Annotated in this window: 46 protein-coding genes and 2 pseudogenes (2 of these 48 only partly in view); 26 read left to right on the top strand and 22 right to left on the bottom strand. The window is 71.6% G+C overall.

The genetic code is table 11. The features are described from left to right. The 4 genes from ACZ4IF_RS36310 to ACZ4IF_RS36295 all read right to left on the bottom strand — a co-directional run. Positions 1-3,198, bottom strand: the 5' portion of a protein-coding gene (locus ACZ4IF_RS36310; RefSeq protein ID WP_467570872.1) for an AAA domain-containing protein. Its footprint begins 543 nt before the window's first position; only the first 3,198 of its 3,741 coding nucleotides appear in the window; its start codon is at positions 3,196-3,198; its stop codon lies beyond the left edge, outside the window. Continuing rightward, the gene (locus ACZ4IF_RS36305) at positions 3,191-7,204 is read right to left on the bottom strand and encodes an AAA family ATPase (protein WP_467570869.1); all 4,014 of its coding nucleotides are present in this window, start codon (positions 7,202-7,204) and stop codon (positions 3,191-3,193) included. The genes ACZ4IF_RS36310 and ACZ4IF_RS36305 overlap by 8 nt, the downstream gene beginning before the upstream one ends. 4 nt (positions 7,205-7,208) lie before the next feature. Further along, entirely contained in the window at positions 7,209-8,654 is a 1,446-nt protein-coding gene (locus ACZ4IF_RS36300; RefSeq protein ID WP_467570866.1) for a lipase family alpha/beta hydrolase, read from the bottom strand. A gap of 393 nt (positions 8,655-9,047) precedes the next feature. After that, positions 9,048-9,701, bottom strand: a complete 654-nt coding sequence (locus tag ACZ4IF_RS36295) for a hypothetical protein (RefSeq protein ID WP_179332520.1) — start codon at positions 9,699-9,701, stop codon at positions 9,048-9,050. 445 nt (positions 9,702-10,146) lie between these two features. On the opposite strand from ACZ4IF_RS36295, the gene hemL reads away from it, so the two are divergent. The 8 genes from hemL to ACZ4IF_RS36255 all read left to right on the top strand — a co-directional run bounded on the left by hemL (position 10,147) and on the right by ACZ4IF_RS36255 (position 18,560). Further along, positions 10,147-11,463 carry a glutamate-1-semialdehyde 2,1-aminomutase gene (hemL, locus tag ACZ4IF_RS36290; protein ID WP_359503624.1) on the top strand — a complete coding sequence of 439 codons (1,317 nt, stop codon included), beginning with the start codon at positions 10,147-10,149 and terminating at the stop codon, positions 11,461-11,463. After that, positions 11,460-12,152, top strand: a complete 693-nt coding sequence (locus tag ACZ4IF_RS36285) for a histidine phosphatase family protein (RefSeq protein WP_359503622.1) — start codon at positions 11,460-11,462, stop codon at positions 12,150-12,152. The genes hemL and ACZ4IF_RS36285 overlap by 4 nt, the downstream gene beginning before the upstream one ends. A gap of 157 nt (positions 12,153-12,309) precedes the next feature. Next, positions 12,310-13,602, top strand: a complete 1,293-nt coding sequence (locus tag ACZ4IF_RS36280; RefSeq protein WP_467570862.1) for a polysaccharide deacetylase family protein — start codon at positions 12,310-12,312, stop codon at positions 13,600-13,602. Positions 13,603-13,750: 148 nt separating this feature from the next. Beyond that, the gene (locus ACZ4IF_RS36275; protein ID WP_467570860.1) at positions 13,751-14,374 is read left to right on the top strand and encodes a TlpA family protein disulfide reductase; all 624 of its coding nucleotides are present in this window, start codon (positions 13,751-13,753) and stop codon (positions 14,372-14,374) included. Positions 14,375-14,395: 21 nt separating this feature from the next. Continuing rightward, complete coding sequence (locus tag ACZ4IF_RS36270; protein ID WP_359503657.1) at positions 14,396-15,157, top strand: cytochrome c biogenesis CcdA family protein; 762 nt, start codon at positions 14,396-14,398, stop codon at positions 15,155-15,157. A 3-nt stretch (positions 15,158-15,160) separates the two neighbouring features. Next, positions 15,161-16,948: a cytochrome c biogenesis protein ResB gene (resB, locus tag ACZ4IF_RS36265; protein WP_467570857.1), complete on the top strand. Its 1,788-nt coding sequence runs from the start codon at positions 15,161-15,163 to the stop codon at positions 16,946-16,948. Then, positions 16,945-18,036, top strand: a complete 1,092-nt coding sequence (gene ccsB / locus ACZ4IF_RS36260) for a c-type cytochrome biogenesis protein CcsB (RefSeq protein WP_028805052.1) — start codon at positions 16,945-16,947, stop codon at positions 18,034-18,036. Before resB ends, ccsB begins: the two co-directional genes overlap by 4 nt. A gap of 116 nt (positions 18,037-18,152) precedes the next feature. After that, positions 18,153-18,560, top strand: coding sequence for an SRPBCC domain-containing protein (locus ACZ4IF_RS36255; protein ID WP_467570854.1), 408 nt, complete (start codon positions 18,153-18,155; stop codon positions 18,558-18,560). A 31-nt stretch (positions 18,561-18,591) separates the two neighbouring features. On the opposite strand, the gene ACZ4IF_RS36250 is transcribed toward ACZ4IF_RS36255, so the two are convergent. The 8 genes from ACZ4IF_RS36250 to ACZ4IF_RS36215 form a co-directional block, all read right to left on the bottom strand. Further along, complete coding sequence (locus ACZ4IF_RS36250; RefSeq protein WP_467570851.1) at positions 18,592-20,136, bottom strand: hypothetical protein; 1,545 nt, start codon at positions 20,134-20,136, stop codon at positions 18,592-18,594. Next, positions 20,136-22,262, bottom strand: a complete 2,127-nt coding sequence (locus ACZ4IF_RS36245; RefSeq protein WP_467570848.1) for a hypothetical protein — start codon at positions 22,260-22,262, stop codon at positions 20,136-20,138. The genes ACZ4IF_RS36250 and ACZ4IF_RS36245 overlap by 1 nt, the downstream gene beginning before the upstream one ends. Positions 22,263-22,390: 128 nt before the next feature. Next, entirely contained in the window at positions 22,391-23,374 is a 984-nt protein-coding gene (locus ACZ4IF_RS36240) for an isopenicillin N synthase family dioxygenase (RefSeq protein WP_467570845.1), read from the bottom strand. Beyond that, positions 23,367-23,825, bottom strand: a complete 459-nt coding sequence (locus ACZ4IF_RS36235) for a nucleoside deaminase (protein ID WP_467570842.1) — start codon at positions 23,823-23,825, stop codon at positions 23,367-23,369. The genes ACZ4IF_RS36240 and ACZ4IF_RS36235 overlap by 8 nt, the downstream gene beginning before the upstream one ends. 153 nt (positions 23,826-23,978) lie before the next feature. Then, positions 23,979-24,590: a phosphatidylserine decarboxylase gene (locus ACZ4IF_RS36230; protein WP_467570952.1), complete on the bottom strand. Its 612-nt coding sequence runs from the start codon at positions 24,588-24,590 to the stop codon at positions 23,979-23,981. Positions 24,591-24,853: 263 nt separating this feature from the next. Continuing rightward, complete coding sequence (locus tag ACZ4IF_RS36225) at positions 24,854-26,005, bottom strand: abortive phage infection protein (protein ID WP_467570839.1); 1,152 nt, start codon at positions 26,003-26,005, stop codon at positions 24,854-24,856. Positions 26,006-26,256: 251 nt separating this feature from the next. Beyond that, positions 26,257-27,480, bottom strand: coding sequence for an LPXTG cell wall anchor domain-containing protein (locus ACZ4IF_RS36220; RefSeq protein ID WP_467570836.1), 1,224 nt, complete (start codon positions 27,478-27,480; stop codon positions 26,257-26,259). Positions 27,481-27,728: 248 nt separating this feature from the next. After that, positions 27,729-28,703, bottom strand: a complete 975-nt coding sequence (locus tag ACZ4IF_RS36215; RefSeq protein WP_467570833.1) for a quinone oxidoreductase family protein — start codon at positions 28,701-28,703, stop codon at positions 27,729-27,731. A gap of 96 nt (positions 28,704-28,799) precedes the next feature. On the opposite strand from ACZ4IF_RS36215, the gene ACZ4IF_RS36210 reads away from it, so the two are divergent. Beyond that, positions 28,800-29,141, top strand: a complete 342-nt coding sequence (locus tag ACZ4IF_RS36210; RefSeq protein WP_467570830.1) for an ArsR/SmtB family transcription factor — start codon at positions 28,800-28,802, stop codon at positions 29,139-29,141. A gap of 83 nt (positions 29,142-29,224) precedes the next feature. On the opposite strand, the pseudogene ACZ4IF_RS36205 reads toward ACZ4IF_RS36210, so the two are convergent. Continuing rightward, positions 29,225-29,674, bottom strand: a pseudogene (locus ACZ4IF_RS36205) (DUF7848 domain-containing protein); the annotation flags it as partial. Between the two features lie 111 nt (positions 29,675-29,785). Here ACZ4IF_RS36205 and ACZ4IF_RS36200 point away from each other — a divergent pair. Beyond that, positions 29,786-30,733, top strand: coding sequence for a helix-turn-helix domain-containing protein (locus ACZ4IF_RS36200; protein ID WP_467570827.1), 948 nt, complete (start codon positions 29,786-29,788; stop codon positions 30,731-30,733). Beyond that, positions 30,696-30,809: a DUF397 domain-containing protein gene (locus ACZ4IF_RS36195; RefSeq protein WP_324608134.1), complete on the top strand. Its 114-nt coding sequence runs from the start codon at positions 30,696-30,698 to the stop codon at positions 30,807-30,809. The genes ACZ4IF_RS36200 and ACZ4IF_RS36195 overlap by 38 nt, the downstream gene beginning before the upstream one ends. Here ACZ4IF_RS36195 and ACZ4IF_RS36190 read toward each other — a convergent pair. Further along, a pseudogene (locus ACZ4IF_RS36190) lies at positions 30,790-30,963 on the bottom strand (TetR/AcrR family transcriptional regulator); the annotation flags it as partial. The gene ACZ4IF_RS36195 and the pseudogene ACZ4IF_RS36190 overlap by 20 nt on opposite strands. A gap of 288 nt (positions 30,964-31,251) precedes the next feature. Here ACZ4IF_RS36190 and ACZ4IF_RS36185 point away from each other — a divergent pair. Continuing rightward, positions 31,252-32,211: a DMT family transporter gene (locus ACZ4IF_RS36185; RefSeq protein WP_426680180.1), complete on the top strand. Its 960-nt coding sequence runs from the start codon at positions 31,252-31,254 to the stop codon at positions 32,209-32,211. On the opposite strand, the gene ACZ4IF_RS36180 is transcribed toward ACZ4IF_RS36185, so the two are convergent. Together ACZ4IF_RS36180 and ACZ4IF_RS36175 are read right to left on the bottom strand one after the other, a co-directional pair. Beyond that, a complete protein-coding gene (locus ACZ4IF_RS36180) occupies positions 32,108-33,004 on the bottom strand; it encodes a LysR family transcriptional regulator (RefSeq protein WP_467570823.1) in 897 nt (298 codons plus the stop codon). The two genes, ACZ4IF_RS36185 and ACZ4IF_RS36180, sit on opposite strands and share 104 nt — an antisense overlap. Continuing rightward, complete coding sequence (locus ACZ4IF_RS36175; protein ID WP_467570820.1) at positions 33,004-33,399, bottom strand: PLD nuclease N-terminal domain-containing protein; 396 nt, start codon at positions 33,397-33,399, stop codon at positions 33,004-33,006. The genes ACZ4IF_RS36180 and ACZ4IF_RS36175 overlap by 1 nt, the downstream gene beginning before the upstream one ends. 89 nt (positions 33,400-33,488) lie before the next feature. On the opposite strand from ACZ4IF_RS36175, the gene ACZ4IF_RS36170 reads away from it, so the two are divergent. The 8 genes from ACZ4IF_RS36170 (at position 33,489) to ACZ4IF_RS36135 (ending at position 40,175) form a co-directional block, all read left to right on the top strand. Continuing rightward, positions 33,489-34,940, top strand: coding sequence for a menaquinone biosynthesis decarboxylase (locus ACZ4IF_RS36170; RefSeq protein WP_359503050.1), 1,452 nt, complete (start codon positions 33,489-33,491; stop codon positions 34,938-34,940). Then, positions 34,937-35,839: a menaquinone biosynthesis prenyltransferase MqnP gene (mqnP, locus tag ACZ4IF_RS36165; RefSeq protein WP_028805062.1), complete on the top strand. Its 903-nt coding sequence runs from the start codon at positions 34,937-34,939 to the stop codon at positions 35,837-35,839. Before ACZ4IF_RS36170 ends, mqnP begins: the two co-directional genes overlap by 4 nt. Positions 35,840-35,870: 31 nt before the next feature. After that, positions 35,871-36,551 carry a UbiX family flavin prenyltransferase gene (locus ACZ4IF_RS36160; protein ID WP_467570815.1) on the top strand — a complete coding sequence of 227 codons (681 nt, stop codon included), beginning with the start codon at positions 35,871-35,873 and terminating at the stop codon, positions 36,549-36,551. A 213-nt stretch (positions 36,552-36,764) separates the two neighbouring features. Next, positions 36,765-37,220 carry an Lrp/AsnC family transcriptional regulator gene (locus ACZ4IF_RS36155; RefSeq protein WP_095935880.1) on the top strand — a complete coding sequence of 152 codons (456 nt, stop codon included), beginning with the start codon at positions 36,765-36,767 and terminating at the stop codon, positions 37,218-37,220. Positions 37,221-37,306: 86 nt separating this feature from the next. Beyond that, entirely contained in the window at positions 37,307-38,470 is a 1,164-nt protein-coding gene (gene mqnE, locus ACZ4IF_RS36150; RefSeq protein WP_467570812.1) for an aminofutalosine synthase MqnE, read from the top strand. Positions 38,471-38,477: 7 nt separating this feature from the next. After that, on the top strand, positions 38,478-39,014 hold the full coding sequence (locus ACZ4IF_RS36145) for a GNAT family N-acetyltransferase (RefSeq protein ID WP_467570809.1): 537 nt from the start codon (positions 38,478-38,480) through the stop codon (positions 39,012-39,014). 127 nt (positions 39,015-39,141) lie between these two features. After that, positions 39,142-39,444 carry a DUF4229 domain-containing protein gene (locus ACZ4IF_RS36140; protein ID WP_095935989.1) on the top strand — a complete coding sequence of 101 codons (303 nt, stop codon included), beginning with the start codon at positions 39,142-39,144 and terminating at the stop codon, positions 39,442-39,444. An 83-nt stretch (positions 39,445-39,527) separates the two neighbouring features. Beyond that, a complete protein-coding gene (locus ACZ4IF_RS36135; RefSeq protein ID WP_467570807.1) occupies positions 39,528-40,175 on the top strand; it encodes a TetR/AcrR family transcriptional regulator in 648 nt (215 codons plus the stop codon). Here the strand turns inward: ACZ4IF_RS36135 and ACZ4IF_RS36130 are convergent, their stop codons facing one another. After that, a complete protein-coding gene (locus ACZ4IF_RS36130; protein WP_467570804.1) occupies positions 40,176-41,129 on the bottom strand; it encodes a MaoC family dehydratase in 954 nt (317 codons plus the stop codon). Positions 41,130-41,313: 184 nt separating this feature from the next. Next, positions 41,314-42,699 (bottom strand): 3-oxoacyl-ACP reductase, encoded by a 1,386-nt coding sequence (locus tag ACZ4IF_RS36125; protein ID WP_467570801.1) that lies wholly within the window; start codon positions 42,697-42,699, stop codon positions 41,314-41,316. 86 nt (positions 42,700-42,785) lie between these two features. Between ACZ4IF_RS36125 and ACZ4IF_RS36120 the strand changes: the two genes are divergently transcribed. Continuing rightward, entirely contained in the window at positions 42,786-44,135 is a 1,350-nt protein-coding gene (locus ACZ4IF_RS36120) for an acetyl-CoA C-acetyltransferase (protein ID WP_467570799.1), read from the top strand. A 444-nt stretch (positions 44,136-44,579) separates the two neighbouring features. Beyond that, complete coding sequence (locus tag ACZ4IF_RS36115) at positions 44,580-46,442, top strand: AMP-dependent synthetase/ligase (RefSeq protein ID WP_467570949.1); 1,863 nt, start codon at positions 44,580-44,582, stop codon at positions 46,440-46,442. Between the two features lie 12 nt (positions 46,443-46,454). On the opposite strand, the gene ACZ4IF_RS36110 is transcribed toward ACZ4IF_RS36115, so the two are convergent. Both ACZ4IF_RS36110 and ACZ4IF_RS36105 read right to left on the bottom strand, forming a co-directional pair. Further along, positions 46,455-46,769: an AzlD domain-containing protein gene (locus tag ACZ4IF_RS36110; protein ID WP_467570796.1), complete on the bottom strand. Its 315-nt coding sequence runs from the start codon at positions 46,767-46,769 to the stop codon at positions 46,455-46,457. Then, positions 46,766-47,458 carry an AzlC family ABC transporter permease gene (locus ACZ4IF_RS36105; protein ID WP_467570793.1) on the bottom strand — a complete coding sequence of 231 codons (693 nt, stop codon included), beginning with the start codon at positions 47,456-47,458 and terminating at the stop codon, positions 46,766-46,768. The genes ACZ4IF_RS36110 and ACZ4IF_RS36105 overlap by 4 nt, the downstream gene beginning before the upstream one ends. A gap of 68 nt (positions 47,459-47,526) precedes the next feature. Here ACZ4IF_RS36105 and ACZ4IF_RS36100 point away from each other — a divergent pair, with 68 nt between their 5' ends. Further along, positions 47,527-48,111, top strand: coding sequence for a helix-turn-helix domain-containing protein (locus ACZ4IF_RS36100; protein WP_467570790.1), 585 nt, complete (start codon positions 47,527-47,529; stop codon positions 48,109-48,111). 143 nt (positions 48,112-48,254) lie between these two features. Here ACZ4IF_RS36100 and ACZ4IF_RS36095 read toward each other — a convergent pair whose 3' ends face one another. Further along, positions 48,255-48,458 carry a cold-shock protein gene (locus tag ACZ4IF_RS36095; RefSeq protein WP_028805073.1) on the bottom strand — a complete coding sequence of 68 codons (204 nt, stop codon included), beginning with the start codon at positions 48,456-48,458 and terminating at the stop codon, positions 48,255-48,257. Positions 48,459-48,791: 333 nt separating this feature from the next. Between ACZ4IF_RS36095 and ACZ4IF_RS36090 the strand changes: the two genes are divergently transcribed. The 3 genes from ACZ4IF_RS36090 to ACZ4IF_RS36080 all read left to right on the top strand — a co-directional run bounded on the left by ACZ4IF_RS36090 (position 48,792) and on the right by ACZ4IF_RS36080 (position 54,195). Further along, on the top strand, positions 48,792-49,640 hold the full coding sequence (locus ACZ4IF_RS36090; protein WP_095935888.1) for a menaquinone biosynthetic enzyme MqnA/MqnD family protein: 849 nt from the start codon (positions 48,792-48,794) through the stop codon (positions 49,638-49,640). A 101-nt stretch (positions 49,641-49,741) separates the two neighbouring features. Next, positions 49,742-51,652: a serine/threonine-protein kinase gene (locus ACZ4IF_RS36085; protein WP_467570787.1), complete on the top strand. Its 1,911-nt coding sequence runs from the start codon at positions 49,742-49,744 to the stop codon at positions 51,650-51,652. Between the two features lie 182 nt (positions 51,653-51,834). After that, positions 51,835-54,195, top strand: a complete 2,361-nt coding sequence (locus tag ACZ4IF_RS36080; protein WP_467570785.1) for a protein kinase domain-containing protein — start codon at positions 51,835-51,837, stop codon at positions 54,193-54,195. A 342-nt stretch (positions 54,196-54,537) separates the two neighbouring features. On the opposite strand, the gene ACZ4IF_RS36075 is transcribed toward ACZ4IF_RS36080, so the two are convergent. Next, positions 54,538-57,095 carry the 3' portion of an FtsK/SpoIIIE domain-containing protein gene (locus tag ACZ4IF_RS36075; protein WP_467570782.1) on the bottom strand. 2,017 nt of this gene lie beyond the right edge of the window, so the window shows 2,558 of its 4,575 coding nt (coding positions 2,018-4,575); its start codon lies beyond the right edge, outside the window; its stop codon occupies positions 54,538-54,540.

Genomic DNA, 57,095 nt, shown 5'->3' with positions numbered 1-57,095 from the left:
CACCAAGGGGGCGTGCTTCAGGTACGCCGGCTTCGTCACGCCGTGGACCTGGTCGATCTCCGGGTCGGGCTGAAGGAAGGTTGCGGCATGCGGGTCCATCGCCGGCTCCACCCGGCCTTCGGAGTTCTCGGTCGGCGCGGCTGGATAGAACGCCGTCGCGAACGGCAGCGCGATGGTGGGGTGCATGCGGAACTGGGTGTCGAGAACGTTGACGGGGAGTGCGGCGGTGGCGGGCTGGCCGGGGACGTGTCCCTCGAAGAAGCGGCGGAACATCTGCACGAAGTTCAGGTAGAGGTCCCGGTTGCCGTAGTGGAGTTTGATCCGCTCGTGCTGGTGCGAGGCGAGGCTGTCCAGGAACGTCTCGATGTCCCGGGCCCGATGCGGCCCGAGTTGCAGGTAGTCGCCGACCAGGGTCCAGCGCACCCCGAGGACGAGGGGCATGACGACCTCGGTGGGCCACGCCTTGGCAGCCTCTTCGATGATCACCCAGTCGAACATGTCGGAGGGGTCGCGGACCTCGTCGGTGAGTTTGCCCGCGATCGAGCACGTGGCCAGCACGATGTCGGCACCGGACTTGATGCGTTCGGCCAGCTCCACCATGTCGGCCTGTGCGACCCGGGACCACCGCGTCATGAGGTCCCGCTCGTCCTCGTCGCGCGCTTCCACGCACCCCTGGGCGACCTGTGTCTCGACGTGTTTGACCAAGTCCTCCGCGATGGGGTCGGCGGTCAACCGTTGTAAGTCGGCCGGCAGGTCGGACCGCTCCTTGCTCCCGGACAGTTCCCTGAGCACCAGGATCGAGCGTTTCTCGATCTTCGGCCCCAGTTCCTCGACGATCTTCTGGGCGAGTTCGTCGAGGGCGTCGTTCGACTGGGCGCTGACCAGCACCCGCGCCCCCTGCTCGGCGGCCAGGAAGTCCCGAAGGGCCCGGGAGATCACTGTGCTCTTGCCAGTGCCCGGCGGCCCCTGGAGCGCGTAGAAGGGGTGCAGCCGCAGCATGTCGGCGATGATCTCGGGTGCTCTGCCGCGCAGTTCGTACGAGTCGGACTCGGCCGGGGTGGCGACGCTGCGCAGCGCGATGGACGAGGGTTTGCGCAGGATGCGGGCGAGGCCGCGTTTGCGGCCGAGGGAGTCGAGGCCACGGGCCTCACGGCGGAGTTGGACTTCGGTGCCGCGGTCTGAGTCCGGTCGCAGCCAGCCCCGTTCCGGCAGATCCCGCAGGCCGGACGGATCCTGGACGACGACGGAATCGGCGTCCAAGCGCCTGTCGATCCGGACCGTGAGCGTGTTCCGCGCGCTGAAGTACGGGTCTGCCGGACGGCTGCCGCTTTCCTTCCCGGCGTTCCGGTCCTCCACGACGGACAGCTTCGCCCACCGGTTCTCGGCCAGGAGCTGCTGAGCGAAGTCGCCGAGGTGGGCTCTGCGGCGGTACCGGGGGTCGGCGTAGGCCGTCAGCAACGGGTTGCCGTGCAGCCAAGGGCGGTCGCGCTCCTTGTCGTGGACGAGGACGATCGCGCCGCCGTCGCCCTCCTCCTTGACGTAAGGGTATTGGCGGGCCCTGAGGGCGACGCCCTGGTACTCCAGGAAGAACGCGAAGGCCAGCAGCATATCCTGGACCTCGTCGTCCCCGTTCGTCACGGACCGTTCGACAGTCACGGCCGCGGCCAGATCGGTCCACGGCGGCCGGCCTATGCGTTCCTCGGCCAGTGACTGGCCCTTGCGGAACGGCACCAGGTCGAACCGGCCGATGCGCCGCCGGGGCCACACCGCCAGCAGGTCGGAGGCGAATCGCTTGTCCACGAGGTACTTGATGACCAGGGTGTCCGTGTGGGTGCCCCGACGCCGGCCCATGAGGTCCTCGTCGTAGAGGTAGGCGCAGAACCAGACGGCCTGGGCGCCGATGAGTGCCCACTTCGCCTCGGCGAGCGACTTGGCGTCTCCTTCGACGAATCCCTTGGCGCCACGGCGGCAGTGGATCAGTTCGGCCGTGCCGAGCTCGTCCGCGAGGAAGGCCCGGAGCTCCTCCTGGCCCTCCGGGGTGTCGGGAGGGTGGTCGGTCCAGCCGCGGTTGTCGTGGATGGTCGAGACGGATTTTTCGGGCATGAAGGCCAACAGTCGGGGCGTGCTGACCTCGGCCTCGGGCTCCAAGGCGCCGGAGATGGCCGTCCAGCTGCGTTGCATGTCCGATGCCGCCTCGAAGGCGGAACAGCGGCCCATCGGGGACGGGTCGAGCATGGCGAGCAGGGTGTCGCGCAGCCGACGGGGCACTCGGGTGTCGATGTTCAGCTCGCGGCGCATCGCGGTATGCAGGTCGGCCAGTGCCTCGGGCAGTTCGCCGGGTCCGGCCTCGTCGACCGTCGCGCACTCTTCGGGCAGCCGCTCGGTCAGTGAGTCCACGAACAGTTCCCAGCCCAGCACGCCCAGTCCGAACACGTCGGTGCTGCCGTGGTCGAGGCGGCGCACCTGGACGCCGCCCAGGACCGAGGCGTAGGTCTCCGGCGCCAGATACGCCAGGTGTTGTGCCCGGCTGATTCCGGGGGGCGGGGAGTGGTACAGCGCCCGCATGGCCTCCTCGTGCTTCCGCCTGGCGTCGGGGCCGTTGACCGAGTGCAGCAGATTGTTCAGCATGGCGCTCAGTTCGAAGCGCGCCAGGGAAAGGGTCGCCTGGATCGGCTTCTTCTCCACCTTGGTGAGACGGATGGCACTCAGGGTGAGGTTGCGGTGTACGATCCGGGTGCCGTGCAGTTGGCTGAGGGCGTCCACCAGGAGACTGAACTGCTCGAACGCGACCACGGGGTAGGTGGTGGCCCACTCCCGTACGGTCGGCCAGCCCTCCTCCGCGAGCGGAGTGCCGATTTTGGCGGTCATGATGAACGCCACCCGATGCGACTTGTCGAACCTGCCGTCCTCGATCTGCGGCAGCGCCGGATGCCCGAGCATCCGCAGGCGCAGCAGGTTACGCACCTCGTGCTCCCACAGTTCGCCCACCACGTCGTTGACGGAGAGGAAGAGCGAGACTTCGCGGTCGCCGAGCAGGTCCTGGCTCAGGACGAACCGCACCAGTCGTCCGCTGAGGGTGTGTTCGACCCTGCCAATGAGCTTGTACGGGGCGCTGTCGGGAGCGTATGGGGCGTGCTCGCGGATGAACAGCGCCTCCACCAGATCCTCGACTTCCTCCGGGCTCATCTCGTCATCCATCCGCTTCCTCCGTCCGGCCGCTGTCGGCCCCCGCCACAACAGATCCGATTCCGAGTACGACGACTCCGTCGTGGGTGGCGACCGCCAACCGTCCGCCGTCCAGCGCCACCAGCCCACGGCACCGGAGGCCGAGGCGGATCCGATGCGTCACCTGCCAGGATCCGGGTGCCCCCGGCCGCCACAGCGCGACTTCGCCGTCAAGGTCGACGCTCGCCCACAGCCCCTCGTATGCGTCCCCCAGGAGCCGGGTCCAGCCCTGAACCCGGCGTTGGTGGGCGCTCGTGACGGCCTGTGGCGCCGGAGCGTCCGTGGTGTCGTCTCCAGCCTCTCCCCCTGGAGAGGGGAGGCCGTTGAGCACCTCGGGTCTGAGTTCCTCGCCGTCCTTCGCCTCCAGAACCCGATCGCCGGTGCCGGCCGGGCCGGTGAGCACTAGGACCTCCCGGCCGTCCGGCAGGATCTGTCGCCGCACGGTGTCGGGCCCGGCCCACCGCGTCGCGCGTGCGGGGGCGCCGGCCTCCTCGGGCGCGGCGGCCCAGAAGTGCATGCGAGGGTCACGTACGGCCGCGGACACGACGGCATGGCCACCCTTCGGCCCGCCGAGGACCACGAGTGCCCTGGTGCGGGCCGGGCCTCCGGTGCACAACGTCCTCCCGGGGCTGCCGTTCGGGCCGACGACCCGCAGGGTGCCGGCGCTGTCGCCGAGCACCGCGAGCTCGCCGCCGTCGGCGTCCGGCAGGGCTGTAAGTACCGGATCACGGCCGTCCTCCGCGCCGGACTGCGCTTCGCTGACCAGCAGAATCCGGACCTCCGTACCCTCCCGTGGGGTCGGGCACCAGAACCGTAGGGCGCCCTCCTCGGCGGAGGTGACCAGCCGGACGACCCCCTCGGTGTCCGTGATGGCGGTGAGCGAGGTCAGCACCTGCCGGGTGGGCACCTGGGCCAACAGCGACGGAGAGTCGTCCGAGACGTCCCACAGCGCCAGTTCACCGGTCTGGTACGCCGCCGCCAACCACTGCCGGTCATTGGTGCCGGTGACCGGTGCCAGACCCACCACGTCACCGGATGTGAGGGCGGTCGCGATCCGTGGCCGCCGACCGTCTGATCCGAGGAGCGACAGGTGACCGGCCTCCCCGGCGAGGGCCAGCCTTCCGGTGCCGTCGGGCAGAGTCACCATGTGCCGGACGACCTGGGGGAACACTGTGGTCACCGGCTCCGGACGCTCACTGTCGGTGTCCCACAGCTGGACCGTACGGTCGTCGTGGGCGGCGGCCAGCAGGCCTGGCCCGTCGCAGCCGGCCGCCGGGCCGAGGGAGGCAAGGGCGCTCACCGGACGCTCGCAGCCACGCAGGAGCAGGGCAGGACGGTGGGAGCGCCACGGCTCCCACACCAGCACCGTCCCGTCGAGCGCGCCCGACACCAGCCATTGCGCCGACGGGTGCGCGGCCAGCGCGGATACGGCCCCGTCGGCGCCGCCGAGCTGCAGATGCGGTGGCGCCGTGCGCAGCCGCCCCCAGCACACCTCCCAGGAAGCCCCGGGGCCCGCGGGGTGCCACTGCCCCGTGGCACGCAGTCCGCCGAGTTGGCGCAGCCCGGGCCGGTCGCCGGGCGAGGACTCCTTGATCAGGTGCGCGGAAGTGACGGTGCCTAGCACCTGAACCGGTAGGTCGGCGGGTGTCACCCCGCCCTCCCGGCGGCCGGGTGCGAGAGCCAGGGTGGACAGCGCGGTCGGTGGCAGCCGGTCCAGAACGGCGGGTCGCCCGGCCAGCTCCGTCCAGCCCCGGGCGCCGCAGTCGGCCGCGTACCGGGCCAGCCGGGACTGCAGATGGGGGCTGAGCCCCTGACCGGCGGCCGCCTGGTCCTCCGCCAGCTTCAGCAGGGCGGTGAGCATGCCCAGCCGCTGTTCGAGGGTGCTGGAGGCCTGGAGCTGTTCGGCGTAGGTGCGGTGAGCCAGCCGGTACACGCTGCGCCGGTCCTCGCCGTCGAGCAAGACGTACGCTGCCGCCCGGCTGAGGAACAGGGACATCTTCTGGTCGTCCAGGGGTACGTCGGAGCCGGTGATGCCAGCCGCCGCGTGGGCCCAGATACCGTCGGCACGGGGCAGGCCACGGCCCTGGGAGAAGGCGAGGGCCCGCAGGAACAGCTCGGCCGTCGGCCATTCCTCGGTGATGCGGGCGACAGCCGAACCGAAGAGCCCTGTCCGGTCACGGGCGAGGAGGTTCTCCAGGGCAGTGCGGGACTTGGTGTCGGACATCAGCACATCGGGGCGCTGCTCGATCTCGCGGACCATCAGCGCGGTCTGCAGGAACTGCCAGGAACCGTCCCGCACATGGTCGTCGACGGCGCCCCGCACGGTGCGGACGACGGTCTCCTGCCACAGGGCGTCGCCCGTCGGATGCTCCTGCAGGATGCGCCGCACGTGCCTTTTCGCGTACCGGGCGGCGGCGTCCGGATCGGGCGCGAGCTCCCGTACCCGGGCGCGACCGGTGGTAGCGCCCAGGACTGCTGGCAGTTCGCCGTGGGCCCCCGATCCTCCGCTTCGGCCGTACGGTGAACTTCGCGTGCCGATGAGCAGACCGACACCGGGTATATCGGTCAGGTCCCGTAACAGACAGGCGACCTGGACCGGGTCCTGGGCCTCGTCGAGGGCGTCGGCGATGATCAGCGTCCGGGCCAGCGCGGCAGAGGCGGCGACGGCGGTGAGGCGACGGCGCAGAAGGTCCAGCGGGTGCTCGGTCGGGTTGGTCTCGTTGTCCGGTGATCCAGAAGCCGTCAGCTGCAATGTGCCGAGGGAATCGAAGAGTTGATACACCACATCGGTCGGCGTGCTGCCGGTGAGGCGCAGCACCGCGCCGATCCGCACCTCTTCGGGGTCGTGGCCCCCTTCGGTGCGCAACCTGCGCAGAACCTCGCCGAGCAGTGCGGACTTCCCGGTGCCGGGCGGCCCCGTGACCACGAGCACGGGCGGCGTGTCCACGGTGGAGCACCAGTCGGCGACGGCGTCCAGGTCCGCGGCTCTGCCGGTGAACTCGTGGACGACTTCGAGGAATCCGCCCGACGCCGTGGCCGGGGGTGGCGCGTACGACGGGCCCGTCTCCTCGAACTCTTGCTGGAGCCGCATCTGTTCGGCGACCGTGACGGCCCCGGAGAGCGGCACGCGGTCGTGCAGCCTCATCTTCAGTTCGAGCGAGGTCTCGTCACCGACGAGTTCCGCATAGCAACCGGGGGCCTTGAGATGGACCTGGAGGTCACGAAGGGTGAACACCTCGTCTAGGGAGGTCTGTTTGCGGACGTACTCCTGCAAGTGGGCACGGAATGCCCCCAGATACGCCTGAGCTCCCTCTTTGCCCGTGGAGACCAGCAACAGAGAACACGCTTTGGGCTGTGCGTCGGTGAGTTTCGCGTACAACTTGCTGGCGAACTCGGCCCCGTTGCAGGCCTCGATCAGGACAATTGCCCAATGACCCTCGTCGGTGGCGCGGATCCGCTGTTCCGCGAGGATGTAGTGCGCGAGCATGTCGGGTGTCACCCGCGCGTTGTCCCTCCGCCTTCTCGAGCCGGGCACGAGCAGCGAGGGCCCCGCGGCGCCGGGGGTGCCATGGCCGAACCAGAGAAGGGCCGAGGGACGGGCGGCGCGGTCGTCGTGTTCTCCGGCCCAGCGCGCCAGTTGCTCGTCGACTTCCTTCAGGGACTTCAGAGTCCCCGGGCTGTTGTCCTTCCCCTCGGAGGGATCCCGGTAAGCGAAGAGCGGCGCGGCGGCCTGCCCGCCGAGCTGCTCGAGCACGGCTGTGGTCAGGTGGGCCTCGGTCGCGGTGTCCACCGGCTCGCCATACCCGACAACGGGTCCCACCGGGACGACGTACACGTCGAACGCGTCCGCGATCTCTGATGGGTCGTAGGGTGCCGCGGTGTCCGGACCGGCGTCGTACGCCCGGCCGTCCGGGGTGCCCACGGACCGGTCGTACGTGGTGGTGACCCCGGGTGACGTCGGTATCAGCTCCGCCACCATCGCGTCAGCCGTGCTGCTCGGCCGCCAGGACGGGCACGAGCCGTCGCATCGGTTCGGCCCCGCCCAATACTTCGACCTCGTAGAGCCCGGCCCGGCAGGCAGGGCAGGTCGTGGTCCAGTTGCCCGGTGTCTCGGGCGTTTCCTTCAGGGCGAGATGGTGGACCACGTCGAGCCCACTGACTTCGCGGACTGTGCACTGAAGGTCGGCGCCGGGCTCGACGCCCTCCACCTCGATGTCGAACGGCACGTCGGGGTCGGCCCATTCGGGTGTGTTGAGTCCGAACTCTCCCGCTCCGAGCATTTCGCCCAGCTCGGCGCTGTGACGCAGTCCGCGCAGCAGGCCGCAGGCCAGGTCGATGACGCTCTCGCTGCGGGCGAGGGCGCTGTGTTCCTGGTAGACGTGGACGGGCCGAGCGTCGGAGCCCGGCAGGTGCGCGGCGAACTGGTAGACGGTGCCGTCGCCCTTGCGGTCCTCGTGCCGAGGCCTTCCCGCGGCGTCCACCACCACCCGTCCCCCGTGTCGCCGGAACATGTACCGCTGCGCGAAGGCGGCGCCGGCGTCCAGGCGGTAGCTCTGCCAGGTCCGCTGTCCCATGCCGACGACCATGACGTGGTCGGGCAAGAGAGTGTCTTGCCGACTTGACCGCCAGTCCACGGTGGCCTGCGCCAGATCGCGCCGACCGCCCAGTGCCACGATGTCGTCGACTTCCGGAACCCGCATGTCGGCGCCTTCCGCGCAGGCGCGATAGCCGGGCAGCAGGTCGTACAGTCCCGGCATGCTGGGGGTCACCTCGCGCAGCACGTCGGGCGGCAGCAGGAGCGGAGCGCCCTTGCCCGAGTTGAGCATCACGGAGGCCTTCACCGAACCCCCGAAGGGAGTGCCGACGGTCATCACCGTGCGGACGTCTCTGCGCAGATCGCCACGGTGTAGGACCTCGCGGGCGAGGAGCCCGCCCATCGAGTGGGCGACGAACACCAGCTGCGCCGGACCGGCTTCGGGATGGTCGGAGAGGTGACGGCGGTGGGCGCCGTGGTTGCGCCAGGCCTCAAGGTGACGGCGGGCCTCGTGGGCGAGCAGGGCACCGTTGTGCTCTACGGACAGCCGCCAGTCGTAAGGGAAAGCGACGACCGCCGTCCGGTGCAGGGCGGCGCGCTTCAGCCGGGAGACCAGGGTGTTGTACGGCTGGGCGACGCCGAGTCCCGGCAGCCAGTCGGCGAAGTTGAGGACGCCGGTCGCCTCGACACGTCCGGTCCGTCCGGCGCGCTCGGAGTCTGTGACAGCGAGATCACGTAAGCGCCGGGCATGGGTGCGGGCCGAGTACTGAAAGAGACGTCCGACCCCCCACAACGGTGTGTCGTTCTCCACGTCTCTCAGCGCGCTGCCCATGATGCCGGGTACGACCACCACGGCGTCGTGGAGCAGCCGCTCAGGCGTACGTTGCCTGCTCATTTCTTCATCCCCCCGAGCCTCACCGACTGCTGTTGCACTCATCCCGCTCAGCATCAATAAGGGCCAGGACGTTAGCACGGCAGGCCTCGACGCAAACTGGCTTCAACAGAAAAATACCCACAATGGGCGATGAGTTCTCCTGGCCTCCGGCCTACCGGGAATCCCGTGGAGTTCCATTGGCTTGCGCAGAACGACGACTGGACCGGTCGCGGGTATTCGGCCGGCCGACGCAAGCAAGCGGACATCCGAGGGGGCGTCGAGGCCCCGCCCAGCCCTATTCCCTCCCCGCCGAAACAGGTGTGCCCTCAGCGTGCCCTGGCCGCTGGCCAGCTACCATCGACATACTGCTAGGGGGGAGCTCGAAGCCCCGCCCAATCCGCAGGAAACCCCAGCTCAGGGCCACACAAGGCAATAAGGCTGATGCCCCGCCTCATGCAACCGATGGCTGAAGTCCTGCCACTCGTGCAGCAGCTGGTACACGTTGAACGCGTCCCGGGGGCCGCCCCGGTCCGGGACGGTCGACCAGATGAAGGCGGCCGCGCCGACCGCTTCCTCGCCGATGCCGCGCAGCGGGTCCACGACGGTCATGGGGAGTTTCACGACGGCGTAGTCGGGGTGGAGGACGACCAGTTCCAGGGGCGGCACCTTGTGCAGGGGGACGCCCTCGATGCCGGTGAGGACCATCGCGGCCATCGTCTCCGGCTTGATCTTGGTGAACATGCCGTTCATGCCGAGTTCGTCGCCGCCGAGTTCTTCGGGGCGCATCGAGATCGGGACACGTGCCGCCGTGGCGCCGTCCGGCGCGCCGAAGTATTTGTACGTCACCCCCACTCGGCCACCATTCCCGCTCCCGGCCCTCAGCCGATCGACCCCGCGGTCGCTCCGCTCGGGCTCACCTTGCGCTCCCGGAGATAGCTGGGATCCCTGCGATCCCTGGGTCCTGCGTGCCTCGGCCGCTTCCTCCGCTTCGCGCCGGTGCCTTCCCCGCCGGGCACGCCGGGGCCCGAGGTCGTCGGTCCCCTCGCCCAGTCCGCCACCGCGATGCATATCTCCACCCGACTGCTTTTCTAAGGCGCGCGACCCCCGCCACGCAACCCGATCATCGTGACAGTGACCTCCCCCACGGCCGCACGCCGAAACGTGCGCTGAAACACTGTTCCGCGGGATCTTCGCGGCCTCTGAACACCACCGTTCCTGTGAGCTGTCCCTGCCGGGCCCCAGTTTTGCAGATGGCCGGGGGCGCCGCCCCGTCCTCCTGCCGGGCACCGGCCCGCCGGATCCCCGCGATTCCGGGACCTTGCGTACCTGCAACGTACGCGGTCCCGTCCGGCTTCCCGGGAGGGGGAGCCGTCGGGGGACGCCTACGAGAAGCCGTACGTCGTGCCGGGTTCGCGCGTTCATGCCCGCGTGCTCTTCCCCTCACGGCCGCCCTCGGACCCTGGCCTACCCTGAGGAGGTCACTAGCCCCCCGGAGTCGGAGACGTCGCAGGTCATGACCGAACTGCCCTATCCCTACGAAGCACCGGCCTCGCAGGCCCTATTCGACCGTGCGGCGGCCGTCACGCCCGGTGGCGTGAACTCTCCCGTGCGGGCCTTCCGCGCCGTGGGCGGTACGCCCCGGTTCATGGTGTCCGGTGCGGGTCCGTACCTCACGGACGCCGACGGTCGTGAGTACGTCGACCTCGTCTGTTCCTGGGGGCCGATGATTCTCGGACACTCTCGGCCCGAGGTCATCGCGGCGGTCCAGGAAGCCGTCTCCCGCGGCACGTCCTTCGGTACTCCCGGTGAGGGCGAGGTCGCGCTCGCCGAGGAGATCGTCGCGCGCGTCGAGCCCGTCGAGCAGGTCCGGCTCGTCTCCAGCGGCACCGAGGCGACCATGTCGGCGATCCGGCTCGCCCGCGGGTTCACCCGGCGCTCCAAGGTGATCAAGTTCGCCGGCTGCTACCACGGGCACGTCGACTCGCTGCTCGCCGCGGCGGGCTCGGGCGTCGCCACCTTCGCGCTCCCCGACACCCCGGGCGTCACCGGCGCCCAGGCCGGCGACACGATCGTCCTCCCGTACAACGACCTCGAAGCGGTGAACGCCGCCTTCCACGCGCACCCCGGCGAGATCGCCTGTGTGATCACCGAGGCCTCGCCCGGGAACATGGGCGTCGTGCCGCCCCGGCCCGGCTTCAACCAGGGCCTCAAGGACGCCTGCGCGAAGAACGGCGCCCTGTTCATCTCCGACGAGGTCATGACCGGCTTCCGCACGAGCAGGGCCGGCTGGTACGGGGTCGACGGCGTGCGTCCCGACCTCATGACGTTCGGCAAGGTGATGGGTGGCGGCTTCCCCGCCGCGGCCTTCGGCGGCCGTGCCGACGTGATGGCGCACCTCGCGCCGGCCGGGCCGGTCTACCAGGCGGGCACGCTGTCCGGGAACCCGGTCGCCACCGCCGCCGGTCTCGCGCAGCTGCGACTGCTCGACGACGCCGCCTACGAGAAGATCGACGCGGTCTCCGAGCAGATCCGGACGCTGGTGTCCGAGGCGCTGGCCAAGGAGGGCGTCGCGCACCGGCTGCAGAGCGCCTCCAACATGTTCTCCGTCTTCTTCACCGGGCGGGAGGTGCGTGACTACGAGGACGCGAAGGCGCAGGAGTCCTTCCGGTACACCGCCTTCTTCCACTCGATGCTGGCGCAGGGCGTGTACCTGCCGCCGTCCTCCTTCGAGTCGTGGTTCGTGTCGACGGCGCACGACGAGCAGGCGGTTCAGCGGATCGCCGACGCCCTTCCGGCGGCGGCGCGGGCAGCGGCGGAGGCCAGTGCATGAGTGACAACGGCAACACCACGGACATCACCGTCGTCCACCTGATGCGGCACGGCGAGGTCGCCAACCCCGACGGGGTGCTGTACGGGCGGCTGCCCGGCTATCACCTGTCCGAACTGGGGCGGAAGATGGCCGACCGGGTCGCCGACCACCTGGCGTCCCGCGATGTCACCCACGTCGTCGCCTCGCCCCTGGAGCGGGCGCAGGAGACGGCGACCCCGATCGCGAAGGCGCACGGGCTCGACCTCGCGACCGACGGGCGGCTCATCGAGGCCGACAACGTCTTCCAGGGCAAGACCTTCGGTGTCGGGGACGGTGCGCTGCGGCGACCGGAGAACTGGAAGCACCTGGTCAATCCGTTCAAGCCGTCCTGGGGCGAGCCGTACGTCGACCAGGTGGTCCGGATGATGGGCGCGCTGGACGCGGCCAAGGACGCGGCGCGCGGGCACGAGGCGGTGCTGGTCAGCCACCAGCTGCCGATCTGGATCGTGCGCAGCCATGTCGAGCGGCGGCGGCTGTGGCACGACCCGCGCAAGCGGCAGTGCACGCTCGCGTCCCTGACGACGTTCACCTACCGGGGCGACAAGATCGTTTCCGTCGGCTACACCGAGCCCGCCCGGGACCTCGTGCCGGCGCATCTCCTCGCGGGCGCGAAGCCGGTGAAGGGCGCGGGCAAGGCGTTCGGCGCCTGACGGGTCGTCGTCTCCCCAGGCTGTCCTGCCATATGAGCGTATCTTCGTAAAATCATACAAATATGTGCGTGTGGGACTGAACCCCCGTCTTCGTCGTGCCCTCTCATGGAGTGCCAGCTGAGAGCCAGCTGAGAGGGCGCGATGAAATGGGGACCGCATGCGGGACATCAGCCGGAGGGGAATGATCGGCCTCGGGGCAGGTGCCGCGGCCGGTCTGGGACTGGCCGCGTGCGGTACCGCCTCGCAGGACGCTCCGGGTGGGGGCGGCGGTTCCCGGGGCGACGGACACCCCGGCGCCCCGAGGCAGGCCGCCAAGCCGATCGGCGACGGCTCCACCGCCTTCACCGGCGAGCAGCCGGGCCGGCCGGACCGGCCGGAGCCCCTGGAGCCCGGTGAGACCCCGCCGCAGTTCGTGGTCTTCTCCTGGGACGGCGCGGGCGAGGTCGGCACCGGCCTCTTCGACCGCTTCCTCGGACTCGCCGAGAAGTACGACGCCCGGATGACGTTCTTCCTCTCCGGGCTGTACCTGCTGCCCGAGTCGAAGAAGCGCATGTACGACCCGCCGAACAACGTCAGGGGCGCCTCGGACATCGGCTACCTCACCGACGACCACATCAGGCAGACGCTGAAGCTCGTCCGCCGCGCCTGGCTCGCCGGCCACGAGATCGGCACCCACTTCAACGGCCACTTCTGCGCCGGCTCCGGTTCGGTCGCCGACTGGACCCCCTCCCAGTGGCGCAGCGAGATCGAACAGGCCAAGTCCTTCGTGAAGGAGTGGCGGACCAACACGGGCTGGACCGATCTGCCCGCGCTGCCCTTCGACTACGACAAGGAACTCGTCGGCGGCCGCACCCCGTGCCTGCTCGGCCAGGAGAACCTGCTGCCCACCGCGCGAAGGCTCGGCTGGCGCTACGACGCCTCCTCGCCCGGCGGCCGCCAGCGCTGGCCGCGGAAGAACCAGGGCCTGTGGGACCTGCCCCTCCAGGAGATGCCCTTCCCGGGGCACACCTTCGAGGTCCTCTCGATGGACTACAACATCCTCGCCAACCAGTCGGTCAACACGACCAGGGCCCCGTCGTACAACTACCCGGCCTGGCGCACCCAGGCCGCCCAGTCCTACATCTCCGGGTTCCAGCGGGCCTACGAGACCAACCGCGCCCCGTTCTTCATCGGCAACCACTTCGAGGAGTGGAACGGCGGCATCTACATGGACGCCGTCGAGCAGGCCTTCACGTACGTCGCCCGGCAGCGGGAGGACGGCGCGGACGTCCGCATGGTCTCCTTCCGGGACTTCGCGGACTGGCTGGACGTGCAGCGCCCCGAGGTCCTCGCCAGGCTCCGGTCGTTGGAGGTGGGGGAGCGGCCGGCGGGCGGCTGGAAGACGTTCCTGCGGGACGTCGGCAAGGATTCGGGCCGGGGCTCCGGGGCTGACGCGGACAGCGGCACCTGAAACGGTGCAGGGCGGGGCAATCCACCCGTGCGGGTGCGGGCATCCGCACGGGCGTCGACGAGGAGCCCGAAAGGCCGCCTGATATGCGGGTTTCCGCCCGCAAGGGGGGTGCGGAAGATCCCCGAAACGGGCATGCGAAACTTTTCACATGAGTGCCGCCTGCCGCGCCGACCAGCGCCCGAACCGCACCCGTAGCCGCGTCGCCCTGCTCGCCGCCGGGGCCGCCGTCGCCGCGCTCGTCCTGTCCGCGTGCACCTCCGGAGGCACGTCGGGAGGAGCGGGCAACACCAACTTCGTCGCCGGCAAGAACGGCGTCGACACCGCCGCCAAGGGTCACCGGAGCGCGATCCCGGACCTGTCGGGCAAGACCATCGACGGCAAGCAGCTCGACGTCCGCGACTTCAAGGGCAAGGTCGTCGTCCTCAACGTCTGGGGCTCCTGGTGCGGACCGTGCCGGGCCGAGGCCGCCAACTTCGAGCGGGTCTACCAGGACACCAAGGACCAGGGCGTGCAGTTCGTGGGCATCAACACCCGCGACTCCAGCACCGCCCCGGCCCTCGCCTTCGAGAAGGAACACGGCGTCAGCTACCCGAGCCTGTACGACCCCACGGGCAAGCTGATGCTCCGCTTCAAGAAGGGCACGCTCAACCCGCAGCTGATCCCCTCCACCCTGGTCATCGACCGCGAGGGCAAGGTCGCGGCCCGGACGCTCCAGGCGCTCAGCGAGGACAACCTGCGCAAGATGCTCGACCCCGTGCTCGCGGAGAAGTGACCTGACGTGTCCCTCCTCGCCATGTCCCTGGCCGAGTCCACCGGCAGGAACGAGACGGTCTACAGCGGCGCGCTGCTGCTCGCCTTCCCGATCGCCGTGGTCGGGGGGCTCGTCTCCTTCTTCTCCCCGTGCGTGCTGCCCCTGGTCCCCGGCTACCTCTCCTACGTCACCGGGGTCAGCGGCACCGACCTCGCGGAGGCCAGACGCGGACGCATGGCGGTCGGCGCGAGCCTGTTCGTGCTGGGCTTCACCGTCGTGTTCGTGTCCGGCGGCGCGCTCTTCGGCTACTTCGGCTCGACCCTGCACGAGTACCAGGCGGCCCTGTCCAAGGTGCTCGGCGCGCTCATGGTCCTCATGGGCGTGTTCTTCCTGGGCGGCATGCCCTTCCTGACACAGCGCGAATTCCGCTTCCACAAGCGGCCGGTGACCGGTCTCGCGGGAGCGCCGCTGCTCGGCGCGCTCTTCGGGATCGGCTGGACCCCCTGCCTCGGCCCGACCCTCTCCTCCGTGCAGATCCTCGCCGCGAACCAGGCGAGCGCCGGACGGGGCGCCATACTGACCGTCGCGTACTGCCTCGGGCTCGGCATCCCCTTCGTCCTGGCCGCGGTCGCCTTCCGCAAGGCGCTCGGCGCCTTCGGCTGGGTCAAGCGGCACTACACGTGGGTGATGCGGATCGGCGGCGGAATGATGATCGTGACCGGCCTGCTCCTGCTCACCGGTGCGTGGGACAGCATCGTGCAGCAGATGCAAACCTGGTCCGACGGCTTCACGGTAGGGATCTGACCCATGAGCACCACTGACACCGGCAAGACGACGGAACCGGACGCGGCGGGCGAACTCGGCGCGGCCGGCTCGCAGCTGTCCACCGCGCCCGTGGAGACGGCGATGCCCGGCTCCTTCGGCGGTTCGCGGGCGCCCGGCGCCATCGGCTGGATCACCTGGACCGGACGCGAGGTCGTCGGCTGGACCCGCTGGTTCTGGCGGCAGCTGACCTCGATGCGGGTCGCGCTGATCCTGCTCTTCCTGCTGTCGCTCGGCGCGATCCCCGGCTCGCTGATCCCGCAGTCCGGGACCGACGCGCAGAAGGTGGCCGCCTTCAAGGACCGGCACAGCCTGCTGGGACCGGTCTACGACAAGCTCGGGCTGTTCCACGTGTACAGCTCGGTGTGGTTCTCGGCGATCTACATCCTGCTGTTCGTCTCGCTCATCGGCTGCATCGTGCCGCGCACCTGGCAGTTCGTCGGACAGCTGCGGGGCCGCCCGCCGGGCGCCCCGAAGCGGCTGACCCGGCTTCCCGCGTACGCGACGTGGCGTACCGAGGCCGCGCCCGAGGAGGTCCGCGAGGCCGCGCTCAAGGTGCTCAAGCAGCGGCGGTTCCGCGCCCACCTCGACGGCGACGCCGTGGCGGCCGAGAAGGGCTATCTGCGCGAGACCGGCAACCTGCTCTTCCACATCGCGCTCGTCGTGATGCTCGTCGCCTTCGCCTGGGGCCAGCTCTTCAAGTCCGAGGGCAACAAGCTGATCGTCGAGGGCGACGGCTTCTCCAACACGCTGCTCCAGTACGACGACTTCAAGTCGGGCAATCTCTTCAGCAGCGACGACCTGACGCCGTTCAGCTTCGACCTGAAGAGCTTCACCGGCACCTACGAGCGGACCGGGCCCAACAAGGGCACCCCGCGCACCTTCCAGGCGGAGGTCAGCTACAGCGAGGGCGCGTACGGCAAGCCGAAGAAGAAGACCATCAAGGTCAACGAGCCGCTGGAGATCGGCGACTCGAAGGTCTACCTGGTCAGCCACGGCTACGCGCCCGTCGTCACCGTCCGGGACGGCAAGGGCGAGGTCGTCTTCCACCAGCCCGTGCCGCTGCTGCCGCAGGACGGGAACGTCACCTCGGTCGGCGCGATCAAGGTGATGGACGGCTACCGGAACGCGCAGGGCCGCAGCGAGCAGCTCGGCTTCTCCGCCGTCTTCGTGCCGACGTTCGCCGGTGCCGGCAAGGGCACCATGTTCTCCCAGTTCCCCGCGCTGGACTTCCCCGTGCTGGCGCTGAACGCCTACCACGGCAGCCTCGGGGTCGACTCGGGCCTGCCGCAGAACGTGTACCAGCTCGAGACCTCCAAGATGAAGCAGTTCAAGGACGCGAAGGGCGGCATCCTCAAGGCGAGGCTGCTGCCCGGCGAAACCATGAAGCTGCCCGACGGCGCCGGCTCGATCACCTTCGACAAGGGGATCAAGGAGTGGGCGGGCTTCCAGATCACCCAGCAGCCCGGCAGCGACTGGGCGCTGGTGGGAGCCTTCGTCGCGATCTTCGGCCTCGCCGGATCCCTGTTCATCCAGCGCCGCCGCGTCTGGGTGCGGGCCACCACCGGTACCGACGGCGTCACCGTTGTCGAGATGGCGGGCCTCGGCCGCAGCGAGTCCGCGAAGCTCCCCGAGGAGCTCGGCGACCTCGCCGCGCTCGTGCACGAACAGGCGCCCAGCGCCCCCGAACCCGGCCCGGACACGCCCGGGTCCGACCAGGACACCCCCGACCCGCACGCCGTATCTGCCGCCGAAGGGGCTGAGAAGCAGTGACTCTCGCCACCGCCACCAACGAACACCTCGCTCACATCAGCAACGTGCTGATCTACTCCTCGATGGCCGTCTACACCCTGGCCTTCTTCGCGCACATCGCCGAGTGGCTCTTCGGCAGCCGCAGCAAGGTCGCCCGCACCGCGCAGGCGCTCACCGCGAAGGGCGAGCAGGGCGCGGGCGCCGCGACCGCCCCCGCGGTCACCGTGCAGACGGCCGGCGGCACCGCCGTGCTGGAGCGGCCGAAGGTCGTCACCCGCTCCGCGGCCGGTGCCCGCGACGTGCCCGACGGGCCCGGCGCGCACGGCGGCGACGAGCAGGGCGACCTCTACGGCCGGATCGCGGTGTCCCTCACGGTGCTCGCCTGGGCCGTCGAGGCCGCCGGTGTGCTCTCCCGAGCCCTGTCGGTGCAGCGCGCGCCGTGGGGCAACATGTACGAGTTCAACATCACCTTCTCCACGGTCGCGGTGGGCGTGTACCTCGCGCTGCTGGCCCTGAAGAAGAACGTGCGCTGGATGGGCCTCTTCCTGGTCACCACGGTCCTGCTCGACCTCGGTCTCGCCGTCACCGTCCTGTACACGGCGAGCGACCAGCTGGTCCCGGCCCTGCACTCGTACTGGCTGTACATCCACGTCTCGACCGCGATCCTGTGCGGCGCCGTCTTCTACGTAGGTGCCGTCGGCACGCTGCTCTACCTGTTCAAGGACTCGTACGAGAACAAGCTGGCCGGCGGCGGGAAGCCCGGCCGCTTCGCGACCTCCGTGCTGGAGCGGCTGCCCGCCTCGGCCTCGCTCGACAAGTTCTCCTACCGCGTGAACGCCGCCGTCTTCCCGCTGTGGACCTTCACGATCATCGCGGGCGCCATCTGGGCGGGCGACGCCTGGGGCCGCTACTGGGGCTGGGACCCCAAGGAGACGTGGGCGTTCATCACCTGGGTCGCCTACGCCTGCTACCTGCACGCCCGTGCGACGGCCGGCTGGAAGGGCCGCAAGGCGGCGTACATCGCCCTGATCGCCTTCGCCTGCTGGCTGTTCAACTACTACGGCGTGAACATCTTCGTGAGCGGCAAGCACTCCTACGCGGGCGTCTAGCCGGCGTCGCCCGGCCGGCCGTCCCGAAGCGGCCGACCGGGCACCCTGAGCGAAGAAAACGCAGGTCAGGGATGGTCACACGTGCGGATCCGGCCGCCACGGGCCACGCTGGAGTCATGACCCAACCCATCGAGCGGCCACCGATCGAAGAGGGCGCCACCGAGATGCGGGGGAACGCGCGGGTCCTGCACTTCCTGCTGCGTCTTCCCCAGCCTGTGGAAAAGGTCTGGGCGGCGCTGGCCACCCCCGCGGGACTGCGCGGGTGGCTGGCCGCCGCCGATCCGTTCGAGCCGCGGCTCGGCGGGGCCGTCACCCTGAGCGGGCTGGGCGCCGGACGGATCACGGCCTGGGACGTGGAGCGCATCGCGGAGTACACCGTCGAGGGGCGCGGCCGGGTCCGGTTCCATCTGGAGCACGGAGTGCCCGACGGCACCACGGTCCGCTTCACCCATGAGACCGAGGCGGAGCGGGACCCGGAGTGGCGGGCCCGCTTCGAGCGCCTGGCCCGGCAGCTCGGCGGCTAGGCCCCGCCGCCTCCCGCCCGCCCCGCCGCCCCTACGACGGCGGCAGGCACTCCTTCGCCGGCGGCTTCCCCTCCGGCCAGGCGATCCGTACGAAACGGGTGCGGCTGTCCGGGGTGAGTTCCACGATCGGCACGGCCTTGTCGTACGGGTTGCCGTGGGCGTCCAGGCAGATCCATCCGCTCGCCCCGTTCACCCGCAGCTGTTTGCCCTTCACCTGCGGCCACTGGAGCCCCACGTCCCGCAGCGCGGGGACCTTGCCGGTCGGTGACGCCCCGCGGATGCCGTGCACCGCCAGCCGCATGGCGTCGTAGGCGATGATCAGCTGGCCGTCGTCCAGGCCGACCTTCCCGATGGGACCGGCCGGCTCGCGCGCGGCACTCGCCAGCAGATCCCGGAGCACCTTCGCGTCGGCCGCGCTGCCGCCGGTCCTCGCGCCGTCCTTCGGCCAGGCGTCCGGGTGGGCGAGCGCCGTGTACCGCACGGTCAGCAGCGGGTCCTTGAGGGCGGCCGGGTCGAGGTCCTTGTCCCCGGCCAGGTACGAGCCCTCGTCGCCGGTGAGGACCGTGAACCGGCGGTCGACGCAGCCGCGTGCCCCCAACGCGTTGATGAACTGCCGCAGTTGGGTGTGCCGTCCGGCGAAGAGGATGGTGTCCGTGGTCTTCGGCGTGTTGCACAGGATGTTGCTGACCTGCGCGAACACATTGGCGGTGCTGCCCTCCTTGCTGCGGTCGGCGGGCGGGGTGAAGGGCTGTGCCTCGTAGCGGGAGCCCTTGAGCATCTTCTCGAAGGACCGCTGGAGGGTGCGTGTGTACGGGTCGCCGGTCCGGTCGTAGACCAGGAACGCGTCGGCGGCCGACACCTTGGCGAACGAGGCGAGGGCGCGGGCCTCGTCGGTGTTGGTGGGGGAGACGCGGGCGAGCCCGGGGAAGGGGTCCTTGCCGTTCTGCCCGTTGGCGAGATCGTCGGCGGTGATCGAGCTGCCGATCACGGGGATGCCCCGGCGGGTCAGCTCCTGGACGGCCTTCTTGTTGTTGTCGGTGCTCAGGCCGACCCCGGTCACCGCGCGCAGCCGGTCGGGGCCCTTCGTCATGCGTTCCAGCTGGTCGACGGTGTGCCGCCAGTGCGCGCCGGTGGCGCCGGGGTTGGCGAGCACCAGCCGGATCTTCGGCTTGAGGCCGGTCGTGTCGTGGTTGGCCTGGTACTGGGCCAGGTAGGCGCCCTGGAGTTCGTGCAGCACGTCGCCGAGGTTGTCCGCGTCGGTCGCGGTGAAGGGTTCGAGCAGGGCGACGGTGACGTAACTGCCGGGGGACAGACGGTGGTTCTCCCGGTTGATCGCCCGGATGGTCTCGGCGAACCGTGGACGGCCGAAGGCGTACGTCGTCCACGAGACGCCCACGCACTCGTCGCTGCCCTTGGGCTGGACGACCCCCGGGGCGCAGGAGCGGTTCTCCTTGGCGGCCGTCATGCCGCCCCACACGCCGAGGCCCACGAGGGCGGCCACGAGCGTCAGCGCGACATACCGGCGGAAACGAATCTCCCAAACGTCTTCGCGCAGCCACGTCCACACGCGCGCCATCACCTGCCTCCGTTCCCGGTCTCGTCGTCGCCCGGGACGCGCAGGGCGCGGCCGGCCGGGGCGTCCGCCGGCCAGTCCCGCGAGGCCCGCCACAGCAGGGCGTTGCCCGCCGGCCGCAGGTTCGACAGCTGCTCCAGCTCGAAGCGCAGCCGCTCGGTCACCTTCGGGTCCGGCAGGACCAGCGGGTCGGTCAGCTGCCAGACGGCGTGCAGCAGCCGCCGTACCCGCAGATGCAGCACGGCGTCCACGCTGTCCGGGGGCTGCTGCGACGCGTCGGTGTGGCCGAGCGCGACGGAGGCCCGGTGGTCGTGGCCGTCGAAGTCCCGGCCGTCCGGGTCGTGCGGGTGGAAGTACGGCGCGGACGCGATGAAGAGCAGCGACGACAGCCAGTCCCGGGTGTCGGTGCGCGGGAAGGTGTCGCGCAGATGAGCCACCGCGGAGTCGGCCTCGCCCAGGGCGAGTTCGTGGTGCAGCCGGTAGCGGGCCGTGTCCTGCGCGGCCGTCTCGCCGGTGTCCTGGTAGTGGTCGACGAGGGTGCGGTGCACGGCCCGCCAGCGCGCGTGGTCCGGGTCGGTGTGGTGCAGCCGCAGCAGGAGCAGGGCGCGCAGGAAGGGGTCTCCGACGAACTGTCCCGCGGCCGTCGGCCAGCCTTCCGCGGTGAGCCGCTCCTCCAGGTCGAGGACGCCCGACGCGCCGAATTCCTCGGGGAGTTGGGCCTCGGCGAGCACGCACGCCGAGTCGCGGTCGTGCGCCGCGGCGAGCACGGTCAGCTCGTCGAGCCGCCCGCCGGGCACCAGGTGGGCGAGGAGCTCTTGATAGGTGGGGCGGCCGTCCCGGTCCTCGTGCAGGACGACGTCGGCGGTGAGCAACTGGCCCAGGGAGTCGGCACCTTGGGGCAGGTTCTGGCGTGCCGAGCCGGCGAGCAGGGTGATGCCGAGGGGGCTGCCGCCGGTCAGCCGGTGAGTGGCGTGCGGGAGGTGCGGGGGCACGTCCGCGGCGCCGGGTGCCGGGGACGGGCCCTGGGCGACGGTGTCGACGATGTGCAGTGTGTCGTCGGGCGTCAGCGGCGGCAGCGAGACGAGCAGCGCGCGCGAGGACGGTGAGGTGCCCGGCTCCCAGCCGCTCTCCCGGGCCGCCTCGGGGAGGGTGCGGCGGCCCGCGTTGCGCAGGGCGGGGTGGGCGTAGCCGCGCAGCGCCGCGCAGAAGACGACCTGGTCGGTGATGCCCTCGGCGCGGTCGCGCAGGACCGGCTCCAGCAGGCCGAGGCCCGCCGGTTCCTGGACGTTGTCGATGAGGACGACGGGGCGCCCGCGCCGGTGCGAACGCTGCATGACGCCGGAGTAGGCGTCGTCGAGGTCGGCGAGCAGGGCCCGTACGAGATGGCGTTCGGCGTGCCGGAGCGAGTCGCCGCCCGCCCGGAAGTGCCGGGACAGCAGGATGAGGGCCAGCTTGGGACTGCCGCCCGCGTTCGGGTAGTCCCGGTACCAGGTGGCGGCCTTGCGCAGCCGGCGGTGGGCCGGGGCGACGCCCTCGGCGAACGCCTCCAGGGTCGCCTCGATGATCGGTTCCACCACCGGGCCGGTGCCGCTCATCGAGGCGACGAGCTTGGAGACGACCTTGCTCACCCAGCGGCCGGCGAAGCCCGACAGCCATGTGCCGGTCTCGTTGAGCAGCAGGATGCGTTCCGCCTCCTGCCGGATGCGCGGCACGTCGCGGTTGCTCCAGCCGCCCGCGGCCACGGCGAGCAGCCCCGCCGCCAGTCTCGGAAAACCGATCCGCCCGGCGCCCGTCACCGGCTCGGCGAGCTGTTCGGCGACCGTGGTGAGCGCCTGTCCGACCGGTGACCAGGACTCCGCCGGACGCTCGGGCGGCGGGGCGGCGAACTGGCGGTCCTCGCCGTCGATCAGCGCGACGGGCGTGTGCCCGCGGTAGGCGTCGCGCAGCTCCCGCAGCACGGCGCTCTTGCCGAGCCCGCGCCCGCCCGCGAACACCACGAAGGGCAGTTCGCCGGGGTGTTCGTACGGCGTCGAGCGGAGTTGGTACGGACGCAGACCGACGAGCCGGGACGCGAGTCCGGGCGGATCGGTGTCGAACAGCGCTCCCCGGCCGTGCAGCCCTGTGTGCACCGCATCTCCCCCTGGCGCGGTCCGGTCCGATGTGCTGCTGTGAGGTGTATCAACACCAGTGTAAAAAGGGGGAGTTGGTTCGGGATAGGGCGCACGGTGTCCGTTGGGTTACGAAAAGTGTCCGCCGGTCAGCCGACTGTGATCGAGTTCAGCTTCTCGCGCAGGTAGACGTGCGAGTCGACGGGCTCGTACACGACACGGCCCACGGGCGCGGGGACGGACTCGACGAGCGTCCCCGGCGTGCACTCGCCGAAGTAGACCAGCGACATCAGCTCCTCCGCCGGTGCGTCCGAGGGCGGCGGCAGCACCCGGTGGCGCCCCGAACGCCACCGGTCGCCCGTCCAACGGGCCATCAGATCGCCGATGTTGATGGTGAACGCCGCCGGGTCGAAGGGCGCGTCCTGCCAGCCTCCCTCGTCCGTGTGCACCTGGAGACCGCCCCGGCCCGCCTGCCGGTCGAGGATCGTGACCGTGCCGAAGTCGGTGTGCGGGCCGATGCGGAACTGGCCCGGCTCGGGCTCGCCGAGCACCTCCGTCCCCGGATACCAGTTGATGTTGAAGCCGTACGTCGGGTGCTCCATGTGCCGGGTGAAGAAGTCCGGTGCCAGCCCGAGGGCCTCACCGAGCAGGACGAGCAGCCGGTTCTCCAGCTCGCCCATCCTTGCCAGGTACTCCTCGCACAGCTCCCGCAGCTCCGGGACCTCGGACGGCCAGACGTTCGGCGCGTACCACTCGGCGTTGACCTCGGGGTCCTCGAAGGGTTCGTGCGTGGCGAAGGTCAGCGACTCCTTGAGGTCGGGCGGTGTCTCGGTGCCCTCCGCGTAGGCGTTGGCCTCGGCGCCGGGGCCGAGCCAGCCGCGCCCCCCGACCCGGGCGGCGTACGGCTGCTTCACGGCGGTGGGCAGGGTGAAGAAGGCGCGGGCGGCGGTGCGGATGCGGGCGCGCAGCGCCGGGTCGACGCCGTGCCCGGTGACCAGGAGGAAGCCCGCGGTGCGGAGGGCGTCGTCGACGGTGCGGGCGGTGGCGGCGCGGGCGTCCGGGTCGCCGGAGAGCCAGGGCCGCAGGTCGATGGTGGGGATGCGGGGGCCGGCCGGGGCCTTCGGGTCAGTCACCGATGTCCTCGTTCCACAGTGCGGGGTCGTCCTCGATGAAGGCGCGCATCAGCGCGGTGCACTCCGGGTCGTCCAGCACGACGATCTCCACACCGTGCCCGGCGAGCCAGTCGTGGCCGCCGTGGAAGGTCTCCGCCTCGCCGACGACGACCCGGGAGATGCCGAACTGCCGGACCAGGCCGCTGCAGTACCAGCACGGCGAGAGCGTGGTCACCATGGTCGTCCCGCGGTAGGACCGCTGCCGTCCCGCGGCCCGGAAGGCGGCCGTCTCGGCGTGCGCCGAGGGGTCGCCGTCCTGGACCCGACGGTTGTGGCCGCGGCCCAGCAGGGTGCCGTCCGCGCCGTACAGTGCCGCCCCGATGGGGATGCCGCCCTCGGCGAGCCCGGCGCGGGCCTCCGCGAGGGCGACGGCGAGCCACGCGCGCGCCCGTGCCTGATCGATGCGCTCCATGCCCCCACTCTCCTGTGGCCGGAACGCCGGGGCAACGACGCGGCGCGCCGCCGGCCGCGCCGCGCCGCGGTCGCGCGGTGCCGCCGGTCGCACCACGCCGCCGGTCGCACCGCGTCCTCGCCGTCAGGCCGGTGAGCCGGCCGCGGACCGTCCTCAGTCGCGGTCGAGGCGGGTGATGCCGGCCGTGGTCTTCTGACCGACCTCGACCGCGGGCTCCACACCCTCCGGGAGGTAGATGTCGACGCGCGAGCCGAAGCGGATCAGGCCGATCCGCTCGCCCTGCTCGACCTTGGTGCCCTCGGGGACGTAGGGCACGATGCGGCGGGCCACCGTGCCGGCGATCTGGATCATCTCGATGTCACCGAGCTCGGTGTCGAAGTGCCAGACGACGCGTTCGTTGTTCTCGCTCTCCTTGTTGAACGCCGGAACGAACCCGCCGGGGACATGCTCGACCGACGTCACCGTGCCGGACAGCGGCGCGCGGTTGACATGGACGTTGAGCGGGCTCATGAAGATCGCGACGCGGGTGCGTCCGTCCTTCCACGGCATGACGCTCTGCACCACACCGTCGGCGGGCGAGATGACCCGGCCCGGCGCGATCTCGCGCTCGGGGTCGCGGAAGAACCACAGCATGCCGGCCGCGAGCGCGGTGGCGGGTACGGCCACGGCCTTGGCGGCGCCGGAGCGGCGCGCGCGGACGAGACTGAGCGCCGCGGTGGCCACGGTCGGGACGAGCCACGGCGATGCTCCACGCGCGAGACGCATCGGACGGGCACCGGCAGGAACGGACACGAGAACTCCTGAGCATGAGGTTCGGACGGGGTTTCCATGCTGCCGTGTTCCCCGCGGGCCGAGGCTCCACCTGCGTGACGGTGTCGGGCCCTCCCGGAGGCCGACCGCGCGGTGGCCCCCTCGTCCCCGGGGTGGACGGCGGCGGAAGCAGCCTTCCACCCGGGGGAGTACGGCGCGAACCCGCCCGGCCGCGTGACGCGGGCCGCCAGGCCGTTCGACAGCCGGGCGGGCCGCGGTCAGCGGTCGCGGGACCGCGCGTACTGCCGGGCCAACGCGTCGAAGGACTCCTTCGGTTCCCAGTGCCAGCCGGACTCCGGGTCGCCCGGACGGTTCTCGATCGGTTTGACGAGGCCGTAGCTCGCCATGTCGAGGTCGTGGCGCGGGTCGTGCGGGCGGTGCGGGGCGTCCGGGGAGACGAAGGTGTACGCCATCGCCGAGTACAGCCCCATCGACTCGAACACCGCCAGCACGTCCGTCAGGTACGCGGCCTGGGCGCGTTCGCTGCGCACCAGGCCCTTTTGCACCTCGGGCGGCTCCTTCGTGCGGTCGACGACGTCCCAGCCCATGCCGCCCAGTTCCGGCGCGCCCCGGAAGGTGCAGCAGCCGAACTCCATGACGGCGACGGGCTTGCCGAACCGGCGGTAGCGGGCCAGGTCGCGGACGTACTGGTCGCGCCGCCCGAAGAAGCCGTAGTAGTCGAGGCCGACGAGGTCGAACTGCCGCCAGTCCACGTCCTCGTCCTGCGCGGCGGCGTACGTCAGCCGTCCGCCGAAGACGGACCGGCCGGTCGACGCGGCCCGCGCCGTGAACCGGCGCAGCTCCCGTGCGGTGCGTACGGGGTCGTAGTTGCCCTTGAGCAGGTTCTCCACCCGTTCCAGGATGTTCGCGCCGGGCACGATCCCGGGCACGTACAGCAGGAATTCACAGCCCACGCTGAGGTGCACCCGGGCGCCCTGGCGGCGCAACCGCTCGGCGAAGGCGCCGGTCTCCGCGAGGTGGTCGAGGATGTCCCGCTCGGGCACGTCCCCGAGGGTGGGTTCGAGCCAGACGCCCAGCCCGCGCTCCGCCGCCTCGCCCGCGGTGGCGGTGAGCCGCTCGACGCCGTCTCCGGTCACCTTGACGGAGTCGGCGTGCAGATCGCGGGCGACGGCCCGCAGATCCGCGCGCATCCGCCGAGCACTCCACCCGGTCGCGGGTGTCTCGCCCTCCCCGACCTCGTACACCACTCCCCGGTACGACAGTCCGCGCCCCCGCCGGCCCGCTGTCGCGGCCGGGTCCGCCGCGGCCGCCCGGGCCTGTCCCGCGGCCCCCGCCGACAGCGCCGCCGCACCCCCGGCCCCCGCGGCCAGTCCCAGGAACCGTGCCCTGCTGATCCCCCGCGTTCCCATCGCGCCTCCCGATGCCCTTGGTCGTGCACCCAGTCTGGGAACCGTCCGGGGCGCCCGTCGTCGGCCGATGGTCTACGGAGGCGGTCCGAAGGGATGAGACGTGACCGAGCGATGCCCGTCGATGGAGGGCAGATCGATCTCCGGGATCGGCCGGACCGCCCGGCCGGCGCCGAGGCGCCACCGGTCGAGGCAACGCGGAAGCCCCGGACCAGAGGCCCGGGGCGGGTACCGCCGCTCGCTTCGGACGGGTGTCAGCTCGGGCTCTGGGCCCGGCGGCGGCGTACGACGAGGAGTGCGCCCGCCCCCGTGACCACCGCCGCGGCTGCCGCGCCCGCGAGCGGCAGCGTCGAGGAGCCGGTCTCCGCCAGGTTCCCGCCGTTCGTCGTCGCCCCGTCGCCGCCGGTCGACGACGATCCGCCCGTCGACGACGATCCGCCGGTCGAACCGTCGGAGCCATTGGTCGAGCTGCCGGTCGAGCCGGTGGAGCCATTGGTCGACCCGCCCGTCGAGCCCCCGCCCGTGACGTCCAGCGTGATGTCGGCCTTGTCGTTGGCCTTGTTGGGGTCGAACGGCCGCGGCTCGGTGCTCAGCGCCACCGAACCCTTGGCGCCCGCCACCCGCTTGTCGATCTTCAGCTCGAAGGTGTAGGTCTCCCCGCTGCCCTCGTACAGGGACCGCATGCCGCAGGAGTACCGCTTGCCCTCGACCCGGCAGAACTGGCCGCGCTTGACGACCGACGTTCCGGCGGGAGGCGTGACTTTGACACTGACGGACCGATCGCCCGGCCTGGGCTGCCACCAGGCGGGCCCGGCGTTGGTGAACGACACCTTCATCGTCACCGTGTCACCGACGCTCCCCTTCAACGCGGCGCCCGTCACCTGGTAGTCGGCCGTGTTGACGGCGGTCACGGGCACATCGACGACGCGTGCGGACCCCGCGCCCCCGGCCGGTCCCTCGATCAGTTTCACCGCCGGTGCGGTTCCCTGCACCGGCGGATAGCCGTTCTCGTCGACCCCGGGATCGGCGTCCCCGACCCGCAGGAGCAGCCCATCGTTGAGCGCGCGGTCCAGCACCTTCACGCGGAGAGGCTTCTCCAGCGTGTAGACGGCGCCCGGCTCCACCGCCTGGTCGAACGCGCACGCCGCGATCCACCTCTCGGGCATCTCGTCGTAGGACCGGACATGCTGGACCCGGCAGTTGGAGGGAACCTCCGCGAAGTCGAGTCCCCGGGTGACGCCGTAGGAGACCCACACCTTCTCGGCCGCCACGGTGCCCTTGTTCGCCACGGTGACCGGCACATCGAAGACGCTCCCCGGTTTCACCCCGCCGATCGGCTTGACGCCTCCGACGACCAATTCGGGTGCGCTCTCATCGCCGAAGGCGGCGGGAGCCGCGGCCAGCATGATCAGGCCGGCAGCGCCGAGGGCGGCGACTGCGGCACCGGAGGTGCGACGGTTGCGTGGGGGCATCGGCATGGAGGGAACCTCTGTCGGGACGCGGGCGAACGAACGGTGTCTTCCGGGAGAACTGCCCTGCGATCGCTAGACTTCTGCCGGTCCCGAACGGTTGCACGTCCGGTGCCTTCTTCGCCTCGCGATGCTCTCCTGCGTTCCCGTCCTCTTCGAGGCTCTCGAACCCGTGCGGTCGCCCCGTCGCCGGCATCGGACCCGGGCCGGTCCGATGCCGCCGACCCGGCCGACCGGGTCCGCCCTCGGCGCGGAGCTCAGTCGGCCACCCTCAGGAGCAGCTTTCCGGTGCTGGTCCGGGACCCCATTAGCCGGTGCGCCTCCGGCGCGTCCTTCAGCGGGAACTCCGCCGTCACCGGCAGGGACACCGTGCCGTCGACGACGGTACGGAAGGCCTTCTGGGCGATCTCGCGGAGTGCGGCGGGGGCCGTCCGGGCCAGGCCGAGGATGGAGAAGCCCGCGACGGACAGGCCGGTGGGGTAGAGCTCGGGCTGGCCCACCGTCCAGGGTTCCGCGCCGCCCGCGTTCCCGTAGGAGACCAGGCGGCCGAAGGGGGCCAGGGAGGCGAGGCTGCCGCGCAGGGTGTCGCCGCCGACCGGGTCCAGGGCCAGGTCGACGCCGCGGCCGTCGGTCGCCGCGCGGACCTCGTCGGTGAAGGAGCCCACGAAGACCTCGTCGTAGCCCTGTTCGGCGGCGTACTCCGCCTTGGCGGCGGCCGACACCACGCCGTACACCGTCCCGGCGCCCGCCGCCTTCGCCAGCTGTCCCAGGACGGTTCCGACACCGCCCGCCGCGCCCTGCACGAGCACGGTCTCGCCGGGCTGCAGCCGGCCGACGGTGTGCAGCAGGGCGTAGGCGGTCGGCAGGACCGTGGGGAGGGTGGCGCCGGTGCGCAGGTCGACCCCGGCCGGGAGCGGGAACACGGTGACCGCGTCGGCCACGGTCACGTCCGCGTACGCGCCGCCCTCCGTCAGCGCGGCGACCTCCTGACCGACGGTCAGTCCCTCGACGCCGGCCCCGACCGCTCTGATCCGGCCGGACACCTCCAGTCCGGGCACGAACGGGAGGCCCGGCACCCGGTAGCCCTCGGACCTCGCCTTCAGGTCGGCGAAGTTCACGCCGGTGTACGCGACGTCGATGCTCACCTGCCCGGGTCCCGGCTCCGGGACCTTCGCCTCCACGACCCTGAGGACCTCGGGACCGCCGTACTCCTCGAACTCGACCGCGCGCATGGCACACCCCTCCGCGAGTGTTCAACAAAAAGCGAACACTCGGGAGTGTATGGTTTTCATCGAACACTCTGCAAGGGGCGACGAGGGGAGCACGGCGTGGCACAGCGGACCGGCACCAGTCATCGGGCCGCGCCCGAGCACACCCATCCGGACCAGGTCTCGGTGCAGACCGCCCTGGCCGCCCTCGCCGACCCCGTACGCATCATGTTGGTGCGCGAGTTGGCCGACTCGGCGGAGTGGAGCCGCAGTTGCGGCAGCTTCGACGTGCCCGTCGGCAAGGCGGCCCTCAGCCACCACTTCGCGGTGCTGCGCGGCGCGGGACTCGTGGAGCAGCGCGACGAGGGACCCAAGCGCGTCAACCGCCTGCGCCGCGACGAGTTCGACACCCGCTTCCCCGGCCTTCTCGCGCTCGTCCTGCGGGACGCTCAGGACGGCTGAGGCGCACCGGGGTGCCGCCCCTGTCCGGGCGGTGGGCCCGTGACGACGGGTGGCGGGGGTGTCGCGCCGACGGGTTCGGCCGGTTCCAGGACCGCGTAGTCCGCGAAATGGCGCCGGTAGCGCGTGTGCCGGGTGTCCTGGGTGTGCAGGCGCTGCCACTCCTCGACCTCGGCCGGGTCCGGGCGCGGGCCGGACCCCGCGCCGCAGTCGGCCTCGTCCCCCGAGACGCAGCGCGCCTCGTACTCCGGCTCCGCCGTCGTGTCCTGCACGATCGCGTACGGCACGTACCGGAAGACGCGGCGCCTGTCCGTGGCCTTCGCGGAACGGGCGTTGGCGGCCCGCACGCCCGCGCCGAGCCGCTCCTCCGGCGTCGCCGGCCGGATCAGCGCCGGGTCCGCCTCCCACTCCCGGCCGCCGCCGACGGGCCGCAGCATCGCGTACGGGCCCGCCTGGCCGCGGTATTCGCCCACCCTGCCCGTCCGCGGGTCGTGGACGATCGTTCCCGGTTCCCACTGCTTCGCCTGCCCGGCCATGTCCGCTCCACACCGTTCGGTCACCCTGTGTGTATCGAGCGTCGCGGAGGGGAACGGTCGGTATCAATGCCGGACGCGTGACAGTGGCCCACTGTCACGGAGGGGGACGCCGTGAGCCGACGCAACGCGGAGGGAGGGGCGGCGGCCAGTACCGCCGCCGTGTTCGGCGAGGTGCTGAAGCACTTCCGCGAGGCCGCGCTCCTCACCCAGGAAGGCCTCGCGCGCGAGATCCCCTGCGACCGGTCCCACGTGGCCCGTGTCGAGGCGGGGACGCGGGTGCCGCAGGACACGTTCGCCAAGCGGTGCGACGAACTGCTGGGATCGGGCGGGGTGTTGACGCGGCTGTGGAGTCGCATCGACTGGTATCCGCAGGTGGAGCATCCGGACTGGTTCCGGCGCCGGGCGGAGATGGACGCGGTGGCGGTCGCCCTGCGTGCCTATCAAGAACGCGTCGTTCCAGGCCTGTTGCAGACGGAGGACTACGTACGGGCTCTGTACGGACGCCGCCTCACGAGCGCGGAAGAAGTGGAGGAGCGGGTGAGGGCCCGGCTCAGTCGGCAACAGCGCTTCCTGGACGTCGACGGCCCCTACTACGCCGTCGTGCTGGACGAGAGCTGCCTGCGCAACGTGGTGGGAAGCGCGACGGTCATGCGGGACCAGTGCGCGCACCTGCTGCGCGTCGGCGGCCACCCGAACATCCACATCCAGGTCGCCCCGGCGGGCCTCGGCGGAGTCGTGCGCCCCAACGCCTCGATGTCGCTGATCAGGCTGCCCGACGGGCACGAGTGGGTCTACTCGGAATCCCTGGACCGCGGTCATTTCAGCGACGATCCGGCCGTCTGCGCGCGACACGGCCAGACCTATGATGTGCTCAGGGCGGACACTCCGTCAGCTCGCGAGTCCGCCGCTCTGATCGGCGACGCGATGGAGGGGTACCAGCACCATGGGCAGCCACGAGCCGCACGCGGAGACCTGGATCAAGAGCAGCTACAGCGGCGACAACGGCGGCGACTGCGTAGAAGTGGCCCCCGCTACCCCCGGTCTCGTCCCCGTCCGTGACAGCAAGACCCCTGACGGTCCTGTCCTGCTGATCACCCGGACCGCGTGGGCGGCGTTCACCGCGGCGCTGCGCTGACCGACCGCCAGATCCGTTCCGGGAGGACCCGCGCCGCCTCGTCGAGGTCCACCTCGTCGATGCCCGACAGCCAGCGGCGGGCGACGGCGACGACGGGCCCGAGGACCGGTGATTCGACGAGGGCCGGCGGGAGTGCGGCGACCTCGCCGGACTCGATGGGGGTGCTCATCCACGCGGCGAAGGGGGACAGCCGGGGCGTCGATGCCCGAGCGGGCGGTGCCGGAGTCGCGCACGGACCGCCGCCGCTCCGTCTGCGCCGGAGCACGGGGGACAGGGGTACGCGGCAGGCGGCCGCCGGCCCACGCGTCACCGCTGTCGGAGCCACCGCGGCGACCGGCGCCGGGCCCCGACGAGGACTCATCGACGCCCCCGATGGGGCCATCGGCAGGACGCCCCACTGGCCCGTGGCCCCACCCCGGCACCCGCTCCTACCTTCGTGTCCATGACCTCCAAGAGCGCACTCGAGAACAAGGGCACCGCCCAGCTCACCGCCGCCATGATGCTCTCCGGGACCCTCGGCGTCTTCGTCGTGGAGTCCGGAGCCTCGCCCTTCAACGTGGTCTTCTTCCGTGTGCTCTTCGGGGCGCTCGCCCTAGGCGGCTACGCCCTCGCCCGCGGCTACTTCCGCGGCCACGGCTTCACCCCGCGCACCCTCGGACTCGCCGCCCTCGGCGGGGTGTTCATCGTCTTCAACTGGGTCCTGCTCTTCCAGTCGTACGAGAACACCTCGATCTCCGTCGCCACGGTGGTCTACCACACCCAGCCGTTCTACGTGGTCCTGCTGGGCGCCCTGCTCTTCCGCGAGCGGCTCACCGCCTCGAAGATCGGCTGGGTCGCGGTCGCCTTCGCGGGACTCGTCCTCGTCTCGGGCGTCACCCCCGCCGACTTCACCAGCGGCGGCACCTACCTCCTCGGTGTCGGCCAGGCCCTCCTCGCCGCGCTGCTGTACGGCCTGTCCACACTGGTCACCAAGCGCATCACGGGCGTCCGCCCGCACCTCATCGCCCTCGTCCAGGTCCTCGTCGGCATCCCGCTGCTGCTGCCCTTCGCCGACTTCGGCGCCATGCGGGGCACCGGCGCCGACTGGGGCTGGCTGGTCGGCCTCGGCATCATCCACACGGGCCTGATGTACGTGCTGATGTACGCGGCGTACGCCAAGCTCCCCACCGCGAAGATCGCCGTGCTGGCCTTCACCTACCCGGCCGTCGCCATGGTCATGGACTGGGTGGTCTACGGGCACCACATCGGGCTCGTGCAGGCCCTCGGCGTCCCGCTGATCGTGACCGCGAGCCTGCGGGTCACCCTTCCTCGGACACCAGCCGCCGCGCCTGCTCCACGAACAGCCGCACATGACCGGGAAGCCGCTTCCCGGCCCGCCACGCCAGTTGCGTCCGAAGCGTGAACGGCGCCTCCCACGGCAACCGCACCAGCGTTCCCTCCGCGAGTTCCGCGGCGACCGTCACCTCGGGCAGCAACGCGATCCCGAGACCGGCCGCCGCGGCTCGCTTGGTCGCCTCGATCGTGCCGAACTCCGTGAAGGACACCCCGGAGTCCGCCGGTTCGACGGAGTTGAGCTCCCTTTCGAACAAGTCCCGGTAGGCGCAGCCCGGTTCGGTCGCCAGCAGCGACTGCCCGACGAGATCCGCGGTCCGCGCGGCCCGCGCCCCCGCGAGGGCGTGGCCCGGCGCCGCCACCAGCGCCAGCGGCTCCACCGCCAGCACCGCGACGTCCAGCCCCGCGTGCCGGGTCTCCTCCTCCATCAGGAAGCCCACGTCGTACGCGCCCTGCCGCAATGCCTGACGGGTCTCGTCCCCGATCGTCGTGCGCAGCGACAGCCGCACCCCCGGGTAGCGGTGGTGGAACAGCTCCAGCAGGGGCAGCAGCCGGTACGAGGTCAGCGACTCCATGGTGCCGACGGTCAGCGCACCGGAGGGCTCCTCGGCGCCCACGACCGCGGCCCGGGCCTCCTCGGTCAGCTCGATGATCTGCCGGGCGTAGGGCAGCAGCCGCTCACCGGACTCCGTCAGCCGGATACGGCTGCCCAGCCGGTCGAACAGTTCCGTGCCCAGCGAGGACTCCAGCGAACGGATCTGACCGGTCACGCTGGACTGGGCGTACTTCAGCTCGGCGGCTGCCTGCGTGAAGCTCAGTACCGTCGCGACCTTCTCGAAGGTGACCAGCAGCCGCAGTTCCATCAGCCGTCCTTCGGTTCCTCGCCGTGCTCACGGCGGCGCAGCTCCTCCTCGCGGCGCCGCAGGTCCGCCTCCCAGTCCTTCAGGAGCGCCTCGTCCTTGGTGTTCTCCGCCTTCAGGGACTTGAGGAACTCGGGATTGTCGTCCGGGGCGACGTACTGGGTGCGGGCGTTGCGGTGCCACTCCGACGGGGTGGAACCGCCCACCGGGGCCCGGCGGGTCTTGCCGGCCACCAGCCAGGCGATGGGCCCGACCAGCACCTCGCCGAAGAGCAGGATGATGATCACCCACACCACCTTCGGCAGGCCCCGGACCTCTTCCTCCGGCGTGTTCAGACAGTCGATGAACGCGTAGATCCACAGCGCCAGGACCAGAAGGAACGGCAGATACCTGACCATGCCCGAACGTACCCCCAGTGAGCAGTTGCGGGGCGGCACAGGGGCCCCGGTGACGGGCACAGGGTAGCCGGTGGCCGATACTTGGACACATGGCTTACGACGATCTTCGCTCCCTGCTCCGGGCGCTGGAGCGCGAGGGCGACCTCAAGCGCATCAAGGCCGAGGTCGACCCGTATCTGGAGGTCGGGGAGATCGTCGACCGGGTGCAGAAGTCCGGCGGGCCCGCGCTGCTCTTCGAGAACGTGCGCGGCTCCGCGATGCCCCTCGCGATGAACGTCTTCGGGACCGACCGGCGGCTGCTGAAGGCCCTCGGGCTGAAGTCGTACGAGGAGATCTCCGACAAGATCGGCGGACTGCTCAGGCCGGAACTGCCGCACGGCTTCGTCGGGGTGCGTGAGGCCTTCGGGAAGCTCGGCGCGATGACCCACGTGCCGCCGAAGAAGGTCAAGGACGCGCCGGTGCAGGAGGTGGTGCTGCGCGGCGACGACGTCGACCTCGACACCCTTCCGGCCCTGTTCACCTGGCCGCAGGACGGCGGCTCGTTCTTCAACCTGGGGCTCACGCACACCAAGGACCCGGAGAGCGGCATCCGCAATCTCGGGCTGTACCGGCTCCAGCGTCACGACAAGCGCACCATCGGCATGCACTGGCAGATCCACAAGGACAGCCGGAACCACTACCAGGTCGCGGCCCGCCGCGGCGAGCGGCTCCCGGTCGCGATCGCCTTCGGGTGCCCGCCGGCCGTGACGTACGCCTCGACCGCCCCGCTGCCCGGTGACATCGACGAGTACCTCTTCGCCGGGTTCATCCAGGGCAAGCGGATCGAGATGGTCGACTGCAAGACCGTGCCGCTCCAGGTCCCGGCGCAGGCCGAGGTCGTCCTGGAGGGGTGGCTGGAGCCGGGCGAGATGCTCCCGGAGGGGCCGTTCGGCGACCACACCGGGTTCTACACCCCGCAGGAGCCCTTCCCGGCCCTCACCATCGACTGCGTCACCATGCGCAAGAGGCCGCTGCTCCAGTCGATCGTGGTCGGCCGTCCGCCCACCGAGGACGGGCCGCTCGGCCGGGCGACGGAGCGGTTCTTCCTGCCCCTGCTGAAGATCATCGTGCCGGACATCGTGGACTACCACCTGCCCGAGGCGGGTGGCTTCCACAACTGCGCGATCGTCTCGATCGACAAGAAGTACCCCAAACATGCCCAGAAGGTGATGCACGCCGTCTGGGGCGCCCACATGATGTCCCTCACCAAACTCATCGTGGTCGTCGACGCGGACTGCGACGTGCACGATCTGCACGAGGTCGCCTGGCGGGCGCTGGGCAACACGGACTACGCCCGCGACCTCAGCGTCGTCGAAGGCCCGGTCGACCATCTCGACCACGCCTCCTACCAGCAGTTCTGGGGCGGCAAGGCGGGCATCGACGCGACGAAGAAGTGGCCCGAGGAGGGCTACACCCGGGACGGAGGCTGGCCCGAGATGGTCCTCTCCGACCCGGAGACGGCGGCGAAGGTCGACCGCCGCTGGAAGGAGTACGGCCTGTGAGTTCAGCTTCCGCGGCGATCCCGCAACCGGGCCGCACCAAGGCGTTCCTGCGTCTCGTGATGATCGAGCACTCGGTGTTCGCGCTGCCCTTCGCGTACATCGCCGCCCTCACCGCGATGTTCCAGTGGGACAAGAACATCCACTGGGGCCGGCTGCTGCTGGTCACCGTCTGCATGGTGGGTCTGCGGACCTTCGCGATGGCGGTCAACCGGATCATCGACCGGGAGATCGACGCCCGCAACCCGCGCACCGCCCACCGCGAGCTCGTCACCGGCGCGATGTCGGTCAAGCACGCCTGGACGGGCGCCCTCATCGCGGTCGTGATCTTCCTGGGCTCGGCGGCGCTGCTCAACCCGCTCTGTCTCGCGCTCGCCCCCGTCGCGGTGATCCCGATGGTGGTCTACCCCTACGGCAAGCGGTTCACGAACTTCCCGCAGGCCATCCTCGGCCTCGCCCAGGCCATGGGCCCGGTCGGCGGCTGGCTCGCGATCACCGGCGAATGGTCCTGGGAGGCCGTCGTCCTCGGTCTCGCCGTCGGCATCTGGATCGGCGGCTTCGACCTGATCTACGCGTGCCAGGACGTCGAGACGGACCGTGAGATCGGCGTCATGTCGGTGCCGGCGCGCTTCGGTATCCCGGCCGCGATCTGGGGTGCGCGCGGCTGCCACGCCGTCACCACGGGCCTGTTCGTCTGGTACGCCGTCGCCACCGGCGCCGGCGCGTTCTTCTGGCTCGGCCTGGTGATCGTGGCGGGCGCCTTCCTCTACGAGCACTCCATCGTCAAGCCGCACGACCTGTCCCGCCTGAACCGCGCGTTCTTCAGCGTCAACGGATTCATCGGCATCGCCCTGTTCGTCTGCGCCCTGCTCGATCTGCTGGTGCGCGGGCTCACGGTCTGAAACCGGGCAGTGGCCGGATAGGCTCGACATCATGAAGCCAGGACAGACGCAGCGCCGGCCTTGGATCGTGGGGGTGTCGGGCGCCTCCGGTACGCCGTACGCCGCCGCGGTGCTGCGTGCGCTCCTGGCGGCCGGGGAGAGCGTCGACCTGGTCGTCAGCAGGGCCTCGCGGCTCACACTGCTCGACGAGACCGGCCTGCCCTTCCGGGACGCCCACTGGCAGGACGACCTGCGCGCATGGCTGGCCCGGGGCGCCGACGGCAAGCCCGGCACCTTCGACGTGAGCGTCGACGGCGTACGCCACTGGAGCGCGGGCGACCTCGCGGCGGGCCCCTCGTCGGGCTCGTACCCGGCGAAGGGCATGCTCATCGTGCCCGCCTCGACCGCCTGTGTGGCGGGGGTCGCCCTCGGCCTCTCCAAGGACCTGCTGCAACGCGCCGCGAGCGTCACGCTCAAGGAGTCGCGCAAGCTGGTCGTCGCCGTCCGGGAGACCCCGCTGAACGCCCAGACGCTGCGGCACCTGGTCTCCCTGGACGACGCGGGCGCCACCGTGCTGCCGGCCTCACCGGCCTTCTACGCGGGGGCCACGCACATCCAGGACCTGGTGGACTTCGTGGCCGGCCGGGTCCTCGACGCGGCGGGCGTGGAACACGGCCTGTACCGCCGGTGGGAGGGCGAACTCGGCGGCGGCTCCCGCGGCGGCGCCACCTGAGACGGCCGCACCACCCACGCGGCAGGCTCAGGCACCTCACTTCGGACGGTACGACTCGGTCGGATCAGCACGGACAGCGCGGCACGGACGGTTCACACCAGGCGGTTCGTTCGGCACAGACGGATCAGCACAGACGGATCAGCGCAGGCAGTTCAGTACAGGCAGTTCGGTTCAGGACTTTTCAGAACTCTTCAGCGGAAGGCTATCGATCGCATGGACGCGGTGGACAGGCAGCTCATCCAGGCCCTGAGGGAGAACGGCCGGGCCTCCTACGCGGAGCTGGGGCGCCTCGTCGGTCTGTCGGGACCCAGCGTCACCGACCGCATCAACCGGCTGGAGGCGGCCGGTGTCATCACCGGTTACCGCGCGACGGTCGACTCGGCCTCGCTCGGCCTCGGCGTCACCGCCCTGATCGGCATCTCGCTCTCCGACGCCGCCGACCACGAGGACGTGGCCCGCCGGCTGCGGGATCTCGGCGAGATCGAGGACTGCTGGTTCATCGCGGGCGACGACTCCTTCATGCTCAAGGTGCGGTCGAGCGACGTGGACGGCCTGGAGAAGACCATCCGGCGCCTGTCGGGCACCAAGGGCGTCTCCCGCACCCGTACGACCATCGTCCTCTCCACGAAGTGGGAGAACCGGGTGGGCGAGCTGCCCGAGGAGCAGTAGGGCACGAAGCACCTGGTGGGGGCCGCTCCCGCCGCGAAGTCGGGGGAGTACGGTTGTCACGGTTCGTCACGAGGAGAGGTAAGAGCATGGACGTCGGGCTCAAGCGCGAGCTGGAGGACAAGGTCCGGGCCGGTGAGCGGCTGACCCGCGAGGACGGCATCGCGCTGTACGAGTCGGACGATCTGGCCTGGCTCGGCGGGCTCGCCCACGAGGTGCGCACCCGCAAGAACGGCGACGTGGTCCACTTCAACGTCAACCGTCACCTCAACATGACGAACGTGTGCACCGCGTCCTGCGCGTACTGCTCGTTCCAGCGCAAGCCGGGGGAGAAGGACGCCTACACGATGCGCATCGAGGAGGCCGTCCGCCTCGCCAAGGCGATGGAGAGCGAGAACCTCACCGAGCTGCACATCGTCAACGGGCTGCACCCGAACCTGCCCTGGCGCTACTACCCGCGGTCGCTCAGCGAGCTGAAGAAGGCCCTGCCCGACGTCTCGCTGAAGGCCTTCACCGCCACGGAGATCCGCCACTTCGAGACGATCTCCGGGCTGTCCGCCTCGGAGATCCTCGACGAGCTGATCGACGCCGGTCTGGAGTCCCTCACCGGCGGCGGCGCCGAGATCTTCGACTGGGAGGTCCGGCAGCACATCGTCGACCACCGCACCCACTGGGAGGACTGGTCGCGCATCCACCGGCTCGCGCACGAGAAGGGTCTGAAGACCCCGTGCACGATGCTGTACGGGCACATCGAGGAGCCCCGCCACCGCGTCGACCACGTGCTGCGCCTGCGTGAGCTCCAGGACGAGACGGGCGGCTTCCAGGTCTTCATCCCGCTGCGCTACCAGCACGACTTCGTCGACATGAAGGACGGCAAGGTCCGCAACCGTCTCCAGGCGCGCACCCAGATGGCGACCGGGGTCGAGGCGCTGAAGACCTTCGCCGTGTCCCGTCTCCTCTTCGACAACGTGCCGCACGTCAAGGTGTTCTGGGTGATGCACGGCGTGCAGACCGCGCAGCTCGCCCTCCAGCACGGCGCCGACGACATGGACGGCTCGGTCGTCGAGTACAAGATCACCCACGACGCGGACAACTACGGCACGCCGAACAAGCTGACCCGTGAGGACCTCCTCGACCTGATCCGCGACGCGGGCTTCCGCCCGGTGGAGCGGAACACCCGGTACGAGATCATCCGCGAGTACGACGGTCCCGACCCGGCGCGCCGCGAGTCGCCCCAGCCGATGCGGGTGTGACACGCACGTGGCACTGACCTTCGAACTGGATCCCGCGACGACCCCCGCCCTGCGGGACGAACTGCTGGACCTGTGGGTGGACGTCACGAACGCCGGCGGCTCCGTCGGCTTCGTGCCGCCCGTCGCCCGGGACGACATACGGCCCGAACTCCTGAAGCACCTCGTCGCCATGGCGGAGGGCCGCACCCGGCTGCTGGTCGGCCGGGACGAGGACGGCACCGTCGCCGCGACGGCGTTCCTCACGCACAACGCCCACCGGCTCATGCGGCACTGGGTGTGGCTGTACACGGTGATGGTGCACCCGCGTCACCAGGGCAAGGGGTACGGGCGCGACCTGCTGGCCGCCGCCGAGGACGCCGCGTATCGCCTCGACGGCGTCGAGGCGATACGGCTGACCTGCCGCGGCGGCCTCGGTCTGGAGAACTTCTACGCCTCCTGCGGCTACAAGGAGGTCGGCCGGGTCCCCGAGGCCATCCGGGTCGCGCCCGGCGACGACCGGGACGACATCACGATGCTGCGGCCCTTGTCGCGGATCGCGGCCTGAGACGGACCCCCCGGAAAGATCGCCGTCCGCCCGTGCTTCACTGGACGGTGACCTTTGGGATGTTTTCCCGGGTTCCGGGCCCAGCCCGGGCCGGGAGGACGCCCTCGGAACGGAAGAGTGGATGGACATGCTCCGCTACACACTGATGCGCCTTGGGATCTTCGCGGGCTGCCTCGTGGTCGTCTGGGGCCTCGTCTACTCCGGGATCGCCCCCCGCGGCCTCGGCGACTCCAACTTCATGTGGGTCGTCCTGCTCGCCCTGGTGATCTCCGCGCCGATCAGCTTCGTCGTCCTGCGCAAGGAGCGCGACCGCGCCTCGGCCCAGGTCGTCGCACGCGTGGACCGCGCCAAGGCCAACCTGGACCGCAACCGCGGCCAGGAGGACATCGCCGACGACGCCGCCCGCGGGGCGCAGGGCCAGCCCTCCTAGGACCCCGCGCGGTCCGCCCCGGCGCCCGGCCTTCGTGCTCCGTACGGTCCGCCCCGGCGGCGACCGATCGTACGCTTGCCCGCATGGGTGCTGTGAAGAACAAGCGGATGCCGCGCGCGGTGCGCGAACAGCAGATGCTGGACGCCGCCGTACGGACCTTCGGTCAGCGCGGGTACCGGGCCGCCTCGATGGACGAGATCGCCGATCTGGCGGGCGTGTCCAAGCCGTTGGTGTACCTGTACCTCAACTCCAAGGAAGACCTCTTCACCGCCTGCATCCGCCGTGAGGCCGAGGCGCTCACCGATGCCGTGCGCGCGGGCGTCCGGCCGGGCATTCCCGCCGACCGTCAACTCTGGGAAGGGCTGCGGGCGTTCTTCACGCACACCGCCGACAACCCGGACGGCTGGGCGGTCCTGCACCTCCAGGCCCGGACGCACGGGGAGCCGTTCGCCGCCGAGGTGCTCGCGATGCGCGAGGAACTCGTCGTCTTCGTCACCCAGTTGATCGTCGTCGCAGCCCGCGAGGCGCACCGCGACCCGTCCCTGCCCGAACGGGAGGTCGCCGGACTCGCCGAGGCCCTGGTCGGCGCCGCCGAGTCCCTCGCGGCCTGGGCCAACGCCGCTCCCGGCATCTCCGCCAAGCAGGCCGCGGCCACGCTCATGAACTTCGCCTGGTCGGGCCTCGGCAACATGATGGAGGGCCGTCCCTGGTCCCCGCCGCCGCAGGACTGATCACCACAGGGCCGGGCGCACCTCGCCGGTGAGGTGGACGCGGTCTTTGCCCCGGAGCTCGAAGGCCGGGCCCTCGGCGGCGTACGTCACCGTGCCCGGCAGCAGGACCGGGGCCCTGAAATCGGCGCGCACGGTCACCTCGCCCTGCGGCCCGTACTCGGCGAGACAGCGGGCGACGGTCCACATGCCGTGGGCGATCGCACGCGGGAAGCCGAAGAGGCGGGCGGTGAAAGGGTGCAGGTGAATGGGGTTGCGGTCCCCGGACACGGCCGCGTACCGGCGCCCGACGTCCCCGGCCAGGCGCCACTCGGCCCGTGAGGGAAGCGACGGGCTTTCCGAGCCGCTCGCGCCATCTGTACTGCCCGCCCCGTTCGTGCCGCCCGTGCCGATGGCGCCGCCCGCACTGACCGCGCCGCTGGTCCCGCCCGCGCCGTTCGGGTCCGTGGTCGCGGATTCGGGGGCCGTATCGCCGTCGCGTCGACGGTGCCGTGCCAGATATGTGCTCCTCGACTCCCACACCAGTCCGCCGTCGACGCGCGCCTCGGTCAGCACCCGTGCCTCGGTGCCCCGCCGGTGCGGCACCAGGCGCTCGACGTGCATGGCGAGTTCGTACTCGGCCGTCACGGGCGGCGCGCTCCACTGCGTGATCTCGATCGACGTGTGCACGAGGCCGAGCAGCGGGAGCGGGAACCCCCGGCCCGCCATGATCCGCATGGCCAGCGGGAACCCCAGCACGTGCGGATAGGTCGGCGGCAGCGCTCGCGATCCCGTCGCGAAGCCGCACACCCGCTCGTAGGCGGCCAGCCGGGCGAGGTCGACGCGCACCCCGGGCAGGACGAGCCGGGTCGCCGGCACGGGGGCGTCGGACCGGGGCCGTCGCAGGGGCGAGAGCAGCGCACCGCGGGCGAGTGCCGGGAGGAGGGCCGGTGAGGAGGTGAGGGTGCGGGTGTCCATGGGGGCTCCAGGGGGATCGCGGTCGGTCCGGCGTTCGGGGACGGGTCGTTCGGGCCGAGGAGGGGACTGGGGGCCGGAGCGCGGGGTGCTCTCGGGGGGAGGCCGTCGGGCCCCGGGGTGCGGTCGGGGGAGGCCGTCGGGCTCCCGGGTGCGGCCCTCGGACGGGCCCGCCCCCGGCCCGCCCTCATGCGCCGAGCAGACTCTGCCCGCACACTCGGACGACCTGCCCGTTCACGGCCCCGGATCCCGGATGCGCGAGCCACGCCGTCGTCTCGGCGACGTCCACCGGAAGCCCGCCCTGCGCAAGGGAGTTCATCCGTCGCCCGGCCTCGCGGATGAACAGCGGCACCGCCGCCGTCATCTTCGTCTCGATGAATCCGGGGGCCACCGCGTTCACCGTGACGCCGTGCTCCGCCAGGGCTCCGGGCGCCAGCGCCCGCACCAGCCCCACGATCCCCGCCTTGGACGCGGCGTAGTTGGTCTGCCCGGCGTTCCCCGCGATCCCGGCGATCGAGGCGGTCGCGACGATCCGCCCGCCGGGCCGCAGCGTCCCGGCGTCGAGCAGCGCGTCCGTGGTGCGCAGCACACTCGCCAGGTTCACGTCGAGCACGGAACTCCAGCGCTCCGCAGCCATGTTGACGAGCCTGCGGTCGCGGGTGATCCCCGCGTTGTGCACGAGCACGTCCAGCCCGTCGGGCAGGGCGGCCACCATGCGCGCCCCCGCGTCGGCGGCGGTGATGTCGAGCGGCAGAGCGACACCCCCGAGGCGCGCGGCGAGCGCGTCGAGCCCGGCCCCGGCGGCCGGCACGTCCAGGCACACCACTCGCGCGCCGTCCCGCGCCAGCGTCTCGGCGACGGCCGCGCCGATGCCCCGTGCGGCCCCGGTGACGAGCGCGGTCCGACCGGCCAGGGGCCGGTCCGGGTCCGTGGGGGCCTCGGCCGGACCGTCGTCCGGCCGCCCCGGCGCGGTCACCTCGACGACCTGGCCGCTGACGTAGGCGGACCTGGGCGACAGGAAGAAGCGGAGCGTCGACTCGGCGGCGCCGGCGTCGGTGAGCCGCAGCAGTGTCACCGTCCGGCCCCGCCCGATCTCCTTGCCGAGCGACCGTACGAAGCCCTCCAGGGCCTGTTGGGCGGCGGCCTGCCGGTGGTCGGCCGGGTCGAGGGGTGCCCCGAGGACGACCACCCGGCCGCTGTCGGCGACCGAGCGCACCACGGGGTGCAGTGCCGCGTGCACCTCGGCGAGCGCGTCCACGTCGGTGACGCCGGTCGCGTCCAGGACGACGGCGGCGGCGGGGCGGTCGCCGCCGCTGCCGGAACTTCCGTCCGCGGGCGGGGCGGAGTCCGCAAAGAGGCCGTCCGCGGTCCGTGCGTGCGGGCCCGTGCGGGCCAGCACACCGGCCAGCCCGTCGAGGCCCGGCTTGCCCGCCGTGAGGTGCAGCAACCCGCCCTCCAGCAGCGGGCGTCCGGCCGACCAGCGGTGCAGCGCGGCGGGCTGCGGCAGCCCGAGCCGACGGGTCAGGAAGCGGCCGGGCGCGGTGCCGGTGAAGCTCAGATAGCGGTCGGCCATTGTCCAACTCCCAGCTCGGGCGTACATTTACTCTGGAGTAAGGTTACCGAGGGTAAGGCTACGTCAAGGGCAAGGAACAGGTCGAGATGAGCCCCCAAGAACCCCCGACGCCCGGCCGGCCGGAGCCGGACCGGCCGCGGCAGGACCGACCGGCACCAGGACTCGCGCGCACCCGCCCCGTCGCCGTGGTCGGCGGCACCCGCATCCCCTTCGCCCGGTCCGACGGCCCCTACGCCACCGCCTCCAACCAGGAGATGCTGACCGCGGCGGTCGACGGCCTCGTCCGGCGCTTCGGGCTGGAGGGCCCCGGCGCGGTGGGGGAGTTGGTCGCCGGAGCGGTCCTCAAGCACAGCCGCGACTTCAATCTCGCCCGTGAGACGGTCCTCGGCTCGGCGCTCGACGCCCGCACCCCGGCGTACGACATCCAGCAGGCCTGCGGCACCGGCCTCCAGGCCGTCGTCGCCGCCGCCAACAAGATCACCCTCGGTCAGACGGAGTCCGCGGTCGCCGGAGGCGCCGACACGGCGAGCGACGCCCCGCTGGGCGTCAACGACGCGCTGCGCCGCATCCTCCTCGAAGCCCGCCGCGCGAAGTCGGTGCGGGCGCGGCTCGGCGCGCTCTCGCGGATCCGCCCCTCCCATCTCGTCCCGGACGTCCCGCGCAACGCCGAGCCGCGCACCGGCCTGTCCATGGGCGAGCACGCCGCCGTGACCGCCCGCGCGTGGGGCGTGACGCGCGAGGCGCAGGACGAACTCGCGGCCGCCAGCCACCAGCGGCTGGCGGCGGCGTACGAACGCGGGCTGCTGGACGACCTCGTCGTCCCCTTCCGGGGGCTGGAGCGCGACCAGAACCTGCGACCCGGTTCGACGACCGGGAAACTGGCCGCCCTCAAGCCGGTGTTCGGGCTCGACGGCCCCGGCCCGACGATGACCGCGGGGAACTCGACCCCCCTGACGGACGGCGCCGCCGTGGTCCTCCTCGCGAGCGACGAGTGGGCCGAGGCGCGCGGGCTGGCACCGCTCGCGTACCTGACCGCGTACGAGACGGCCGCCGTCGACTTCGTCGGGGGTGACGTGGCGGGCGGCGAGGACGGTCTGCTGATGGCCCCCGCGCACGCCGTCCCGCGCATGCTGGAGCGCGCCGGACTCACCCTGGACGACTTCGACTTCGTCGAGGTCCACGAGGCGTTCGCCTCCCAGGTCCTCGCCACCCTGGCCGCATGGGAGAAGCGCGGCCTGGGGCCGGTGGACCGCTCCCGTCTGAACGTCGCGGGGTCGTCCCTCGCCACCGGCCACCCGTTCGCCGCCACCGGCGCCCGCATCGTGGCGACGCTGGCGAAGCTCCTCGCGGAACGGGACGCGCCCGGGCGTGGGCTCATCTCGGTCTGCGCGGCGGGCGGCCAGGGCGTCACCGCGATTCTGGAACGGCCCGCTTAGGGGTGTCTGCCCGGCCCGCGCGGGTCCCCCCGGGCCGGCGTCGGCCTGCCCCGCAATCGGTCCGGTCGCGGGCAGCCGCGGCGCGGAAAGGTGGAGGAGATGTGGACGCGGAGGGGTGTTGTGGCGGAAGACGTATCCGAAGCGCAGAAGCGAAGGCCGGACCCGGGAGAAACCTCGGATACCAGGGGTAACTCGCACCGCGCCCGCCCCAAAGCCCCACAAACCCCACACGTGGGAGCCGTACGATCCCCGTCTCGCGTGGTTGCCGCCACTCCGCGCCCCCGTCCCCCCTCCCCGTGAACACCCCCGCGCCCCGCGCGAAACCTCTCGTGAACCGCCCGTCTCCCAGGGCCGTATGAGGGTTCGCGACCCTCACGCCACCTTGGCCCCCGGTCGACAAGGAGCCGCCCCGTGCCCAGCCTGTACTCCCCCGTACCTCCCCTCATGGAGCCCGAGATCAGGCGGCTGGACGGCGTGGTGCGCGAGGTCTCCGTCCCCCCGCTGGTCGGACACGTGCGGCACGGATCCCTCGCGGACATCCCCTTCGACAACGCGGACGCGGCGCCCGGCGACGTGGTCCTGAGCCGGAAGGCGCTGGACGGCACCTGGCGGGACGTGTCCGCCGCGGAGTTCGCCGCGCAGGTCCTCGCGGTGGCGAAGGGGCTGATCGCGGAAGGGCTCGTACCGGGCGACCGCATCGCCATCATGGCGCGCACGACATACGAGTGGACGCTCCTCGACTTCGCCGCCTGGGCCGCGGGGCTGGTGACCGTGCCCGTCTACCCGACCTCCTCGGTCTTCCAGACCCGGTGGATCCTCCAGGACTCCGGTGCCGTCGCACTCGCCACGGAGTCCGTGGCACAGGCCGCCGCACTCGGCCCGGAACTCGACCGGATGCCCGACCTGCGGCACATGTGGGTCTTCGAGAAGGGGCACGTGGAGCGGCTCGCGGAACTCGGCCAGGAGATCCCCGACCAGGAAGTCACCGTGCGCCGCGGGGTGCTGGGGCCCGACACCCTCGCCACCCTCATCTACACCTCCGGCACGACCGGCCGCCCCAAGGGCTGCGTCCTGACCCACGGCAACTTCTTCGCCGAGGTCGACAACGCGATCGAACTCCTCCACCCCATCTTCAAGGCCAAGACCTCCGACGCGGCCTCGACGCTCCTCTTCCTGCCCCTGTCCCACGTCTTCGGGCGCATGGTCGCGATCGCCTGTCTGCGCGCGCGGGTGAAGATCGGCCACGCGCCGAGCCTCCAGACGGAGGACCTGCTCGCGGACCTGGGCTCCTTCAAGCCGACCTTCCTGCTGGCCATCCCGTACGTCCTGGAGAAGGTCTTCAACACCGGCCGCGCGACGGCCGAGCGCATGGGCCGGGGCGCCTCCTTCGACCGGGCGGCCGGGATAGCGCGCCGCTACGGCGAGGCGGTCGAGGCGCGGCAGCACGGCACGGGCCCCGGACCCAGCCGCCGCCTGCGCGCCGCCCGCGCTCTGTACGACCCGCTCGTCTACCGCCGCATCCGCAACGCGCTGGGCGGCAGGGTGCGTCACGCCATCTGCGGCGGCTCCCCGCTCGGCCGCCGGCTCGCCGCGTTCTACGCGGGCGCCGGCATCGAGATATACGAGGGGTACGGCCTCACCGAGACCACCGCCGCCGCCACCGTCACCCCACCGCAGAAACCCCGGCTGGGCACGGTCGGCTGGCCCCTGCCGGGCACCCGGGTACGGATCGCCGCCGACGGCGAGATCCTGCTCAGCGGCGGCCAGCTCTTCCGCGGCTACTGGGACCCGCACGCGGGCGGCGTGGTGGACGCCGCGCCGGACGGCTGGTTCGCGACGGGAGACCTGGGGGAGCTCGACGACGGCGGCTATCTGGCCATCACCGGCCGCAAGAAGGAGATCCTGATCACCGCGGGCGGCAAGAACGTCGCCCCGGCACCACTGGAGGACTGGCTGCGCTCCCACCCGCTGATCGCGCAGTGCATGGTGGTCGGCGACCGCCGCCCGTACGTCTCCGCCCTCATCACGCTGGACCCCGAGGGCGTCGCCCACTGGCGGCGGATGAACGGCAAGCACGCCGTCCCCGCCGAACTCCTCACGGACGACGCCCAGTTGCTCGCGATCCTCCAGCGCGCCGTCGACGACGCCAACCGGCTCGTCTCCCGGCCCGAGTCGATCCGCCGCTTCACCGTCCTGCCGAGGGACTTCACCGAGGAGGCGGGCCATCTGACCCCGTCGATGAAGCTGCGCAGGGAAGCGATCGCCCGGGACTTCGCCGACGCGATCGAGGGCCTGTACGCGAAGTGAGGGCCGGGGCGGTCAGCCCAGCCCCGCCGCCCGCAGGGCCGCGGTCGTGGCGCCGGCCCCCAGTACCACCGCCACGAACGGTGCCCGGCGCCAGGCGAGCACCCCGCCCGCCAGCACTCCCAGGGGCCGGGCCCAGCCCGCGAACCCCCGGGCCTCGGTGAACGCCCCCGTGGCGAGCAGCGCGACCAGCAGGACCACGGCCGCGGACGACAGCAAGTGCCGGACACGCGCGGACAGTTCGACCCGTCCGTGCAGCAGGGGGCCGATCAGGCGGAAGGCGTACGTCCCGACGGCGAGCGCCAGGATCGCGGCGACCGTCGCGCTCACGCGGGCCTCCGGAAGGCGAGCAGGCCCGTCAGCGCCGGCAGCACCGGCACGCCGACCGGGACGAAGGGCGTCAGCGCGAGGGCCACGGCCGCTCCGGCGAGCGCGGCGCGCCGCACGTCCGCGTCCTCGCGCAGCGCGGGCAGCACCAGCGCCACCAGCACCGCCGGGAACGCCGCGTCGAGGCCGTACCGCGCGGTGTCGCCCAGTGCGCCCCCGGCCAGGGCCCCGCCGAGGACGCACAGGTTCCAGGAGGCGTACAGGCCGAGACCGGAGATCCAGAAGGCGGCCCGGCGGCGGGCCGGGCCGGACTGGGCCAGGGCGAAGGCGACCGTCTCGTCGGTGACGAGGTGGGCACCGACCAGCCGCGCCAGACGTCCGCGGCCGATGACGTCCGCGACGGCGAGACCGAAGGCCGCCGTGCGGGTGTTGAGCAGCAGGCCCGTGGCCGCCGCGGCGAACGGTCCGCCCCCGGCCAGCAGGATTCCCACCGCGCTGAACTGGGCGGAGCCCGCGTACACGATCAGCGACATCACCACCGGCACCCAGACCGGCAGCCCGCCCGCGACGGCGATCGCCCCGAACGAGACCCCGACGATCCCGCCGGCGAGACAGACCAGGCCCACGTCCCGCAGCAGCCGTGGATCGAGGACGGGCGGAGCGCCGGAGGATGTTCGGATGAGCGAACGCATGTTTTCTACAATGAACAATGACGGACCTGTTCGTCAAGCCGAACGAACGTACCGATGGAGCGAACGCCATGACCGAGCCGGCCGACGGGCGCGACGGCCCCCCGACCCGCCTTCCCCTCGACTGGATCGCGGCCTCCCTGCGCCGAGAACGGACCCGGGCCGGACTCTCCCTCTCCGAGCTGGCCAAACGCGCCGGCATCGCGAAGTCCACGCTGTCCCAGCTGGAGACGGCGGGCGGCAATCCGAGCGTGGAGACGCTGTGGGCGCTGGGCGTCGCGCTCGGTGTGCCGTTCAGCGCGCTGGTCGAACAGCCGGCGCCGGCCGTCCAGGTGATCCGCGCGGGCGAGGGACCGACCGTCCACTCGGAGCGGGCCGACTACGCGGCGACGCTCCTCGCGGCGAGCCCTCCGGGGGCCCGGCGGGACATCTACCACCTGCGGATGGAACCCGGCGCGGTCCGTGAGTCGGACCCGCACATCCCGGGGACGGTGGAGCATCTGATCGTGGGCGCCGGACGGCTGGCGGCGGGGCCGCGCGGCGAGACGGTCGAGCTCGGCGCCGGTGACTACATGTCGTACCGGGGCGACGTGCCGCACGCGTACGAGGCGCTGGCATCCGGAACGGCTTTCGTCCTGGTCATGCAGCACGTGTGAGGCATTCTCCGGCCCGCCCGGCGGGAAAAGGCGGAACGAACACGGAGGGGAAAAGGCAGGAGCCCCGTCGCCGAACGGCACGGGGCTCCTTGGGTACTGCTATCAGGTCCGGTTCAAAGCGTCGGGCTCAAGGAGCCGAAGGCTTAGATCGGGGTGACGTTCTCCGCCTGCGGACCCTTCGGGCCCTGCGTGACGTCGAAGGAAACCGACTGGTTCTCCTCAAGAGAGCGGAAGCCGCTCGCGTTGATCGCGGAGTAGTGGACGAAGACGTCCGGGCCGCCGCCTTCCTGGGCGATGAAACCAAAGCCCTTTTCGGCGTTGAACCACTTCACGGTTCCGGTAGCCATAAGCCCTCCTTGGGCCCAAAGGGTTGCCCTGCTCCAGAACCTGCGATTGTGTAAACAACTGCATACGTCTGAAAACGACTAGAGCCCGCGGTCACATGCTCCGCAGGCTCTGTACTGCAAGGGAAACCAAACTGCAACTTGCGGGCGAGCCTAGCACGCAGGCAGCCGAAAGCAATAGAGGGCAAGATCACGTCACCCGAATGTTTGACCCAGGTCGGAAGCGGGTTGACGTAGCGGTGTCACGAGGGTTGACAGAAGGGGTCGAGGGCCTTTCCGGTATACGTCGGGGACCCTGGAGCCAGCACGGTACCCCATGGGGGCTAGCCTCGCGATGTGGACAATTCTCGCACCCGGCCGCGCGTCGGCCACATCCAGTTCCTGAACTGCCTGCCCCTGTACTGGGGGCTCGCGAGAACGGGCACGCTCCTCGACTTCGAGCTCACCAAGGACACCCCGGAGAAGCTCAGCGAGAAGCTGGTGCAGGGCGATCTCGACATCGGGCCCATCACGCTCGTCGAGTTCCTCAAGCACGCCGACGAACTCGTCGCCTTCCCCGACATCGCCGTCGGCTGCGACGGCCCGGTGATGTCCTGCGTGATCGTCTCGCAGGTCCCGCTGGACCAGCTGGACGGCGCCCGGGTCGCACTCGGGTCGACCTCCCGCACCTCCGTGCGCCTCGCCCAGCTGCTGCTGGCCGAGAAGATCGGCGTCCAGCCGTCGTACTACACGTGCCCGCCGGACCTCAGCCTGATGATGCAGGAGGCCGACGCCGCCGTGCTCATCGGCGACGCCGCGTTGCGCGCCAACCTCCTCGACGGCCCGAAGTACGGCCTGGAGGTGCACGACCTCGGCAGCCTGTGGAAGGAATGGACGGGCCTGCCGTTCGTCTTCGCCGTGTGGGCCGCCCGGCGCGACTACCTGGAGCGCGAGCCCGTCGTCACGCGCAAGGTGCACGAGGCCTTCCTGTCCTCCCGGGACCTCTCCCTCGTCGAGGTCACCAAGGTCGCCGAGCAGGCGGCCCGCTGGGAGGCCTTCGACGAGCAGGTCCTGGAGCAGTACTTCACGACGCTCGACTTCCGGTTCGGCGGCCCCCAGTTGGAGGCCGTGCGGGAGTTCGCCCGCCGGGTCGGCGCGACCACCGGCTTCCCGGCCGACGTGGACGTACGGCTGCTGGAGGCCTGAGCCCGCCGAGTCCCCGGGCCGCGTGTGCCGGGGCCCGGGGCGCGTACGGAACTACGCTGCTGGGCAGTGCGTCCAGAGCGTACGGGGGAGGGGATGACGCCATGCAGCCGCTCGGAGCCGACGAACCCACCGTCGTGGGGCCCTACCGGCTGCTCGGCCGGCTGGGCTCCGGCGGCATGGGGCGCGTGTACCTGGGGCGCAGCGCGGGCGGCCGCACGGTCGCCGTCAAGATCGTGCACCCGCACTTCGCGCTCGACGAGGAGTTCCGTGCCCGCTTCCGCCGCGAGGTCGAGGCCGCGCGACGGGTGGGCGGCGCGTGGACGGCGCCCGTCCTCGACGCGGACCCGGAGGCGAACGTCCCGTGGGTCGCCACGGGCTACGCGGCCGGTCCCTCTCTCGCCACCGCCGTCACGGACGGCCGCGGCCCCCTTCCCCCGCACTCGGTACGGGTGTTGGGCGCCGGTCTCGCCGAGGCGCTGTCGGCGGTCCACGCGCTCGGCCTGGTGCACCGCGACGTCAAACCCTCCAACGTCCTGCTCACCCTCGACGGCCCCCTCCTCATCGACTTCGGCATCGCCCGTGCCACGGACGGCACCGCCTCCCTGACCTCGACGGGCGTCTCGGTCGGCTCCCCCGGCTACATGTCGCCCGAACAGATCCTCGGCAAAGGCGTCGCCGGAGCGGCGGACGTCTTCTCGCTGGGCGCGGTCCTCGTGTACGCGGCGACGGGCGAACCCCCCTTCCCCGGCGACTCCTCCGCGTCCCTCCTCTACAAGGTGGTGCACGAGGAGCCCCGACTGGACGCCGTACCAGGGGAGTTGCGCGACCTGGTGGCGGCCTGCCTGGCCAAGGACCCGGCCGCGCGACCGGCCCCGGACGAGGTGGCCGGACGCCTGGCCCCCGACGGGGCGGCCCGGCTCGTGACGGCGGGCTGGCTGCCCGGACCGTTGGTCGAGCAAGTCAGCCGCAGCGCCGTGCAGTTGCTGAACCTGGAGGCGGTGGACACCGCACCGCCGTCCGGACCGGTGGGATTCAGCAGCCCCTCGGTGAGCGGCGCGTCCGGCGCGGCCTCCGCCACGGATGTCCCTGTCGCGGGGGCGGCATCCTCCTGGCCCGGGCAGCCCTCCGCCCCGGGGGCGTCCGTTCCGGGAATGTCCGCTCCGACAGGTCAGGGCTCGGCCGCGGGGGCGCCCGCAGATCCGGGCCCGGCGTCCGCCGACGGTGCTCTCCCGCCCGGCGGTGGGGCGTTCGGGCCGCCCGCGCAGGGCTTCGGGCCCCCACCCGCCGGATTCGGGCCGCCGCCCACCATGCCCCCCGGGCCGGCACACCTGCCCGAGCAGCGCCCGGCGCAGCCGCGGGACGCCGCACCCGCGGGGACGTCCCCCTCCGCCGGCCACCCCGGCAAGGTCTCCGTCAGCGTCGCCGCGACCTCGGTCACCGGTGCGAACGGACGGGGACGGAAGGTCAGTTGCACCGTCGCGCTGGCCGTCGCGGGAGCCCTCGCGGCGGTCACGGTGGGCTCCGCGTTCCTGTTCGACCTGATGCCGGGCGGCGGCGACGCCACCAACGACCAGGGTGCCGGCCCGGCGCGGACCGGTCCCGCGGCGACCGCGAGCGCGACCCCCCGCCCGTCCGGCACGGACGCCGGCGAGGCCCCCGGCACCGTCCCCGCCGCCTACCTCGGCACCTGGGAGGGCGACGCCCTCGCCCTCGGTGGCACGCTCCCCATGGGTACCTTCCGAGTCACCCTCCACCAGGCTGACGTGGGCGAGGAGTTGGGCACCTTCCGGCAGACCGACCAGATCGGCGGCATCTGCGACGCGGTGTTCGTGCTGAAGAAGGTCAGCAGGCAGCAGCTCGTCGCCACGAGCGTCGCCGACAAGTCCAACCGCGACGTGTGCACGAAGGGCCGGCACGAGGTGCGGCTCACCCCCGTCGGCGACGACCTCAGGTACGAGACGGACAACTCGGAGGCGGGGGACCCGGTGGCCCGCATGTCCAAGGTCGACTAGGGGGTTTCGTTCGGATCGGCGCGGACCCGAGCCGATCCGAATGAAGCCCCCTGACGGCCCTGCCCGTCCCGTCCGCCCCACCCGTCACTACTGTGTCTGCGATAGCGAACACCACCGCACCGCTCGCAACCACGCAGCGACGGGACGCCGTTCAGGGCGTCGACAACGGGGAAGGCCCGACCATGGAGACACTGCAGCCGGACGATCCGCGGGAGTTGGGGAGCTACCGGCTGCTGCGAAGACTGGGTGCGGGCGGCATGGGACGGGTGTACCTGGCCCGTTCACCCGGCGGACGCACGGTCGCGGTGAAGGTGGTGCGCCCCGACCTGGCGGCGGACGCCGACTTCCGCCGCCGCTTCGAGCACGAGGTGGAGATAGCCCGCGCCGTCTCGGGCCGGCACACCGCCCCGGTCGTCGACGCCGACCCGGACGCGGCGCTGCCGTGGCTGGCGACCGCGTACGTGCTCGGCCCCGACCTCACGGACGTGGTCGACGCCCACGGCGCGCTGCCCGAGCGCACGGTCCGCGCGCTCGGCGCGGGCCTCGCGACGGCCCTCCAGGAGATCCACGCGGCCGGCCTCATCCACCGCGACCTCAAGCCGTCCAACGTGCTGCTGGCCGCCGACGGCCCCCGCGTCATCGACTTCGGCATCGCGCGGGCCGTGGACGGAAACCGCATGACCCAGACGGGAGTCGTGGTCGGCTCGCCCGGCTACATGCCCCCGGAGCAGGCCATGGGACGGGACGTCGGCACGCCCGGCGACGTCTTCTCGCTGGGCGCCGTCCTGACCTTCGCGGCGACGGGCCACAACGCCTTCGGCGACGGCGCGGCCTCCCACGCGGCCATGCTCTACCAGATCGTGCACGGCGAGCCCGACCTCACCGGCGTACCGCAGTCCCTGCTCGGGCTGATCCGGGCGTGCCTGCTGAAGGAGCCGGACCAGCGGCCCGCCCCCGGCGAACTCGTGGCGGCCCTCGCACCGGGCGGCATCGGCAGCGTGCTGACCGACTGGCTGCCGTCGGCGGTCGCCTCGACCATCGCGACACACGCGGCGGGCATCCTGGACCTGGAGGCCCCGGACGCCCCGGCCCCCGCCACGGCACCGGTCTTCGGCCCGCCGCCGGCGATGCAGGGCGGCACACCGGCCCCGGGCACTCCCGCGCAGGGCACCCCCGCCCCGGCCGGGACGCCGGTGCCGGGCTACGGCTATCCGCCCGGCCACGGCACCCCCGCCCCGGCGTACGGCACTCCGGCAGGCGGCATCCCCGGCGGTCCGGCCGAGGGCACCCCCCTCCCCGGCACGGTCGCCCTCGGCACGCCCCCGTCCGCCCCGGCGCCCTCCCGGCGCCGCTTCCTCGGACTGACGGCAGGCGTCGCCGGTGTCGCGGTCCTCGGCGGTGGCACCGCCTGGTGGCTGTCACGGGACGGCGGCTCCTCCGACACCTCGACGGGCGCGGGCGGCTCCACCGGGCCCGACGCGCAGACCTTCACGACGCCTCCCGCAGGCACGGCACCGCAGGCCCTGTGGCACCGGTCGGTGCCCGAGGACAGCACGAGCGACGACGTGCCGCTGATGATCCACGACGGTCTGCTCATCGTCATCGGAGATCCGCTGGTGGCGTACGACGTGAAGACGGGCAAGCCGAAGTGGTCCCGCAAGGGGGTCGCCAGGTCCGGCGCCCTCCCGCTGCTCGTCGACGGCACACTGTTCCTCGCCGACGGGGACTTCGACGGCGTCCTCGTGGCCCTGGACGTGACCACGGGCAAGGAGGCCTGGCGCGCACGCCTCGACAAGAAGCTGGACCTCGACGAGACCGTCGCCGTCGACGCCAAGCACGTCTACGTCACGGTGACGGACCTGAACGACTCGCACAGCGCCACCGACTACCGCAAGGGCATCGCCGCGATCGACATCAGCACGCGCCGACAGGTGTGGTCGCAGATGCGCGACTGGGGCACCGACAACTGGGACGTCCAGGGCACGGCCTCGGGGAAGTACCTCGCCTACGCGGACTCCAAGTACAACCTGACCGTCCGCGACACGGCGACCGGTCAGCAGCTGTGGACGAAGAAGCTCGGCGACGACTGGAGCTGGACCCCCAAGGTCGCCTCGGGGCTCGTCTTCCTCCAGGGCGACAAGCTGACGGCCCTCGACGCGGACTCCGGCGAGGTCGCGTGGACGCTGTCGCCCAACGGCCGCCGCGGCTTCGACGAGCCCACGGTCATCGACGACGTGCTGTACGTCGCCGACCACGACGGCGGGGTGTGGGCCGTCGAGGTCAGGACCGGGAAGAAGATCTGGCTCTGCGAGGACCCCGGAGCCCGCCGCGCGCCCACGACCTTCCTGCGGGCCGGAGCCACCCTGTACGGCGCGTCCTACTGGGACGAGGGCGGGATCTTCGCCATGGAGGCGAAGACGGGCAAGTCCCGTTGGGTCTACAACGACAACAAGGGCCCGGGCGAACCCTGGCGGGTCACCCTCTCCGGCAACCGGCTGCTGGCGACGCACGGGTACGAGATCTACGCGCTGCCCGCCGTGTGAGCGGGGGCCCCGGCCGGGAGCCGCGCGACCGCGCGACCCGGACCTGAGCGTTCCCGGACCTGAGCGTTTCCGGACCTGAGCGTTTCCGGACCTGAGCGTTTCCGGACCTGAGCGTTCCCGGACCTGAGCGTTCCCGGACCTGAGCGTTCCCGGACCTGAGCGTTTCCGGACCTGAGCGTTCCCGGACCCGGAGGCGGGCCGTACGCCGCCGCCGGGTCCGGCCGGCCCGCTGCTCTCGACCGCGCGCCCCGGCCCGGAGGTGTTCCGGACCGGGGCGCGGGTGCGTCACATCGGTGTGCGTGCCGTCGGCCCACGTCTCGTCGTGCGTGCCGTCGGCCCGCGTCACATCGGCGTCGTGACCGTCAGCGGCTCGCCGTCGCCCAGGTGCAGCAGGCCCTTGCCCGGGGCCACCGGCCCGCCGACCATGCTCCGGTTCGTGCGGATGCCGATGAGCTCGCCCGCCGAGGAGTCCTGCGGAGAGAGCAGGATTCCTCGGCGGCCCTTCTTCATCTCCACCTGCCAGCCGGAGAAGCCGCTGCACACGTCGTCCTCGTCACCGGCGATGACCAGGCCGAGACCACGCTCCGCGCCGCGCTGCACGATCCGCTTGAACACGGTCTCGGCGTCGCAGTCCTCCAGCACCTCGCCGTCGTCGACGAGGACCACGACGGGCTCCCGCAACGTGGCCGAGTCGATGGCCTCGCGCAGGTCGTCGCTCTCGATGTCGTCCTCGTCGAACACCTTCAGCACGCCGTCCACACCGTCGAGTTCGCGCAGCGGCGACGGGCGCGGCGCGGCGACGACGATGCGGACGCCCTGCGCCAGATACGACTTCGCCATGTTCATCAGCGTCGTACTGCGGCCCGACTTGGCCGGACCCGCGATGACGAACGTCGGCACACCCCGCGCGAGGTCCGGACCGAAGCCCATGATGTCGTCGCCGCCGATGCCCACCAGGCTCCACAGCCGGGAACGGGAGGCCTCCGGGTCGCGCATCTCCCAGGCGTCGGTGAAGGAGATCCGGGTGGGCAGGACGTCGACGCGGAACGGGCGCCGCGAGCGCGGCAGATCCGCGTCACGCACCGTCGCGGCCTCGCCGATCGCGGCGATCGCCGCGGCCTGCCCCTGACCCGTGGAGTCCTCGGAGAGCAGCGCGAACTGGGTCTCGGTGCCGTGCTCGTTGCGGTAGCCGCGGCCCGGCGGGATCTCCTCGGGGACCTTGCGGGCGTTGATGCCGAGCAGTGAGAAGTCCGAGCGGTCCGCGAGCCGCAGACCGTACTTGTCCTCGGTGAGCGAGCCGATGCGGGTCGACAGGATCTGGCGGTCGCCCGTCATCACCATGTGCAGACCGACGCTCGCGCCCTCCCGCATCATCGCGGTCAGCTGGTCGGTCAGGTCACCGTGGTCGTACTCGCCGAGCGTCGGCAGCCAGCCCTCCCAGCGGTCGAGCAGCACCACGATGTGCGGCAGCCGCTCCTCCTCCGGCACCGCGGCCCGCTGCTCGCCGATGTCCGCGAACCCCTTGTCGGCCAACAGGTCCTGCCGCCGGGTGAGTTCACCCTTGAGGCGGGCGATGAGACGGACCACGCGCTCGGTCTGGTTACGGCTGACGACGGCCCCGCAGTGCGGCAGCCGGGTCAGCGCGTTCAGGGCGCCGTTGCCGCAGTCGATGCCGTACAGGTGCACGTCCGCCGCCGAGTGCGTCCGCGCCAGCGAACCCGCGAGGGTCCGCAGGATCTGCGAGCGGCCACTGCGCGGCGCACCGCCGACGAGGAGGTGACCGAACGAGGCGAAGTCCACGACGACGGGCCGGCGGGCCTGGTCGGCGGGCAGGTCCTCCACACCGTACGGGGCCGGCGGCAGCTTGCCCGGTCCGCCCGAGAAGGCGGGCACCGGGATCTCGTCGAGCAGCAGGGTGTCGGACAGCGCGGGCAGCCACGGGCTGTGCTGGGCGGGGATGCCGAGCGCCTGGTTGGCCTCGCGGACCGCGTCCACCAGCACCTTCAGGTCGGTGATCTCCTCCTCCTCGCGCTGCTGGGCCTTCGGCTTCACCAGCGCGGCCCGGCCCAGGTCCTCCCAGCCGAGCGGGCCCGCCCACGGGGCGAGCAGCGTCGGATCGGCGGCGCCGGGACGGCGGCCACCGACACGGCCCGACTGGAACGGCACCAGCGAGGCGTGCCCGAGGCGGACGTAGGCCCGTCCCGGGGTGCTCTTGGAGATGTGCCCGGCCTCGGGGGAGTCGATGACGTCGCTGGACTCGCCGCCGTCGGTGACACGCAGGGCGATCCGCAGGTTGGTGTTCGCCCGGATCTCGGGGGAGACCACACCGCTCGGCCGCTGCGTGGCGAGCAGCAGGTGGATGCCCAGCGAGCGGCCCCGCTGGGCGATGTTCACCAGGCCCGTCACGAAGTCCGGCAGGTCACGCACCATGGACGCGAACTCGTCGATGACGATGAGGAGCCGGGGCACCGGCGGGTGCGACGGGTCGCGGCGCACGAGGTCCTGGTAGTCCTCGATGTCCTTGGCGTCGGCCGCGGCGAGGATGTGCTCGCGCCGCTTCAGCTCGGCGCCCAGCGACTCCAGGGCCCGCTCGACGAGATGGGCGTCGAGGTCGGTCACCATGCCGACGGTGTGCGGGAGCTTGACGCAGTCCTTGAACGCCGAGCCACCCTTGTAGTCGACGAGGACGAACGTCATGTTCTCCGGCGTGTTCGCCACGGCCAGCGACGCCACGATGGTCTGCAGCAGCTCCGACTTGCCGGAACCGGTGGTGCCCGCGATCAGACCGTGCGGGCCGTCCCGGCGCATGTCGATACCGAACGGGCCGTCGTACGACTCGCCGATGACCGCCATCGTCGACTGGCCGCCCATCCGCCAGCGCGCGGTGATCGCGTCACCGG

The organism is Streptomyces sp. NPDC025784 (assembly GCF_055558435.1).
This window is presented reverse-complemented; position numbering and strand designations above follow the sequence as displayed.

Excerpts from the sequence above, each read along its gene's own strand:
- ACZ4IF_RS36085 (WP_467570787.1), top strand. The coding sequence starts at position 49,742 with ATGCAGCCGCTCGGAGCCGACGAACCCACCGTCGTGGGGCCCTACCGG.
- ACZ4IF_RS36275 (WP_467570860.1), top strand. The coding sequence starts at position 13,751 with ATGAGTGCCGCCTGCCGCGCCGACCAGCGCCCGAACCGCACCCGTAGC.
- ACZ4IF_RS36125 (WP_467570801.1), bottom strand. The coding sequence starts at position 42,699 with ATGGCCGACCGCTATCTGAGCTTCACCGGCACCGCGCCCGGCCGCTTC.
- ACZ4IF_RS36225 (WP_467570839.1), bottom strand. The coding sequence starts at position 26,005 with ATGGGAACGCGGGGGATCAGCAGGGCACGGTTCCTGGGACTGGCCGCG.
- ACZ4IF_RS36235 (WP_467570842.1), bottom strand. The coding sequence starts at position 23,825 with ATGGAGCGCATCGATCAGGCACGGGCGCGCGCGTGGCTCGCCGTCGCC.
- ACZ4IF_RS36295 (WP_179332520.1), bottom strand. The coding sequence starts at position 9,701 with ATGCATCGCGGTGGCGGACTGGGCGAGGGGACCGACGACCTCGGGCCC.
- resB (WP_467570857.1), top strand. The coding sequence starts at position 15,161 with ATGAGCACCACTGACACCGGCAAGACGACGGAACCGGACGCGGCGGGC.
- ACZ4IF_RS36305 (WP_467570869.1), bottom strand. The coding sequence starts at position 7,204 with ATGGTGGCGGAGCTGATACCGACGTCACCCGGGGTCACCACCACGTAC.
- ACZ4IF_RS36300 (WP_467570866.1), bottom strand. The coding sequence starts at position 8,654 with ATGAGCAGGCAACGTACGCCTGAGCGGCTGCTCCACGACGCCGTGGTG.
- ACZ4IF_RS36095 (WP_028805073.1), bottom strand. The coding sequence starts at position 48,458 with ATGGCTACCGGAACCGTGAAGTGGTTCAACGCCGAAAAGGGCTTTGGT.
- ACZ4IF_RS36100 (WP_467570790.1), top strand. The coding sequence starts at position 47,527 with ATGACCGAGCCGGCCGACGGGCGCGACGGCCCCCCGACCCGCCTTCCC.
- ACZ4IF_RS36280 (WP_467570862.1), top strand. The coding sequence starts at position 12,310 with ATGCGGGACATCAGCCGGAGGGGAATGATCGGCCTCGGGGCAGGTGCC.
- ACZ4IF_RS36180 (WP_467570823.1), bottom strand. The coding sequence starts at position 33,004 with ATGGAACTGCGGCTGCTGGTCACCTTCGAGAAGGTCGCGACGGTACTG.
- ACZ4IF_RS36135 (WP_467570807.1), top strand. The coding sequence starts at position 39,528 with ATGGGTGCTGTGAAGAACAAGCGGATGCCGCGCGCGGTGCGCGAACAG.
- ACZ4IF_RS36130 (WP_467570804.1), bottom strand. The coding sequence starts at position 41,129 with ATGGACACCCGCACCCTCACCTCCTCACCGGCCCTCCTCCCGGCACTC.
- ACZ4IF_RS36105 (WP_467570793.1), bottom strand. The coding sequence starts at position 47,458 with ATGCGTTCGCTCATCCGAACATCCTCCGGCGCTCCGCCCGTCCTCGAT.
- ACZ4IF_RS36270 (WP_359503657.1), top strand. The coding sequence starts at position 14,396 with ATGTCCCTGGCCGAGTCCACCGGCAGGAACGAGACGGTCTACAGCGGC.
- ACZ4IF_RS36140 (WP_095935989.1), top strand. The coding sequence starts at position 39,142 with ATGCTCCGCTACACACTGATGCGCCTTGGGATCTTCGCGGGCTGCCTC.
- ACZ4IF_RS36185 (WP_426680180.1), top strand. The coding sequence starts at position 31,252 with ATGACCTCCAAGAGCGCACTCGAGAACAAGGGCACCGCCCAGCTCACC.
- ACZ4IF_RS36175 (WP_467570820.1), bottom strand. The coding sequence starts at position 33,399 with ATGGTCAGGTATCTGCCGTTCCTTCTGGTCCTGGCGCTGTGGATCTAC.
- ACZ4IF_RS36115 (WP_467570949.1), top strand. The coding sequence starts at position 44,580 with ATGGAGCCCGAGATCAGGCGGCTGGACGGCGTGGTGCGCGAGGTCTCC.
- ACZ4IF_RS36250 (WP_467570851.1), bottom strand. The coding sequence starts at position 20,136 with ATGGCGCGCGTGTGGACGTGGCTGCGCGAAGACGTTTGGGAGATTCGT.
- ACZ4IF_RS36215 (WP_467570833.1), bottom strand. The coding sequence starts at position 28,703 with ATGCGCGCGGTCGAGTTCGAGGAGTACGGCGGTCCCGAGGTCCTCAGG.
- ACZ4IF_RS36160 (WP_467570815.1), top strand. The coding sequence starts at position 35,871 with ATGAAGCCAGGACAGACGCAGCGCCGGCCTTGGATCGTGGGGGTGTCG.
- ACZ4IF_RS36220 (WP_467570836.1), bottom strand. The coding sequence starts at position 27,480 with ATGCCGATGCCCCCACGCAACCGTCGCACCTCCGGTGCCGCAGTCGCC.
- ACZ4IF_RS36230 (WP_467570952.1), bottom strand. The coding sequence starts at position 24,590 with ATGCGTCTCGCGCGTGGAGCATCGCCGTGGCTCGTCCCGACCGTGGCC.
- ACZ4IF_RS36255 (WP_467570854.1), top strand. The coding sequence starts at position 18,153 with ATGACCCAACCCATCGAGCGGCCACCGATCGAAGAGGGCGCCACCGAG.
- ACZ4IF_RS36155 (WP_095935880.1), top strand. The coding sequence starts at position 36,765 with ATGGACGCGGTGGACAGGCAGCTCATCCAGGCCCTGAGGGAGAACGGC.
- ACZ4IF_RS36170 (WP_359503050.1), top strand. The coding sequence starts at position 33,489 with ATGGCTTACGACGATCTTCGCTCCCTGCTCCGGGCGCTGGAGCGCGAG.
- ACZ4IF_RS36120 (WP_467570799.1), top strand. The coding sequence starts at position 42,786 with ATGAGCCCCCAAGAACCCCCGACGCCCGGCCGGCCGGAGCCGGACCGG.
- mqnE (WP_467570812.1), top strand. The coding sequence starts at position 37,307 with ATGGACGTCGGGCTCAAGCGCGAGCTGGAGGACAAGGTCCGGGCCGGT.
- ACZ4IF_RS36080 (WP_467570785.1), top strand. The coding sequence starts at position 51,835 with ATGGAGACACTGCAGCCGGACGATCCGCGGGAGTTGGGGAGCTACCGG.
- ACZ4IF_RS36285 (WP_359503622.1), top strand. The coding sequence starts at position 11,460 with ATGAGTGACAACGGCAACACCACGGACATCACCGTCGTCCACCTGATG.
- hemL (WP_359503624.1), top strand. The coding sequence starts at position 10,147 with ATGACCGAACTGCCCTATCCCTACGAAGCACCGGCCTCGCAGGCCCTA.